The organism is Streptomyces sp. KR80, assembly GCF_052245555.1.
In the GTDB taxonomy this organism is placed as follows: domain Bacteria; phylum Actinomycetota; class Actinomycetes; order Streptomycetales; family Streptomycetaceae; genus Streptomyces.
Genome location: NZ_JBQQCD010000017.1, coordinates 114,299 through 171,969, shown reverse-complemented (window position 1 = coordinate 171,969; position 57,671 = coordinate 114,299). Strand labels below are relative to the sequence as shown.

Here is a 57,671-nt window from a genome sequence, read left to right as displayed (position 1 = left end):
AGAAGAAGGTGGGTGGCACCACGCAACTGATCGTGGGCGCCGTCCTGCGGCAGCCCGCGGACGCCGTGGAGAACTCGATCCTCAAGGGTGCGGTCGACGCGAGCAAAGCGTTGATCACGGCCGCGGGCGACACGCTCATCTCGCGCAAGGTCGTGAAGAAGGGCGATGTCGTCGGACAGGTCGACGACGGCCTGGGCAATACGACCCCGGTCATCGCGACCAAGGACGTCTCGGCGGTCGGCTGGGCGGGCCTGAGCGTGGACATCGCCCTCACCGACGACGGGAAGGCCATCCCGCACGAGGCGAAGGCGGGCACCACCGTCGGCACGATGACCGTGGGCAACGGCCTGGGCCAGGTGAAGGTGCCGATCAAGCTGCAGAAGGACTTGGTGGAACCGGGGTTCGGGGACAAACTGACCCGGATCCTCTGAGTCCGGGTCCGTAGCCCACACGGGCGGTCCCGGAGCCCAGGAAGTGCTCCGGGACCGCCCGCTGCGTCGTGACGGACTCGGGACATTTCCCAAGGCAACCATCCCCCGCCTCCTGGCTGTCCAACGAGGCAGTCAGGACTCAACGTGGGGAGAGCAGCAGGATGACAGCGATGGGAGCAGCGAGACGCCGGATCGGTGCGGCGCTCGGGGTGGCCGGCATGGTGGTTCCGCTGACCGTCGCGCTGGGCAGCACGCCCGCGCAGGCGGCGTCGTGCACGACGCGGACCGGGCCGTACCAGAAGCAGGTCGAGAAGTTCCTCGGCCGGCCGGTGGACGGCAGGCAGTCACCGGCGGACTGCACAGCGATACGGGCGTTTCAGACTAAGCACGGCATAAGTCCCAATATCGGCTACGCCGGTCCCGTCACCTGGGGTGTGATGGACCTGATGAACCAGCAGAAGGCCGCGGGCCGCAACCCGAACAAGGCCGGCAAGTGCCCCACGAACAAGGGCCGCATCGCCTGCGTGGATCTGACCCGGCAGCTCAGCTGGATCCAGGACGGCAAGACGCTCGAGTACGGCCCGGTGCCGGTGCGCACCGGGCGCGACAAGTACGAGACCCGGACCGGCGCCAAGAAGATCTACTGGCGGAACAAGAACCACTACTCCTCGATCTACAAGGTCAAGATGCCGTACAGCCAGTTCTTCGACGGCGGGCAGGCCTTCCACTCGATCAGCGGCAGCGTCTGGTCCCCGCCCGGGTCGCACGGCTGCGTGAACATGCGCAGCGGCGACGCCAAGGCGTACTGGAACATGCTGAAGAAGGGGGACGACGTCTTCGTCTACGGCCGCAAGCCCGGCACCTGACCGGGTCCAGGGGCGGGCCCCGGCAGCCTCGGCATCGATCGTGAGGCAACCTCCCCGCCCGAACCGCCGTCTCTCATAGGCCGGGTGTGCACCCATACGCGTTCCCCCGCGGTCGGCACGGGGGAACGCAGGGTCGTGCCGAGCCGGGCCGGAACGATCTCGCGTGCTAGCGTCGCGCTCGCGGCGTGCGCTCGGGTAATGGACGCCGGGGAAGACGGGGAGAGCCGTAGTGACCACCGTGGGGCCGACGCGCGCAGATGACGCCGGCGCCGAATCCGGCGCCGGGGGACGGATATCCGTGCCGGGCCGGCGCCGGGGGGACGAGGGCGTGGAAACCGGGCACAGCAGCAGGGGCGACGACGGCGGCACGGCCTTTGCCAACGGCTCCGCGGGACACGAGCGTACGGGTGGCGCGACGGCCATCGCCGCGGGTGCCGGCCGGGGCGGCGACGCTCCCCATGCCGCAGGGCGGGGGGTACCTCTGGGGGCACCTCCCGGACGGAGTCTGGGGGAGGTAGCTGGGGAAGGGCCGTACCTCGCAGGTACCTCGAGGGCGGTGCTGCGCGGCCTCGCCGCGCACCCCGTTCTCGTCACGCTCGCCGTGGCGGCCGCACTTCACGTCCTGTGGTTCCTGGTGTTCGCCAACAGCGGCGGCGACCTGGCCGCCCAGGACGCCTGGGCGGAGTTCGCCGGACGTCACCCCGACTCGGCGTACAACCTCGCCTGGTACGGCGGGATGCACCCGGTCTCGTACAGCGTCATCTCGCCGTACCTCATGCACGTCCTCGGCGTGCGCCTCACGATGATGATCGTCGGGACCGTCTCCAGCGCTCTCCTTGCGCTGATCCTCGCGCGCACCAGCCACATCAAGCACGCTCTGGCGCCCTCCCTCGCGGGCGCGTTCGCCTTCACCTGCAACGCCGTCTCGGGCCGGGTGACGTTCGGCCTCGGCACGATGTTCGCGCTGGGCGCCGTCGCCGTCGTCTTCTCCTGGCCGCGCGACTCGGCCTGGCGCACCCGCCGCCGTATGTACCAGCGGGCCGCGGCGGCCGCGCTGCTCGCCGGCCTGGCGACCGCCGGAAGTCCGGTGGCGGGCCTGTTTCTCGGGATCGTGGCCGTGGCGCTCTTCCTGGACAAGCGCCGCCTCGCGGCCTACTCACTCGGCGTCACACCGGCGATCGTCGTCGGCGTCTCCGCGTTGCTGTTCCCCTTCTCCGGCACCCAGCCGATGAACTTCCCCACGGCCGTGCTGCCCTTCCTGTGCGGCATCGCCGCGGCGCTGTTGGTGCCCGGGCACTGGCGGACCGTACGGATCGCCTCCGTCGTGTACGCGGTCGGCGCGCTGTTGACCTGGCTCATCGACTCGCAGGTCGGCAGCAACGTCACTCGCCTCGCGCTGGTCTTCGCCGGGGTGGTCTTCCTCGCCGCGCTGCCCCGCACCGTGCCCCGCTCCCGCCGCTGGGTCGCGCTGTGCCTCGCCTTCGCGGTGGTCACGGGCTGGCAGACGCTCAAGACCGTGGACGACGTCCTCAACACCACCCCGGCCGCGTCCTGGGCACGGGAGCTCGCGCCACTGGTCGACCGCTTGCAGCGGGTGGACGCCGATCGGGGGCGGGTCGAGGTGATCCCGGCCCGCAGCCACCGCGAGGCGTCGGCGCTCGAGTCGTACGTCAACCTCGCCCGCGGCTGGAACCGGCAGGCCGACCGGGAGCGTAACCCGCTCTTCTATGAGGAGGGGCTGCTCACTCCGGCCGGCTACCACGCGTGGCTGAAGCGCTGGGCGGTGCGGTATGTGGTGGTGCCGAAGGACGAGCTGGACGGCTCGGGGGCCGACGAGGCCGAACTCGTGGAGGCGGGCCAGCCGTATCTGAAGAAGGCGTGGGCGGACGCCAACTGGAAGCTCTACCGGGTGGTGGATCCGACGCCGATGGCCGACCCGCCGGCCACGGCGGAACGCGCCGACGAGGGCGAGATGATCGTCACCGTGCCGTCCGCGGGCTCCGTCCTCGTGCGCATCCCGTACTCGCCCTGGCTGGGTCTGGTCGACAGCCAGGGCAAGGGGGTTGAGCCACCGGTGGTGAAGGAGACGGGCGACGGCTTCGTGAACGTCAACGGGTGCCTGACCGAGCAGGTCCAGGATGTCGCCGAGGGCGAGCCCGAGGACGCGTGGACGGTGCTGCACGCTCCGCGGCCGGGTACGTACCGCATCGCCGCCCCGTATCAGCTGCCGCGTGGAACGCCCTGCCCCGAGCTGGACTGACGGCGGACGGCGGCGTCGACGGAGCACTCCGCTGACGCCGGCGGAGCGTATGCCTCTGGCCAACCCGCCTAAGAACCAACACACTTGGCTCTGCGTCATCTCATGGCGACGCATCGTGGCAGCACCCGTCGAGGCCGGGCGTCGAGGTCGGGCGGGAACAACGGGACGAACGGGGCGAAGGCATTGGCAGCGGGAGTGGACATCCGGATCGGCGTCGAGGGTTCGCCGGAGCCCGGCAAGGAACTGCAGGGCATCGCGGGGTGGCTCAAGGACGAGGAATCGTTCACCCGGAACTGGACGTTCACGCACGAGCCGGTGCCAGGCAGGGCGGGCGCGGTCGAGGATCTCGTCGTCGCGCTCACGGCGCAGCTGACGGCTTCGGCCCTGGACGCACCGGTTCGCGCGCTGGTGGACGCTCTGATGGGATGGCTGCGCAGCCGGGTGCGGCTGAGTCGCGGCAACCGCACGGTGGTCGTCGTACGGGTCCCGGGCCGGGAGCCGGTGCGGATCACCGAGCAGCACCTCACGGCCGATCACATTCCCGAGATCGTCCGCCGGGTCACCGACGAGCTGGAGGCCGGCACCAGCGGCGGTGCGTAAGCCGTGACGGTGCATGTGCCCGATCCGAAGAGGTCCCGGGCGTTCCTCGTCGGCGTGCCCACCGTGACGGAGGGCGGCTTCGAACCGCTGGACTATGTCGACCGGAATCTGGACGACCTGCGCGCTGCGCTGTCTCATCCGGACCGCGGGATCCTGCTCCCAGAGGCGATCACAGTCTTGAGGTCGCCCAGCCAGAGGGAGTGGCTCAGGAAGCTGAAGCAGGTCGCGGAGGAGACTTCCGACCTGCTGCTCTTCTACTTCGTGGGACACGGCTACCGCGGCCCGCTCGACAACGAGCTGTATCTGATGACCCGGGACGCCGACCTCGATGTGAATCTGGCCGCCACCGCGGTGCCCTGGTCCCATGTGCTGGGGACACTCGACGGCCTGGGCTTCCAGCGTGCGGTAGTCATTCTCGACTGCTGCAACTCGGGGCTTGCGGCCGAAGGAAGGGGGGTCGGGCTCGGGCACTACATCCTGAGCTCCGCCCTGCCGACCAAGACCCAGCCGTCCGGAAGCGTCGAGGGCCGGAGCCGGTTCACACACGAGATCATCCGCGCCATGGAGGAGCCGGAACCCGGTGGGCTCACCATGCAGCGCCTGTACGACATCCTGTTCGCCGCGACGCCCACCTGGCAGCCGGTGGGCTTCGGCGACGGGTGGGGACCCAAGGGCGGCAGTGGCGGAGACGGCCCCCACATCGTGATCTCCCGGTTCGCCGGACCCGACCCCGAACCCGGCCCCGGGGCTCGGCCCGGATCCTCCCTGTCCAGGAACCTGTTCCAAGAACCGGCGATCGCCCCACGGTCAGAGCGCCCGGCGCCTGCGGAGCCTGCCCCCGCTCCGACGCTTCCCCGGACTTTGTCCGGGTGGCGGCGGCTGTTGGGGGTCCTGCCAAGGGGCATTCGGGGGAGAAGCGGGACGGAGGCCCGGCCTTCTCCGGGGATGCCCTCACCGCGGGAAGCAGGGGCGCGGCACTCCTGGCCGCCCGGCAGGTGGAAGACCCTGCTCGCGGTGGCTGTCGCTCTGCTCGTGACCCTCTCGATCGGGGTGTACGCCGTCCGCTCCGACGACGGAACCGACGCCTCGGGCTGCCCACCGCCGCTGGAACTGCGGCTGATGACCGGCATCGAGACCCGGGCCGCCGTCGCCCGGGCCGTGACCGCGTACCGGAACGACGATGCCAACCGCGAACCGCTGGGCCACGCCGACCACGCACCGAAGCACTGTCGGCGGACCAACATCACCGTCTTCGAAGCCGGGACGGGGGAGACGGTCGACGCCTTCGGCGCGACCGCCGCCTGGGCGGGGCGCGGCGACGAGAGCCGACAGGGCAGCGGCGGCGGCCCGAGCGGCGTCACGCCCCTGGGGACTGCCGCCGGCGCCTGTCCGACGTCCTCCCCGGGGGACCGGCAGACCGTAGAGCCGGGAAAGACTGAAGAGCCAGGAAAGCCGGACGCCGGCGGGCTCTGTTTCGATCCGCTGCAGGACGTCGGTCCGCAGCCGGACCTCGTCGTCGCCGGGTCCAGCACCGAACTCGGCCGCATGCAGGCCCAGCTGACGCGCGCGCCCGGGCCGGCCGAGGTCGAGCGGATCGGTTCGCTGGGCTACTCGCCGCTCGTACTCGCCGTCCCCGCGAAGCTCGAGAAGAAGCTGGCGGCCGCCGGGGTGCAGCGCACCGGCAGCACCTGGGAGCGGCTGCTCACGGCCATGAAGGAGGCCGCCCCGGGCATGCCGCTGCTGCGCCCCGACCCCGACACCTCCGGCGTAGGTCTCCAGCACACGGTCGGCCTGTACGAGGCGTACGACGGCTGGTTCGCGGGAGGTGAAGCCCGGGACGCCGAGGCGGTGGAGGAGCGCCTGCGGCACGACGCGGTACCGGCGACGGACGCCGACAGTCTGCTCTGTGCCCTCGACCGGGGTGAGCCCGGTCAGCCGCGCCTGGGTCAGGCCGCCGCCCTGGTCTCGGAGAAGGCCGTCGCGGACTTCAACCTCGGCAGGCGTCCCGGTTCGGTGTGCGGCAACAGCAAGCCCGCCGACGACACGTCCCGGCTCCTCGCGTACTACCCCGCGGGCGTGCCGGCGCTCGACATGCCGCTCGCCACGGTCCGCTGGAAGCGGTCGGCCGCCAGCTCCGGTTCGGACGACCGAGACCGGAGGGCCGAGGCGATCCGGCACTTCCACACCTGGCTGACGCAGGAGGGACGCCCGCACTTCCTGCACGGCCTGGCCCGGGGGGCCGGCGCCAACGGACAGCCTCTTCCGCCGCGCGGCGAGGCCTGGGCGGACACCGGCACCAGCGGCGTACTGAAGGACGTCTCCGTGGTGACCGAGCAGACCGACGGGCCGACCTCCGACGCGGTCGTCGCCGACTACACCAGGACCCGCGAACCCGGTCAGGTCCTCTTCCTCGTGGACGTCTCGGGCTCGATGGCCGAAGGAGGCGGGAAGCGCGCGCTGGTGGACGCCGCACTGCGCCGCTCCCTCCAGCGTCTCGGCCCGCGGGACACGTACGGCATCTGGTCGTACCCGAAGTCGGCGCACCAGCCCGACCTGGCCCGCACGGAGATCGAGCGCGGGACGCCGGGCGACGAGCGCGCGGCGGCCCTGGAGTGGACGGACTCGCTGGCGAAGAAGCGGATGAGCACCAGCGGGGCGGCCGTCTTCGAGGTGCTGACGCGGGCGATGCGCGAGACACGCGACGATCCTCGGCCGCTCATCGTGCTGATCACCGACGGGGACGACCGGCCCGAAGGCGACGCGGGAGGGGCCGAGTTCACGGCCATGCGGCAGGAACAGCAGCGAGCGGGCAGCACCGACGTGCTGGTGCTGTCCGTACGGCTGGACGGCTGCACGGCGCAGATCCGGCAGTTCGAGAACCCCGGCGGGGCGGGGTGCTTCGCGGGACGGCCGGACCGGGCGGCCGAGGCGCTGGCCGAGCAGGTGGCGAACGACGTGCAGGGAGGATCCGGCGATGAGGGACCGTAGCCGCATGGCCCTCAGGGGCTGGAGGACGACGGCCTGGGGCGTTGTGGCCCTGCTGTGTGCGGCCTGTACGTCGGGCGGGGACGCGGCCCCGGGTCCGACGCCGTCCCCGGGTAAGGAGCGCGTGCTGCGGGTGGCCACGGCTTCGGATGTCTCCCAGGGACCGCCGGTACGGCAGCGGCTGATCGAGGCCTGGGACGAGCGGCGGCGCGACGTACGGGTGGAGTTCGTGAAGCTGCCGAGCGCGGCGGACGACGCGCGTGCCCAGCTAGTGGCGGCGCTCCAGTCGGGCAGCGCGGACTACGACGTCGTGAACATCGACGTGGCGTGGACCGCGGAGTTCGCGGCCGGAGGCCTCATCCGGCCCCTGGACGGGAAGCTCCGGCTGCCCGAGGGAATGTGGCCCCGGGTGGCCGACACGGCCCGCTTCGAGGGCAAGACCTGGGCCGTCCCCTTCAACACGGACGCCGCGCTGCTCTACTACCGCAAGGACATCTGGAAGGACCGGAACTGGCGTCCGCCCGAGACCTGGCGCGAGCTGGAGTCGTACGCGGCCGACGTGCGGAAGAAGAGCCAAGTGAAGCAGACCTTCCCGGATGGCTACGCGACCCAGCTCGACGAGTACGAGGGGCTGACGGTCAACGCCCAGGAAGCCGTCTGGGCCCGTCGCGGCGAACTCGTCGACGGCGAGGGCGAGGCGAAAGCCGGGACGGTGGAGACCCAGGCGGGTCTGACCGACCTGGTGACCCGCTACCGGACGATCATGCCGCCCGAGGTCCGGTCCGCCGATGAGCGCGACAGCCTGGAGATGTTCCGGGACGGGAAGGTCGCGTTCATGCGCAACTGGCCGTATGTCTACAACGTGCTGTCCGCGGAGGGCTCGAAAGTGAGCGGGCGGTTCGGGGTCGCGCCGCTGCCGGGGGTCAGCGGGCGCGGCACCTCGGTGCTCGGTGGGCAGAGCCTGGCCGTCACGGCGGGCACCGAGCATCCCGATGACGCCCGTGCGCTGCTCGCCCACCTCGTGGCGCCGGAGCAGCAGCGCTGCCTGCTGACGGCGGGCTTCGCGCCGGTGCTGAAGGAGTCGTACCGCCCGGGCGGCGCTCGGTGCTCGCTGCCGGATGGTGGCGGCGGGACGGGCGGCGGGGAGTCGGCGGGCGGCGGCGAGGGATCCGGTACGCCCGCCGAGGGGGAAGGCGACCGGCTGCCGCCGTACACCAGGGCGTTGGAACTGGCGCTGAGCGATGCCCGGCCCAGGCCGGTGACCCCGTACTACGCGGCCTTCACGGAGCTGGTGCAGACGAAGGTGCACGCCTTGCTGGACGGCGGAACGGGAGACGACGGCGCGGTGGCACGAGACCTGGACAGCGAACTGCGCAGGGTCGTCAGGGGCGGCTGACCGGCGAACCGCTGCACCCCGCCGGGATTTTTGCAACTTCCCTTCCACAACCCCCTATCTCCGGTTGGCCCGCTGTTGCATAGTGGTCCCTCCTTGAACCACTCAGTTGGCAGTCGGCAGCGACCAGAGGACGCATTGATGGCATGTGAGCGGTGCGGAGGTCACGAGACAGCGTTGTCGGGCAGGCCGTGCGCATGCCATCTCATGACGGCCACGCCCTCGGAGCCGTGGGCCATCCGCGACACGCTCTACGGCCGTTGGACGACGCTCTCGATCCCCCACAAGGCCGGCGTCGCGGCGGGTGCGCTGCTCGCCGTCTCCGCCCTGGTCGGCGTCGGCTTCCTGGTGGCGTCCTCCTCGCTGTTCTCCCGCTCCGAGCCGTCGGACCAGGCGGGCATCGGGATACGCGACGCGCCGAAGCCGACCCTGATCCTGCCGACCGGCGCGCCGATCACCACGGAGCCGTCCTCCGCCAAGCCCTCAGCGTCCGCCGGCCGCGACGAGGGCCCGGCGGAGCACCGCCCCAAGTCGCCCAAGAAGCCCGCCCCTGCGCCCCGCGACCCCGTCACGTACTCGGGCTGGGCCGGTCACGGCTGCGCTTCCCCCTCGGGGGGCGGCTACGGCGAGTACGGCCGCTACTCCGATGGCATCGCGGGCTGGTACACCGTGGAGTCCGGCGGGTACGAGGGCGGTTCCTGCGACGGCTCCTTCGCCGCCGTCCCCATGTCGGGCAGCCCGGATTCCGACCACGACAACCGCGCGATCTGGTGGTGGTCGGTGGGCCAGGACTCGGAGGAGTGCGAGCTCGAGGTGTATGTGCCCAGCAGCTCCAACAGCCACGATGTCGCGGGCAACCCGACGACGTACCAGGTGCTCTCCGGATCGAGCGCCGGGGACGGCGGAAGCGGCGGGTACGACGGCGGGAGCGGCGGCTACGGCGGTGGAGGTGGCGGCGGCTACCGCGCGTACTCCGGATACGGCTCGTACGAGACCTTCCGCATCGACCAGACGGCCAACCGCGGCAGCCTGGTCGACGCCGGTACCTATCAGGTGGAGGACGGCCGTGTCGCGGTCCTGATGCTCGACCGCGGCCAGGACTGGAACGAAAGCGGCCCGACATACGCCCACCACGCGGCGGCTCAGATGAAGGTCACCTGCCGGTCGTAACTCCGGGATCCCGGGGGCGTCGGGGCAGCGGCCGCAGGCGCCGAGCCGGGGGATCCTCCCCCAGCTAACGCTGGGGGTGCCCCCCACCGCACGGTCCCGACGGCGGCGGCGTTTTCGCCGGGCGGAGCACAGGGCATTTCCCAGGTAACGGCAACCCCCTGTGCACCGACAGCCGGCTGCGTCCGCAGCGCATCGCCGAGGAGGCCACGGTGTCTGTCCACGTCTGTTCTCTGATCGTCGACGAGCCGCAGTCCGTCCCGGCGGACGGCCGGTACCACATCGTGCGGTTCCCGTTCGGCGCAGCCGAGGCGTCCGACGCCCACCGCATGCACCAGGTGCTGCAGCCGGACGGCCACCGGGTCACCAACTGGCGTACCGACGACCGGTCGGGACTGATCTGGCCGGCGGTTGGCGGGTGGGGCTCGCTCAGCGCGCTGGTCTACTGGGAGGACGGCCGCTACACCGAGATCCGCAGCCGCTTCGTCCGCGACCCTCTCAACCTCGCCGACGGCTACGACTCGACGTGCACGGAGGACGCATCGCCGACCCCGGGTGGCCAGCACCGGGCGAAGCACTGGGAGATCTTCGTGCGCCGCGGCACGCCGCTGGCCTTCCTGGTACGGCACAACGACAGAGCACCACGAAAGATCGTGCACGCCCAGTTCAAGCTGGCGATCCACGCGGTGGCCTGACCGGGCGTGGAGGGCTCGCTCAGCTGCGTGGTGCGAGGCGCCAGAGTGGGGGCGTGTACCGCTCGGGGCGACCGCTGATCAGCAGGGTTCGGAGGTCCTGGCGCTGGGCGCCGCCGAATCCGAGCGCCTCGGTGATCCGGCGGAACGTCGTATGGGTGGCTCCGCGGCTGCGGGCGTCGGCCTCGAACCGGTCGAGATCGCGCCATACGGCATCGGGGGCGAGTGTTCGCTGCGGCCGGGTGCCGAGCCACGTGGCCTTGTCGCGCTCGTCGTCGATCTCCGAGTACCCGCAGATGTCCCGGCTGTGTTGTTCGGCTTCTTCCAGGCTGGTCGTCGCGTGGACGGCGCGAGCGAGCCGGTTGCGCCCCAGCGCCTCGTCCAGGTCGACCTCGTGGACGGTGGGGCCTTCGTCGGTCAGTGCCACCGGCAGGCCGGCGTCGCGGACCTCGCACCGGCCGCGCACGCCTCGTGCGGTGGCGATGAGCATGGCCGTCGCCTCGGAGGGGTGCCAGTCCAGTACGGAGCCGGTGGCCTCGACGTGCCGGGGAGTGAGCGTCAGGACGCGTGGGCCGAAGTGGCTGCGCACTTCGTCGGGAGGGAGTTCGCCGTCGAGGCCGGGCCCGGCCACCAGGAGCCGTACCGGCGCGTCGATCCGGCAGCACGCGGCGAGCGTGAGCGCGTCGGCGAGTGGGCTGCGGAGTGTGGGTTCGTCGCCCTGGGCGAGGATGTCGCCTCCGACGTCGAGGAGGTCGATCGTCTCCGGGGCGAGGTGCTCGATGAGTTCCTCGAGCTCGCGGGTGATGCCCTGCACGCCGTGGTGGGGGTCGATGAGGGCGAAGGTGTGCGGCAGTTCGGCGGCGAGCCGGGGCAGTGTCGAGCCCGCCGGGGCGATCGGCTTCGCTTCGGGGGGCACGGCGTGGACCCTCGGCGTCAGTGGCCTCAGGCCGGTGAAGTTGGCCGGTCCTCTTGGGCCCGGCACGGGGTCGATCAGCAGCCGGTCCCAGGCGTAGGTGAGGATCACCGCCGGACTGTCGCCTCCGTACAGGACGGCGTCCACCATGGCGGCGGCGACTGCGTCGCCCCCTCCTCCGGCTGCCACGATCAAGCGCGTCACGCGCGTCAGCGTACGGGTTCGCGGCCCGTCCGCTCACCCTCCGTTCGGCCACCTGCCGGACGGTGCGTCGCAGGGCGCGCCCGACGGGTGACGCCGTCCAGGCACCGGGGCCGGTGCCGTTCGGGCGAGGTCATGCCGCCTGAGTGATCAGCCGAATCACGTCGGCGTGCCGTGCCCGCGGATCGGGATGACCGCGCGGGCACGGACGTGAACGTCCAGCCGATCAGTGACGCGCCGCACGGCGCTTGCGGGTGGCCAGGAGGATCCCGCCGCCGGCGAGCAGAACGGCGGCAGCCGTGCCGGCGATGACCGGGGTGGAGCTCGAAGCGCCGGTTTCGGCCAGGTCGTCCGACGGATCCTTGCCGGCCGGAGCCGCGGGAGCGGAACTGGGCGCCTCGTCGCCGGGGGCCGGGGCGTCTTCGGACGGGGTGTCCGAGGGGGTCGCGGACGGCGACGACGGTGCAGTCGTGGGTTCCGGACTGTCCTCGCACACCGGTGAGGTCTTGGTGTCGTCGTGGTTGAACTGGTCGCCGTCACCGGCCTTCACCACGAGGCGTACGGACGCCTCCTTGCTGTGGCGGGGAAGCTGAAGCTTCTTGTGGAACTCGCTGCCGAACTTCTCGGTGGGCAGCAGGTCCTTGCCGTCCACCGTGATGGTCACCGTGTTGGTGACCTTGCTTTCGTAGTCGGTGAGGTCGACGCTGACCTCCGAGCAGGTCACGGTCCACTTCGGAGTGTGGGCGGAGGCCGGGGTGGCGAACAGGCCGACCCCGATCAGGCCCGCGGCCACGGCCGTGAGGACGGGGGCCGGGCGCCGCCAGGATGTGAGTAATGCGCTCATGGATCCTCCACGCAGGTGTATCGCCGGTCACAGGAGAGTGCGTGCGGCACAGTACTGCTCCCGCGCTCGCGGCCCGCACGCGCCCCCGGGCTCGAGGCGGCTTCGGAGTGGCCATTCAGCGCCTTCCGTCACATCGCGGGCTCCGCCGACCGCGGTCCCTGCCGATCCGCTGTCGACCACCACGAGTTCGGGGTATGTGTCCGAAGCGTGCGGGGCGGGTGTCAATCGTCCGATCACGGCCGTTTCCCCAGGTAACGGCCCTTCAGGAGTGAGTGCGGGACGGCTGGGGGCGGCCGCGCCTTAACCGTCTTTGAGCCGATCCTCAAGGGGGCCTTAAGGATCTGAAGTCCGGCGCCGGCCAGCTTATTGCCCGGTCCCGCGGGGCCTATTTTGGCGGTCGTGACGATCGAGGCCGCTGACTCACAGCTCGCGGGGTCCCTGGCTATGTCCACGCATCCTGGTTCGTTGGAAGCGTCCCCTCGCACCGCGCCACCGCCGGTTCCGGAACCGCTGCGGGTCTCTCCGCGTTCCCTGCGGTACTGGCTGCTGGCCGGTGCGGGAGCCGTCACCGCTCTCTGGGCCGTGCAGGTCGAGACCTCCGTCCGGCTCGACGCGCTCTTCGCGACCGGCGCGCACCTCACCGGTCTGCTCGCCGGGTACGGGATCCTCGTGATGCTGCTGCTCATGGCCCGCGTACCGGCCATCGAGCACGGTGTCGGGGCCGACCGGCTCGCACGCTGGCATGCGTTCGGCGGGCGCCATGTGCTCGGCCTCTGCCTCGTGCACGCCGTCCTCGCCGTGTGCGGATACGCCGCCCACACCGGTATGGATCTGCTGAGCGCTATCACCGGCCTGCTCGGCTACGGCGGCCTGGCGGCCGCCACCGCGGGCACTGTGCTGCTCGTCGCGGTCGGGATCACCTCGGCCCGTGCCGTACGCCGACGGGTGCCGCACGAGATCTGGCGGGCCCTCCATCTGCTCACGTATGTCGGCGCGGCGCTCGCCTTCGCGCACCAGCTCGTGGGGCCCGATGTGGCGGGCTCCATGCTGATCTGCTGGTTCTGGGCGATGATGCACGCGACCGTCAGCGTCCTGCTGCTCTGGTACCGGGTGGTCGTCCCCGTACGCCAGGCCTGCCGCCACAGCTTGCGGGTCCTGGAGGTACGCGCCGAAGGCCCCGGCGTCGTCTCCGTCGTCATGCAGGGCGTCGGCCTGGACGAACTGCGCGCCGAGCCCGGCCAGTTCTTCCGCTGGCGGTTTCTGCGGCGCAGGCTCTGGCGTACCGCGCTGCCCTTCTCGCTCTCCGCGCCGGTCAAGGACGACACTCTGCGGATCACGGTCAAGGCGCTCGGCGACCACTCCCGCCGGATACGGCGTCTCAGGCCCGGCACCCGCGTGCTGGCCACCGGCCCCTTCGGGGCGATGACCGCCCACCGGCGCACCCAGCGGAAGGTGCTGCTGCTCGCGGGCGGGGTCGGGATCACACCGATGCGGGCCCTCTTCGAGACGCTGCCGGGCGGTCCGGGCGACATCACCCTGCTCTACCGGGCGGGCACGGCCGACGACCTTGTGCTGCGGGAGGAGCTCGAGCAGATCGCCATGACCCGGCAGGCAGGCCTGCACTATCTGCTCGGCCGCTCGGACGCCGCCTACGACCCGCTCGCCCCGCAGGCGCTGCGCGAGCTGATTCCGGACGTGGCCGAGCACGACGTCTATCTGTGCGGACCACCCGGCATGGCCGACGCCGCCACCGCAGCTCTGATCAGGGTGGGCGTTCCCGAGTCCCGTATCCATTCCGAGAACTTCAGTCTTTGAGGGAGCCGAGCCATGGGCCGACATCGCAAGCCGCGCCGCCGCCTTGCCCTTGTCCTTGCCCCTGCCCCCGGCGACCGCGCCGGCCGGCAGCTGGCCGCGGGCATCGTCGGCGTGAGCGCCGTCGCCGCCACGCTGTTGTCGGTCCTGGTCGACCCGGCCGCCCCGCCGTCCCCGGACCGCGCTCCCGTCTCCGTCCCCGGACCCCAGGCGGCTCCTTAGACCGGTTGGCGCTTTCGGTTCCTCGGGACGCGAACGACCGCCCTCGTGCCGAGTGAGATGGCACGAGGGCGGTCGGGTGATCCGCCGGGCGGAACCCCGGCCGACGTCAGCGGCCCTGCAGGGCCTTCACGTTGTCGCCGAACGTCCAGTTCTTCGACCCGTCCCAGTTGATCGACCAGGTCATCAGGCCCTTCAGCGCGCCGTTGTAGTGCCTCCAGGCCCGCGACACCAGGTCGGGCGACATGTAGCCGCCGCCGGCGCCCGGTTGGGCCGGAAGTCCCGGAGCCTGTTTGTCGTAGGGCACCCTGATCGTCGTGCCCTGGACGACGAGCCCCTTGTCCAGGCAGTCCGTCTGTTTGACGAAGCCCTCGACTGTGCCGGCGGAGTAGGAGTCGCCGGAACATCCGTACATGCTGCCGTTGTAGTACTGCATGTTCAGCCACCAGAGCCGGCCGTTGTCCGCGTACTTCTTCACAATGGGCAGGTATGCACCCCAGATCGAGCCGTAGGTGACGCTGCCCCCGGTGACGTACGCCGTCTCGGGCGCCATCGTCAGGCCGAAGTTCGAGGGCATCTGGGCGAGCACGCCGTCGATGATGTGGATGAGGTTGGCCTGCGAGGTCGACAGCTCGTTGATGTTGCCGCTGCCGACGAGGCCGGTCTCGATGTCGATGTCGATACCGTCGAAGTTGAACTTCTTCAGAATCGGCACCACGGTCTCGATGAAGCGGTCGGCGACCGCGCGGGAGCCGAGGTCGATACCGGCCGCCGCACCGCCGATGGACATCAGGATCGTGGCCCCTGCCGCCTTGGCCTCACACATCTCGGCGGGGGTCGCGACCTTGACGTCCTTGTCCATCCCGTCCTCCCACAGGACGGTGCCGTCCGAGAGGATGACCGGGAAGGCCGCGTTGATGACGTTGTGGCCGTGCTGACTGATGCGGGAGTCCGTGATCGGAGTCCATCCGAACGGCGGGTGAACGCCGTTCTTCGCGCCGTCCCAGTTCTCCCAGTACCCCTGAAGCACCTTCCCCGCGGGTTTCGACTTGACCGCGCACGTCTCGTCCTGCGCCGCACTCGGCGTCGCGGCGACGAGTACCTGCACGAAACAGGCGAGTGCCAGGCCGGCCCCCAGCAGACGTGACCTCCGACCGATCATGCTGTGCTCCCTTCTCGTCATGGCCGCCCGCCACCGAGTCGGCGAAGGTGTCCATGCCAGCCTGACTCCGGGGGAGTTGCTCGCAGCCGCCGGTCTCGTCGCGGGCCGTCCGAGTCGAGGATCGTTCCCGCGGTCTCCGCCCGACCGCCGATGGAGATCAGCGATGGGGTCGAGGTGCGCGGAGGCGTAGCTGAGGTGGGACACCCATGGTGACGAGAGGACCGACGAGCGTGAGCGTGGCCAGCACGAGAGGAAACGCTCCGGTCGACACGCTTACCTCCTGGGCTGTGGCGGCCTGGAGACTTACGTGAGGTAATTCTCTTGAACGGTAAAGTGGTCCAGACCTCCCGTCAATAGGTCTGGACCAACTCGGAGTTACGGCGCCGCTGCCTGCAGCCGGGCGCACTGAGGGCGTCCCCCGGGGTACACCTCAGTGTTCGGCGGGCTGGGGGATGGCGGGGAGGTGGGTGGGGGTGCCGTCCTTGGCCCACCGCGTGGGATGCACCTTCGTGTTGGTCGACCGACCCGCGATCACGCCGTCGGCGTTGATCCCATTGGCTGCGTGGCCCGCGTCGTCCGAGAGCTTGCGCAGTTTGGTCATGGTGCCGTCGGGAGCCCACTGCACGGCGTGTCCCCCGGAGCTGCCGACGATCGTGCCATCGGCGTTGATCGCCTTGGCTGTACTGTGCGCATCGGGCAGGCCCTTCAGCACGGTCGCGATGCCTGCCTCGTTCCACCGCACGGCGCGGTAGGTCTTGTCGTCGTAGGTGTAACCGACGGCTATTCCCTTGTCGTTGATGCCGATCGCGTAGCTGTCCACCTCACCAGGAACCGTACCCAGCGGGACGGGGATTCCGGCAGGGGTCCATCGCACCGCGTGGACGCTGTGGTCGAATTTCTGGTAGATACCGACGATCGCGCCGCTCGAGTTGATGTCCTCACCGTACACAACGCCGGCGCCGGCCGGCTTGGTCAAAGCGGTGCGGGTGCCATCGGCATCCCACTTCACTCCCTTGTCGCCCCAGTCGTCGCCGTCGGTGCCGTTGGCTCGGCCGACGATCACTCCGGCGTCGTTGATGGCCCGGGCCTCGCCGTAGGTTTCATCAGGCGGCGCGGCGAGTTTGGTGATGGTGCCGTCGGCGTTCCACTTGACCGCGTTTCCGTGGATTTGATTGTCGGTCAAGTAGCCTGAGATGCCGACGATCGTGCCCTTGTTGTTGATCGCGTCCGCCCAGCCCCACTTGTGCTCGGGCAGGGTGCCCAGGTCTTTCGCGGTGCCATCGGGGTCCCATCGCACTGGGCGGGCCGTATCGTCCCAGATCCCACCGGTCTTGGACCCGGCGTATCCGACGATCACTCCGCTGTCGTTGATGCCCCAGGCATCGCCAAGGGCACCCGCGGCGTTCACCGCAGCGGGTGAGCCCGCGGCGGAGGCCGATACCGGTACGCCACCGACCAGCGCCGCGGCCACGAGCACGGCTGCACCACCGACGACACGTGAATTCCGCATGTTCCGCACGTCCCTCTCCGTTTCTCGCCGTATTCGACGGGCAGGGGGCATGGTTGGCGCAAATGATCCAGCCGACACAGCGTCATGATGGGTCTCGGCACTATTTCTCGAGAATCAACTGCAATCCAGGCAGCCCGGATGCCCATGGAGATCGGGCTATTCGGTCCACTCAAACGTCAACGACCGTTTGGCCGCACGGAACGCTACCGGAGAGGTGTGACGCGGTCCATTTGGCGGCGCACATCCGTTAACAATGAAAAGGCGTCACCAATACGTAAGGTTTGGCACGCCGATGACGCCACCCATCCGACCCTATTGCCTCATCGGCCTTCGGCGAGGGTTTGCGCCAGGATGCGCCAGATCTCGGCGGCCAGGTCGATGTTGGAGGCGTCCTGGGCCTGCTGTGCGAGGGCCTGGAGGTTCCGGATGCCCTCGTCGGCGCGGCCCTCCAGGACGAGGAGGCGGTTGTGGAGGACGGTGAGCCTGATCTGGTCGCGGAAGGTCAGGCGCAGGTCGGCACCGTCCAGACTGTCGTACAGCGCACGAGCCTCCTTGTAGCGGCCCTCGAGGAAGGCGAGTTGGGCCTGGAGCGTGGTCATCTCCTGGAGGTGGAGTGGGTTGCCGATCAGTTGGAGTGCGGTCTGCGCCTCGTCGAGGCGGATCCGGGCGTCCTCCGTGGACGGCGTGGTGAGCTGGAGGTACAGGGAGGCCGCGGCCAGGCGCAGTCGCATCCACAGCATCAGGTCGGCGCGGCTGTCCATGAGTTCCAGGGCCGCTTCGAGCAGCTCCCGCGCCTCCGTCTGGTCGCCTTGCCGCAGCCGCACGATCGCCGCGGTCCACAGCGCCTCGACCGGGAGGACGCCGGACTCCCCCTTGGTCAGGGTGCACAGCTCGTCGACGTGGGCGCGGGCGTCCGGCAGCCGGCCGGCTTCGGCCTCGACGGATACGAGGGCCAGCAGCGCGGAGGCGGTGTCGGGTACGGACAGCCCGCTGTCCCGGGCGGTGGCGTAGGCGGCTGCGGCGATCTGTGTGGCCTGCGCGATGTCGCCCGTGGAGCGGAGACACCGGGCGAGTTGGGTGCGGGCGCGGGTGCACAGTTCGGGGAGCGCCAGGTCCTCACCGAGCTCGACCAGCTCCGTGAGGTAGCTGAGTTCGGCGTCCCGTTCGCCGTGCTGTCGCTTCAACTGGGCGAGCAGCCACAGCGCCTGCCAGCGGAGCGCCGGGTCCTGGTCCTGACGGTCGGCCGCCAGGGCATCGAGCAGCGCGAGAACGGTGTCGTCCGTCTGGGCCGAGGTCGCGACCGCGAGGGCCTGTGCCAGCGACTGGGCCTGGGGCTCCTCGAAGTCGGCGGGGGTCACGCCGAGTTGATTGGCGAGGTACGCCACAGCGCGCTCGGTGGGCTGGCGGGCTCCGGACTCCAGACGGGACAGATAGCCGGTGGACATGCCGTCGCCGGCGAGTACGGCCTGCGAGAGGCCGCGCTGCACTCTCAGATGCTTGAGTCGTCGGCCGAAGGACGGTTGTTCCAGCACGTGATGAGTCCTCAGTGATCGTACGGACCGGCCACAGTCCCCCGCCCTGAGGCCCTGCTTCGGGCACAGAAGCAACTGCTTCCCCGCCGGATCACCCGGGCGGCTCTGACCGGGTCGGCGGCAATGGCAGGTTAGCTTATCGGCAACCACGTGGCAAGTCATTGTCAACTGGCGGAGAGTGTGGATCTACTCGGCCCTCCGCCGGTTGCCCACTGCTCACGGAACCGGATCAGCGCGACACGGCTGAACCTGCATGTCTCCGCGTTTCAGATCCGTGCCCTCGTGGCCTCATGCGATAGTGAGAGTGTTTCCAAGTGTTGGAAAATTCTTGCCAAGTAAGATCTGCTGGGGCTAGGTTCCTTGGCAACACAAGGGCATAGCCCGGTGGATCCGGGCCATCCCGCCGCAGAACTCCTCACCCAGACGGGGGACGACGTGAAGAAGTTCCAGCAGGCAGCCCGTACATCTGCGATCGCCGGCGCAGCCGGCCTCTTCGCCCTGACGGCAGCCGTCGGCACCGGGATCGGCTGGCCGCACACCGGCCGGTCGCCCCAGGCCGCCGCGGCTCTCGACGTCGGCTGGTCCGCGCCGGCCGCGCTCCAGGCCGGTCCGGTCGGCTCTCCTGACGACATCGACTGGCCGTGATCTCCGAAGCAACGGCCCAGCAGTGAGGACAGGACCGATCACGTGCCCATCAAAGTCTTGATCTGTGACCAACTGCCGCTGATGAGGGAGGGCTTACACACCCTCCTGGACGCCCTGCCCGACATCGACGTGGTGGCGACCACGGACAGCTCCATGCAGACCGTGGTGCTGGCCCGCACGCACCGCCCGGACGTGGTGCTGATCGGCCTCGCGGACGTCGAACCGAGCCTCGACCTGATCCGCAGGCTCCGCGCGGACGGCGCAGGCGGCCCGGTCGCCCCGCCGCACGCGGTGGTGTTCCACTCCGGCTACACCGACGAGATGGTCCAGGACCTGCTGCACGTCGGTGCGAAGGGCCTGGTCAGCCGGGACGCCACCAGTGACGAGGTGATCGCTGCGACCCGCGCTGTCGCCCGCGGCCGTACGGTCCTCGGCCCCGAGATCGTCGACCGGCTCGTCCACTGGTTCCGCGAGCGCGGCGCCACACCCCGCACGGCCGTACGACCGGAGGTTGGCGCGCTGACCAGAAGGGAGCGCGAGGTCCTCACCTACATCGGGCGGGGCATGTCGATCGAAGACGTGGCAGGCGAGCTCTACATCGGCATCAGCACCGTGCGCACCCACCTGCACCGCATCCGCCACAAGCTCGACCTCAAGGACCGCGCTCAGCTCGTGGCCTTCGCCTACCAGGCGGGCCTGATGAGCGAAGTGGCCGCCGCCTGAGCGCCGACGGACGAGTCCGAGCCGGACGAGCCAGCAGAGACAAGGAAGGGGGACTCGTCCGTGCCGGATGAGCCCGTCGGGGCCGGCCAGGCCACCGACCGCACCATGTTCACCATTCCCGCCCGGTTCAACGGCCCGCCGACGACCGCCAACGGCGGCTACGCCTGTGGGGTGTTCGCCGGGCTCGGCGCATCCGCGCACGGCCCCGGGGCCGCCGTCACGCTCCTCGCGCCGCCACCGCTCGACACGGCTCTGGAGTTCTGCCCCGGCCCGCGCCGCTCGCAGGTGCGCCACGGCGAGCAGCTGATCGCCACGGTCGCCGCCGCCGGCCCCGGCGACCTCGACGTGCTCGGCCCGGTGTCCGCAGCAGCCGCGGAGCAGGCGGCACGCGGCTTCCGGGGCGAGCCGGGCCACCCCTTCCGCACCTGCTTCGTCTGCGGCGTCGACCGGGCCGTCGGCGACGGGCTGCGCCTGACCCCCGGTCCGCTGCCGGACGGGCCCGCCACCGTCGCCTGCGTCTGGACGCCGGACCACTCCGTCGCCGACGCCGGTGGCGCGGTTCACCCGGCGGTCGTGTGGAGCGTGCTGGACTGCCCCGGCGGCTGGACGGCCGATCCGGGCAGGGAGCCCATGGTGCTCAGCCGGATGACCGCGCGGATCGCCGGGCGGCCGGTCGTGGGGCGGCCGTACGTCGTCCTGGGGCGGCAGATCCGCCGCTCGGGCCGCACCGCGGTCAACGCCACGGCGCTGTACGCCGCGGACGGTTCCCTCGTCGCCCACGCCTCGGCCGTCTGGGCCGCCGTCAACGACACGGCTACGTCTGGTGCGTTGCGCGTCCACACCTGAGCCCGACGGGATTCCACCGCTGCGTGGACGCGCAACTCCCGCCCTGCCGAATAGCGTTCCGGAAGTCGCTGACATCACGTGCTCGCAGGAGAATCGCAGGAGAGGGGAAACCACCATGACCGCATCCGTGGATTCCGATTCCGCAGTCTATTCCGTGGTGGTCAATCACGAGGAGCAGTACTCCATCTGGCCCGTCGGAAAGCCGGTTCCGCAGGGCTGGCAGGAGGCGGGCAAGCAGGGCGACAAGGCCGAATGCCTGGCGTACGTCGACGAGGTGTGGACGGATATGCGCCCACTGAGCCTCCGCCAGGCATCCACCGCAACAGCCTGAAGGATTTCAGGATGACTACCACTGCCGATATTTGTGAACCGGTGCGCAGCGGGACCGCGCATTCCGTCCATGAGCATTTCGAACGCCACGCGGCCCTGGTCCCGGAAGCGACCGCGGTCAGCTGCGGAACCGAACGGATCAGCTACGCCGAACTCAACGCCCAGGCCAACCGTCTCGCCCGGCTGCTGCGCGACCGCGGCGTCGGCCGCGGCGACAACGTCGGCATCTGCGCCGAGCGTTCGCTCGAGGTGATCGTCGCCCTGCTCGCCGTGCTCAAGGCGGGCGGCGGCTACGTCGCGCTGGACCCCCGGCAGCCGCGCGAGCGGCACCGCACCCTGCTCACCGACGCGGGCATCACCGTGCTGCTGACCCAGGAGCGGCTCCTCGGCGGGCTCGATGGACTCGCCGAGGAGACGGTCGTGCTGGACCGCCTGGGCGCGGCCGGCCTCGACCGCTACTCCGGTACGGACCTCGGGCTGCCCGCCGACCCGGACAGTCCGGCGTACGTCGCGTACACCTCGGGATCCACCGGCTCCCCCAAGGGGGTCGTGGTCCCGCACCGCGCGGTGCTCCGCCTGGTCATCGAGCCGAACTTCCTCACCGTGGGCCCCGATGACGCCGTTCTGCAGTTCGCGCCGCTGGCCTTCGACGCCTCCACGCTGGAGATCTGGGCGCCGCTGCTGAACGGCGGCAGGCTCGTCGTCTTCCCACCGTACGAGCCGACCCTCGACCAGCTCGCGGAGACGGTCGAGCAGGAAGAGGTCACCATCCTGTGGCTGACCGCGGGGCTGTTCCACCAGATGGTGGAGGGCCCCATCCACCGGCTCTCCGGCGTACGGCAGCTGCTGGCCGGCGGCGATGTGCTGTCCGTGGCGCACGTGAACAAGGCGCTCGCCGCGCTGCCCGGCAGCCGGATCGTCAACGGCTACGGGCCCACCGAGAACACCACGTTCACCTGCTGCCATGTGATGACCGAGCCGGTCGAGTCGGAGACCGTGCCCATCGGAGTGCCCATCACCGGCACCCAGGTCTATGTGCTCGACGAGGAGCTGCGGCCGGTGTCCGGCGGCGAGGCGGGTGAGCTGTACGCGGGCGGGGAAGGCGTGGCCCTGGGCTACCTGGGGCGGCCCGCGCAGACCGCGGAGCGCTTCGTCCCGGACCCCTTCGGCCCCCGGCCGGGCGGACGTCTCTACCGCACCGGCGACCTGGTACGCCGCCGCCCCGATGGCACGGTGGAGTTCCTGGGCCGGGCCGACAACCAGGTCAAGATCCGCGGCTTCCGGATCGAGCCCGGCGAGGTCGAGGCGGCGCTGCTGGCCCGACCGGAGATCGGCGATGCGGCCGTCGTGGCCCAGCAGCACGAGCGCAGCGGCCGCAGACTCGTCGCCTTCTACGTCTGCGACCAGGGCATCTCGGTGCCCGAGCTGCGCCGTTCGCTGGGCACGACGCTGCCCCCGTACATGGTCCCGGCGTCGTTCGTCCGGGTCACGGCGCTGCCGCTGACGCCCAACGGCAAGGTGGACCGTACGGCGCTGGGCCGGCTCGTCACCCGGGAGCGCCCGGACGTCGGCACCGACTACCGCGCTCCGCAGGGCGAGGTGGCGGAGGCACTCGCCGCGATCTGGGGCGACCTGATGGAGATCGACGACGTGGGCGTCGACGACGACTTCTTCGAGCTGGGTGGCCACTCCCTGATGGCCACGCGGATCACGGCGGAGATCGCCGCGCTGTGGGATGTCGAAATCCGGCCCCGGGACTTCTACGAGAACCCGACCGTGTCCGAACTCGCCGAGGCGGTCGAGAGGTTGCGTGGGACGGAGGGGATGACACCGTGAGGATCAGCATTCCCGTCGGCGAGCCGGAGATCGACCTCGACTCGGTCGACCTCTTCGACCCCGGGCTGTACGCGCACGGCGACCCGCACGCCATCTGGCATGTGCTGCGGCAGCGGGCCCCGGTCCACCGGCAGACCCTCGCCGACGGACGGTCGTTCTGGTCGGTCACCAAGTACCGCGACGTCAACGACGTGCTCCGGGACCACACCCGGTTCACCTCCAGCCGGGGCACGCTGCTGAGCATCCTCGGCACGGACGACCCGGCCGGGAGCAAGATGATGGCCGCCAGCGACCCGCCGGTGCACACCGCCATGCGCGAGCCGCTGATGAAGGTCATGTCGCATCGCTCGCTCAAGGAGCGCAGGCCACAGGTCCGGCGGATCGTGCACCGGATGCTCGCGCCGTTGCTGGACGGCGGGGTCTGGGACATCGGGGCCGCCGCGGCCGACTTCCCGATGGCGTTCACCGGTGCCCTGATGGGTCTCCCGGAGCGGGACTGGCCGCGGCTGGCCAAGCTCACCACGATGGCCATCGCCCCGTCGGACGTGGAGTTCCGGGAGGGCAGCAGCCACGGCACGCTCGTCGCGGCCCACCACGAACTGTTCGACTACTTCTCGCGCCATGTGCGCGGGCACCCGGGCGGGGACGACGACCTCATCGGCTTCCTCATCGGTATGGAGGCGGACGGGCGCAGGCTGCGGCACGACGAGATCGTCTACAACTGCTACAGCCTGCTGCTGGGTGCCAACGTCACCACGCCGCACGCCATCGCCTCGACCGTGCTCGCCCTGATCGAGCACCCCGACGAGTACCGGCGGCTGCTTGCCGACCCCGCCCTCGTACCCGGCGCGGTCGACGAAGGGCTGCGCTGGTCCTCGCCCGCCAACCACTTCATGCGCTACGCGGTGCACGACCTGGTGCTGCAGGACGTGCCGATCAAGCAGGGCGATGCCCTGGTGACCTGGCTCGGCTCGGCGAACCGGGACGACGAGGTCTTCCCCGACCCGTACCGGTTCGACATCACCCGGCGCCCCAACCGGCATGTCGCCTTCGGGTTCGGACCGCATTACTGCATCGGCGCACCGCTCGCCAAGATCGCCCTCAACCTGCTCTTCGAGGAGATCACCAGGGTGGTCGGGGAGTTCGCGGTCGCGGGCCCGGTGGAGCACCTGGAGTCGAACTTCGTCGCCGGGATCAAGCACCTGCCGCTGACCGCCGTACTGCGCGACGGGGCGGCGGAGCTGCTGGAGAGCGCGGCCCGGGACCGGCTCGCCGCCGTATGACCCCTCAGATGACCGACAGCACAGCGAGGAGAGGCTGACGATGGCGTCCCCAGTGGCATCCCGCACGGCGCTGCCCGACCACCTTCCGTCCGGGCCGGTCGGGATCGCCCAGCGGCTGATCAGGTTCGAGACCGTCAACCCGCCCGGTGACGAGGCCGCCTGCGTGGAGTGGGTCCGGGATCTGCTCGACGCCGCGGGTCTGGAGACCCGGCTGCTCGCCTTGGACCCGCGGCGCCCCAACCTGATCGCCCGGCTGCCCGGGCGCGGGCTCGTACCACCCCTGCTGCTGCACGCCCATGTGGACGTCGTCCCGGTGGCCGGCCAGGACTGGAGCAGGCCGCCCTTCGGCGGGGAGTTGGTGGACGGCGAGGTATGGGGCCGCGGCGCCGTCGACATGAAGGGGCAGCTGGCCATGATGCTGGCCGCCTTGCTCAGGCTGCGCGCCGCGGGCACCCCGCCCGCCGGGGACGTGATCCTCGCCGTGGTCGCGGACGAGGAGGCGGGCAGCGGTGCCGGCGCCCGCTTCCTGGTGGAGCGGCATCCCGAACTGTTCAACGGTGTCCGGTACGCGGTCGGCGAGGACGGCGGCGCGGAGCTCGGGCTCGGCCGGCAGGTGCGGCTGCACCCGATCGTGGTGGCCGAGAAGCGCGCCGCCTGGGTTCGCGCCACCCTGCACGGCACCGGAGGCCACGCCTCCCGCGCCGCAGGCCCCGCCGGCGCGGCGCACAAGCTCCAGCGGCTGCTCACCGCCATCGACGGCGGAGGGCTGGACACGCAGCTGACCCCCGTGGTCGACCGGATGCTCCAGGAGCTGGCGGGCGCGCTGCCCCAGCCGGTGAGCGGGCGCATCGCCGCCTTCCGGGCCGACCCCGACGACCCGTCCGCGCTGGACGGGATCGACGAGACCGACGCCCGCTATCTGCGCTCGCTCGTCCGGCACACGGTCAACGCCACGGTGATCCGGGGCGGTACGGCCACCAACGTGCTGCCCGCGAGCATCGAGGTCGAGCTCGACGGCCGGCTGCTCCCGGGCGATTTCACGACGGACGAGTTCCTTGGCGCGCTGCGCGCCCGCACCGGGTGTGAGATGGGTCTCGAACTGCTCGTCGAGGGCGAGTTGATGCCACCGCCGCGGCTCGACGGTTTCTACGACCGGCTCGCCGGAATCCTGCGCGCGAAGGACCCCGAAGGCGTCCCAGTGCCGATGGTGACGACCGCGTCCACGGACGCCCGGCTGTTCCCACGGCTCGGCATCCAGTGCTACGGGTGGCTGCCGCTGCTGCACGACCCCGGGACCTCCTATCGCGGGCGGCTGCACTGTGCGGACGAGCGCATCGCCGCATCGGCGCTCGAGTTCGGCGCCGACTGCTTCCACGAGCTGCTGATCGGCCATGACTGAACGCCGCGGCACGGCACCGCACTTCAGGATCGCTCCGCTGTCCGCCACGCACCGCCGGGCCACCGGGATCGCGGCCCTCACCAGGGCGGCGTACCGGGACTCCGACCCGCTGCCCGGCCTCCCGGTCCCCGACGGCGCCCGGGAGACGGAGGCCGCCGTACTCGCCGACCTCCGGCGGGGCGCCACGGTGTGGCTCGCCGAGGACGCCACGGGCGAGCCCGTCGGCGCGCTGCGCGTCACCGAACAGCGCGACGGCGCCTGGGCGGTGGCCCGCGTCTCGGTGGTCCCGGCCGTCCGCGGCAGCGGAGTGGCCCGTGCGCTGCTCGATGCCGTGGACGCGGCGGCGGCCGAGCACGGCGTACCGGTGATCCGGCTGGACGCGGTGGTGGAGCGCTGTCTGCCCTCGCTCTACGCACGGCTGGGCTTCCGAGCCATACGGCACTGGCCGAGCGGCGACAAGCCGCTGACCGAGGTCACCATGGAGCGCCGCCCGGGGGCGCCGGTGCTGCCGCACCCACTGCCCTGGGTGCCGCCCGCCGGTGGGCCGGGTGTCCTGCTGGTGGTGTGGCTGCTGACGGTGACCGACCTGGTGGCCGTCGTGGAGTACGGCGAGGGCGACGGTACCCGGCCCCCCTTCCCTGACACCGCGGTGCCGCCCGGCGCCCGGCTGGCCGGAATCGATGTGTGGCGAGACGCGCAGCCGTACGAACGCGAGGCCCTGGTCCGCCGGTTCGCCGCGCTCGGCCGTCGCACCGGTGACGGGACGGTGTGCTTTCCGCCCGACCGCGGTGGGCTGCGCGCCCACGTCATGCCGCGCACCGTGGATCCGCGGCTGCACGCCCGGTACCGGCCGGTGCCCGGCGCGGAGCCGCCGTTGGACGGCATCGACCGGTCCGCGGCGCTGCCCGTCACCCCGCCGCCGGCACCCTCCCTTGTCCCTACTGCCGCAGTCAGGTGGACCTGATGGCTCAGCTCCTTCTCCAGGCCGGCCGCCGCGAGGCGCAGGCCGTGCCGGTGGATCTCTCCGGATACGCCGACAACACCGGGATCACCCGCCCCGGCCGGCTGTCCGACGGCGCGTTCAACATCTGGGGCAACACCTTCCCCGCCGACGAACTGCCCTCCGCGGGGCCGGTCGTGGTGGACGGCGTCCCGTTCCGCTTCCCGGCGGGCCCCACCGGGGAGCCCGACAACGTGCGCTGCGCGGGTCAGCTGGTCGAGCTGCCCGCCGGGCGGTACGACTGGATCCAGCTGCTCGCCGCAGCCGAGCGCCGCACCGAGGACCAGCTGCTGTTGCACTACGGATGCGGTGCCGTGGACCCGGAGTGGCTGCGGGTGTCCGACTTCTGGCCGCAGACCGCGTCCCGTTTCGGCGAGAGCGCGGCGTACCGCTGCACGCGGATGCACTACCCGCGCCACATCGAGCGGCGGATGGGGCCGGTGATCTGGCGCCAGCGGGTGCCGGTGCCGCGGGCGAGCGAGCTGACCGCCGTACGGCTGCCCGACAACCCGGCGGTCCACCTGTTCGCGATGACCCTCGTCCCCGCCGCGCAGGAGGTCACGGTATGAAGACCCGGCACACGAAGGAGCTGCCGGAGAAGCATCTGCCGGCGAACCTGCCGCCGAAGGTCCTGCTGGAGAACGTGCGTCCGTGGCGGCACGATCTGGGCGGCTGTCTGCACGGCTGCCTGGCCACCCTGCTGGAGCACCGGGGAATACCGGCACTTCCGGTCCTCGGCGCGGCCTGGACCTTCCGCCACTTCCCCGACGGCGTCCGCCGCGAGGAGTACTACTACCCGTGCGCGAGCGGGGAGTCACTACTGGGCGCGCTGGCGCCGTACCACCCGGTGCGCTCGCGCTGGCACCGGCCCGCCGACGCGGCGGCGGGGCGACGGGAGGTCTGGGAGGCGGTGGCCGGCGGCACTCCGGTCGCCGTCGCGGTCGACAACTACCACCTGCCGTTCCGACCCGCGTACCAGGACGTGCACTCCAACCACCTGGTGGTGGTGCACGGCTTCGACGAGGCGCGCGGCACGGTCCGGGTGCTCGACGCGGTGCCGCCCGCCTTCCACGGCGACATCCGTATCGAGGAGCTCACCGCGGCCCGCGACTCGGGCAACGAGCTCGTGCACGAGCGTGACATGTTCTTCACGGGGGTGCGGATCGGCAACCGGTGGCTGTCGCTGGAACTCGACGCCGAGCCGGGAGACTTCCCGGTCCTCGACCGGGCCGAGGCCGCCCGGATCATCGGACTCAACCTCGCGCACTTCGCACAGCCGGCGACGGGCGACGCGTACGCGGGCCTGGCAGGCCTTCAGGCGTTCCTGGAGGACACCGTCAAGCGGCTGGGCGCCGGGGAGGACATCCGGGACGAATTGTTCGTGGCCTCCGGTGCCGTACTCGCCGGCACGGCGGTGCACGCCGACTGGCTGGCCCACGCCGGGCGCACGTTGGACGCCCCCGGCCTCGTGGAGCAGGCCCGCGCGGTGGACCGGATGGCCCACCACTGGTCGGCGGTCCGCATCATGGCGGCGCTCACCCGCGACGGCGGGCTCGACGCACAGCGCCTCGCCCGGCGGGTCCACGCACTTCTGCAGGACCAGGAGAGCGTCCTGGTCGCACTCGAACAAGAGAGGGCAGCACTGTGACGGCACAGAAGGGCGCGACCGGGCGCGACGGGCTCGCAATGCTCGGCGGCTGCCGGGCCGTGCCCAGGGAACTGCGGATCGCGGCCTGGCCGGCGGTGACGGAGCAGGACGAGGAGGCGGTCCGCCGGGTGCTGGCGTCCGGCCGCTTCACCTCGGCCTCCTCCGGCGAGCGGGAGATCCCCGCGCTGGAGAGCGACTGGGCCCGGCAGGTCGGCACCCGCCACTGCGTCGCGGTCGGCAACGGCACCGCGGCGATCTCGCTCGCCCTCGGCGCCCTCGGCGTCGAGCCGGGCGACGAGGTGATCGTGCCCGCGCTGAGCTTCATCGCCACCGCGGCGGCCCCGCTGCATCTGCTGGCGGTGCCGGTGTTCGTGGACATCGACCCCAGGACGTTCAACATGGTCCCGGCGGCGGTCGAGGCCGCGATCACCCCGCGCACCAAGGCGATCGTGGTCGTCCATCTGCACGGCCTGCCCGCCGAGATGGACGAGATCGGCGCCATCGCGGCCCGGCACGGCATCGCCGTCGTCGAGGACGCGGCGCAGGCGCACGGCGCCGAGTACCGAGGCCGCCAGGCGGGCTCGATGGGCGCGATCAACACCTTCAGCCTCAATGTCAGCAAGAATCTCGCCACCTGCGGCGAGGGCGGGCTGATCACCACCGACGACCCGGAGCTGGCCACCCGGGCGACCATGCTGCGGCAGTTCGGGGAGCTGATCCCCGACCGCGGCGAGCGCTCCTACGTCTCGCACATGCTCGGCTGGAACAACAAGCCGGGCGCCGTCCAGGCCGCCTTCACCCGAAGCCAGTTGGAGCGCTTCCCGCAGGAGGCCAAGCAGCGCGACGAGAACGTACGGCAGCTGCTGGCGCGGATCGCGGAGCTGCCTGGCTTCCTGCCGCCCCAGGTGCCCGAGGACCGTACCCACGCTTGGCACATCCTGCGCTTCCGCGTCGACGCCGCGGCCTTCGGCCTGGCGGACCGGCTCGCGGGCCCACTGCGCGCCGCCGTACAGCGGGCCCTGCGGGCCGAGGGCGTGCCCGCCGCGCCCTACCAGCTGATGCCGCTGCCCGCGCAGCGGGTCTTCCGGGAGCGGCGGGGGCTCGGCGGCCACCCGTGGGCGCTGCCGGGAGTGCCGGAACGGCCCTACCGGGAGGCGGACTTCCCGGTGACGCTCCGGGTGATCGACGACTCCTTCACCATCCAGAAGGCCCATCTGCACCCGGGGGCGGGTCCGCTGCTCGACCGCTACGCCGACGCGTTCGCGAAGGTCTGGGAACACCGGGACACGATCGCCCAGTACGCCGCCTCGTTGCCGTACACCCCGCCGTGGGAGCAGGCCGCGAAGACCGCGGAGGCCGAGTGGGCCCGGGCCTTCGGGCCGACGGAGCCGCAGGCGTCCGCCGGGTCGGCGGAGTCCTCCGAAGGGAAATGCCGATGAGCACCCAGGCACGGCTCCGGGACGAGCTGACCGGCATCTGGCAGGAGATCTTCGAGGTGCCGGCGGACGAGATCGACCCCGACGACAGCCTCTTCGCGGCCGGTGGGACCTCCCTGCAGGCAGTGCAGTTGATGACCCGGATCGAGGAGGCGTTCGGGGTGGCGCTGCCGCTGACGGTCGTGTTCGCGGAGGGGAGCGTCAACCGGCTCACCGAGCTGGTCGAGGAGGGGCTGCTCGCCGCCATCGAGGACCTGTCGGAGGAGGAGGCGCTGCGCTTGCTCCACGAGCAGCAGACGGCGCCCGGTGCCTGACGAGCCGACGGGCGGCGGCGCCTCCCTTCCGCCGCCCGTCTCCCACGCAGCCCCTGCCGCGCCCGGACCCCCCGGCTCACCCGCCAGTGAGTTCCGGGACGGCTGCCGCGCCATGGTGCCGTTCATGCTCTCCGCCTTCCCCATGGGCCTGATCGCCGGGGCGGCGGGGCTCGCGGCGGGCCTCGGCGCGCTCGGCACCCTCGGCATGGCCATGGCGGTCAACTCCGGTACGGCCATGCTCGCCGCCATCCAGCTGCTGCGGGCGGGAGTCGGCTGGCCCGTGGTGCTGCTGACCGTCACCGTGCTGAGCCTGCGGATGCTGATCTACGCGACGTTGCTGCGCCCGCACCTGGGCAGCCTGCCCCGGCGGTGGCGTGCGCTGCTCGCCTTCGGCCTGGTCGACGCCGTGTTCTTCGCGGCCATGGAGCGCTACCGCGCGGGGCTCGGCGACCCGCGCGCCAGGTCCTGGTTCTTCCTCGGCTGCTCCGCGGCAATGTACGCGAACTGGACCGGCTCGACGCTGCTGGGCATGGCGCTCGGCTCGGCGGCTCCCGGCACGTCCCTCACGGGGCTGCTCGACTTCCCCATGACGGCGGTGTTCATCGCCATGCTGGCGACCGCGCTGGTCGGCTGGCGGCTGTGGACCGCCGCGTCGGTCGCCGGACTTGTGGCCCTCCTCGCCCGCCCGCTGCCGCACAACCTCGGCCTGATCGCGGCGGTGCTGTGCGGTGCCGCGGCGGGGGCGTTGTGCGAATGGCGGCGGAAGGAGGTGGCCTGACATGGCCGACATCCCTGGTCCGCCGGGTGTGGGTCTGGTCCTGTTGCTGCTCGCCATGGGCGGGTGCGCGTTCGCGACCCGCTGGCTGCCGCTCGTGCTGCTGCGTGGCCGGGAGCTGCCCGGGGCGCTCCGCTCGGCGGTCGGCTATGTGCCGGTCGCCGTGCTGGCCGCGATGGTGGTTCCCGCCGTCATCGCCCCGGAGGGGGACGGAGTCCCGGATCTGGAGGTGGCCTCGCTGGCGGGCGGCGCGGTGACGTTGGGGGCGGGTCTGCTCACGAAGCGGATGCTGCTCGCCACCGCACTCGGCGTGGCGGTCTTCTTCGTGGTCGTCCGACTGAGAGGTGTGTGATGAAACCGCGTCTGGCGGTGGTCTATGAGAACGGGGCGGTCAGCCCGCTGGAGATCGCGTTCGCCGCGAACGGGCTGTGCGACGTCGTGCTGGTGCTGGACCCGTCCTCGCCCCATGCGGCGGCCTCCCTTCCGGTGCTGGAACGGATCGGCACGGTCCTCCCCATGGAGCCGGACGGTCCGGCGGACGGCAGCAGAGTCGGCGACACGGCACAGCGGCTGAAGCAGCTCGACGTACAGGGCATCACCACGTTCACCGACGACCGGCTGCAGGTGACCGCCGAGCTGGCGGCGGCGCTCGGACTGCGCTTCCACTCCCGAGCGGTGGCGGAGCGGCTGGCCGACAAACTGCGGCAGCGCCAATGGCTCGCCGCCGCCGGGGTGGCGGCCGTCCGGTTCGCCGCGCTGTCCGCCGCCGACGGAGCCGAAGGGATCGAGGCGGCGCTGTCGGCCGTGGGGCTGCCGGCCGTCCTGAAGCCGCGGCGGGGCGCCGGCAGCCGGAGCGCGTTTCCGGTGGACACCGAGGAGGAGTTCCGTACCACGGCGCGGGGGTTGCTGGCGGCCGGAGAGGACCGGCTGATCGCCGAGGAGCGGCTGATCGGCGCGGAGTCGGTGGCCGGAGCGCGGTGGGGCGACTACGTGTCCGTGGAGTCGGTGGTGGACGGCGAGCGGATTGCGCATGTGGGGATCACCGGGAAGCTGCCGCTCGCCGAACCGTTCCGGGAGAGCGGGGTGTTCTTCCCCAGCACGCTCGACGCGGCCATGGCCGACCGCGTGGTGGCCGCCGCGGACGAGGCGCTGCGAGTCCTCGGAGTGCGCTCCGGGGTCACCCACACGGAGTTCAAACTCACCGCGGACGGGCCGCGGCTGATCGAGGTCAACGGCAGGCTCGGCGGCTTCGTCAACGACCTCGTGGGCCGGGCCGCGGGGGTGAACATGCTGCGGATCGCGCTGGAGAACGCGCTGGCCGCGGACGGCCCCGTACCGGAGCGGATCGACGCGCCCGCGGGCCGTACGGACGCCCCTGGCAGCCGGGCTTCGCGCATCGCCTTTCAGCGCTTCGCCCCGCCGCCCCTGGACGCGCGCTCGGTCGCCGCCGTCACCGGCGCGAAGGACGCCCGTGCCCTTCCCGGAATCGCCCGGGTGGAGATCGTCAGAAGGCCCGGCGAACCGGTGGACTGGCGCCAGGGCACCCAGAGCTTCGCGGCCATCGTCTACGGCGAGGCCCCCGACCACGCGGCGCTCGGCGCGACGCTCGACGCACTCGACGCAACGCTCCGGGTCGGTTACCGCCGCTGAGCGCCCGGGGGTCAGCACGGCGTCCACACCTCCGGACCACGGCTCCACACCACCGTGGACGCGGTGCCGGGCGCCCGTGGCTAGCGTCGGATCAGGTCGTCCTTGCGGAGGAGTCACGATGACGGGACTGGGCGAGAACACGTCCGGCACAGGCAGTCTTTCCGACATCAAGCGCGCGCTGCTGGACATGAAACTGAGCCGGCAGCGCTCCGCCGCGGCGGAGCGCAACCGCATTCAGCCCGTCGCGCGCACGGGACAGTTGCAGGTCTCGGACCAGCAGCGGCACCTGTGGCTGCTGCACCAACTGGCGCCGGAACAGCCCGTCTACAACGTGCCGTTCGCGCTGCGGCTGTGCGGCGAGCTGGACACCGGCGCGCTGCGCGAGGCGCTGCGGCGGCTGGTGGGTCGTCACGAGAGCCTGCGCACCCGCTTCGGCTCCGAGCACGGCGTCCCCTACCAGCTGGTGGACGAAGCCCCGGCCGGATGGCCGCTGCCGGTGACCGACCTGTCGCAGCTGCCCGGGGCCGAACGCCGGGCGCGGGCCACGGAGCTGGTGGAGGCCGAGGCCCGCGCGCCCTTCGACCTGGCCGCCGGTCCCCTGTTCCGTACCAGGCTGCTGCGGCTGGCCGACGACGAGCACATCCTCGTGCTGTGCCTGCACCACATCGTGACCGACGGCTGGTCGGTCGGCGTGGTCACCAAGGAGCTGGCGGCGCTCTACGAGGGCCGCGAGCTGCCCGAACTCACCGTGCAGCCCGCCGACCACGCCGCCTGGCAGCGGCGGCGGCTCGCCGGTGACGGGCTGCACGCCCAGACCGACTACTGGCGCGCGACCCTCGACGGAGTGCCGACCATCGACTTCCCGGCGGACCGCACCCGGCCGTCCCGGCCCACCTGGGCCGGCGCCGAGCTGGAGCTCGACCTGCCGGACGGTCTCGGCGCCGCCCTGCGGGACTGGGCGCGTATCGAACGCGTCTCGCTGCTCGCGGTGTTGCAGGCGGGGTTCTTGACGGTGCTGACGCGGTATACGGGTCAGGAGGATCTGGCGGTCGGGTCGGTGTTCTCGGGGCGTACCCGATCCGAGGTGGAGCCGTTGGTCGGGTTCTTCGCCAACACACTGGTGCTGCGGACGAGTACAGCAGGGAATCCGACCTTCCGTGAGCTGGTGGGTCGCTGCCAGGAGACCGTACTCGGCGCCCTGGAGCACCAGGACATCCCCTTCGGCACCCTGGTCGAGGAACTCCGGCCGGAGCGGACCCCCGGCCGCAATCCCCTGTTCCAGATCAGCTTCACCCTGCTGACCGGCGCCATGACCGGCGAGTTCGGCCTGGGAGAGCTCGCCGTGGAGCCGATGCCCGTGGAGAACGGCACCTCCCGGTTCGATCTGGCCTTCCAGGTGAACGAGGCGGCGGACGGGCGGCTCCGGGTCTGGCTGGAGTATTCGACGGAGTTGTTCGAGCGGGGGCGGATGGAGCGGTTGGTCGATCATTTCCGCTCGGTGTTGGAGCAGGGGGTGGGTGCTCCGGATGTCGCGATGGGTGAGTTGGAGTTGGTGGGGGGTGTGGAGCGGCGGCGGGTGCTGGAGGAGTGGAATCCAGTGCCGGTGGTGCGGGGTGAGGATGGTCTGTTGCTGCACGAGGTGGTGGAGCGGCAGGTGGGTGTGGCTCCGTCGGCGGTGGCGATGCGCTTTGAGGGCGTGGAGGTCTCGTACGGGGAGCTGGACGCCTCGGCCAACCGGCTAGCGCAGTTGCTGCGTGCGGATTTCGGTGTGGGTCCGGATGTGGTGGTCGGTGTGTTGTTGGACCGTGGCGTGGAGGTGCCGGTAGCGCAGCTGGGGGTGTTGAAGGCGGGAGGCGCGTGGCTGCCGCTTGACCCCCAGCACCCGGCCGAACGGCACGCCACCTGTCTCAATGATGCGGGGGTGGGGGTGGTGGTCACGACGCGGGCGTTGGCGGAGTTGTTGCCGGGGTCGGTGGCGCGGGTGTGTGTGGATGATCCGGGGGTGCGGGCGCGGTTGGCGCAGGTGCCGGAGAGTCGCCCGGAGGGTGGTGCGCGGCCTGGCAATTTGGCCTATGTGATCTTCACCTCTGGCTCCACCGGTGTGCCGAAGGGGGTGATGGTCTCGCACCGGGCTGCGGTGAATTTCGTGGTGAATGCGCGGGAGTTGTTCCGGATCGGTCCGGGGGATCGGTTGTTGCAGTTTGCGAATCCGGCGTTTGATGTGTCGGTGTTTGATTTTTATGGGGCGCTGGGTTCGGGTGCGGCGGTGGTGGGTGCGCCGCGTGAGCGGTTGTTGGATCCGGATGGTTTGCAGGGGTTGTTGGCCGAGGAGCGGGTGACGGTGGCGGATGTGCCGCCGGCGGTGTTGCGGTTGTTGGATCCGGAGCCGTTGACGGATTTGCGGGCGTTGTTTGTGGGTCTGGAGGCGTTTCCGGCTGAGTTGGTCAATCGGTGGGGTGGTGAAAGGCGGGAGTTCCATAACGGTTATGGCCCGACCGAGGCGACGGTGGCCTGTGTGGATTACCGGTGTCCGCCGGAGGGTTTGAGCAGTGCTCCGCCGATTGGTCGTGCGATGGCCAATCATCGTGTGTATGTGCTGGACGCAAAGCTGCGGCCGGTGCCGGTGGGGGTGCCGGGGGAGTTGTTTGTGTCGGGCGTGGGTTTGGCGCGTGGGTATCTGCGTCGTCCTGGTCTGACGGCCGAACGCTTCCTGCCGGATCCGTTCTCCGATGCGGGTGGGCGGATGTATCGCACGGGTGATGTGGTGCGGTGGCGCCAGGACGGCAATCTGGAGTTCCTGGGGCGTGCTGATCGGCAGGTGAAGATCCGCGGTCTGCGGATCGAGTTGGGTGAGGTCGAGCATGCGATGACCGAATCCACCGGTGTCCGGCAGGCCGTGGTCACCGTCCACCGCCCCGGCACACCCCAAGCACGACTCATCGGCTACGCCGTACTCGAGCCCGGCCAGGACCCGGATGTCGAAGCCCTGCGCACCCGGCTCATGGACCGGCTGCCCCAGCACATGGTCCCCGCCCAGCTGATCGCCATCGATGCACTCCCGCTCACCCCCAGCGGCAAGCTCGACCACGCCAAGCTTCCCGAGCCGCGGGAAGGAGCGGCACGCACCCACGTGCCACCGGGCAGTGCCACCGAGCGGGAACTCGCCAAGATCTGGCACGGACTGCTGGACGCGCCGCTCGACACCATCGGCGGATACGACGGCTTCTTCGACCTCGGAGGCAACTCCCTCCAGGCCACCCGCCTCATCTCCCGCATCCGCGACACCTTCGGGATCGATCTCGAACCCCGCCTGCTCTTCGTCCACCCCGTACTGCGCGACCTTGCCGCGCGGATCGACGAGGAGCTCGCCGCGGCCGCCGTGGACGAGGACCTCGAGGCGGAGATCGCGGGGCTGTCCGAGGAGGAACTCGACCGCCTGCTCGGCGAGGAGGCGTAAATGACGGAGACCGACGCCCGCCGCACGACGACTGAGGAGAAGCGCCGAGCTCTGCTGGAGCTGCGGATGCGGCAGCGGCGCGCCGCCCAGGCCGACCGCGAGCGCATCACCCCGGTGCCGCGCGACGGCCTGCTCGCACCCTCCTACCAACAGGAGGGGCTGTGGCTGCTGCATCAGCTCGACCCCGCATCGCCGGTCTACAGCGTGCCGTTCGCGCTGCGGCTGCGCGGGAAGCTGGACACCGAGGCGTTGCGCGAGGCCTTCCGTCGGCTGGTGGGCCGCCACGAGAGCCTGCGTACCCGCTTCGTCAGCGAAGCCGGTGAGCCGCGACTCGCCGTCGACGAGCCGCCCGCCGCCTGGGACCTTCCGGTGACCGATGTGCCCATGGCGCGGGTGCGGAGTCTGGTCGAGGAGGAGGCGGTGCGTCCGTTCGACCTGGCCGCCGGTCCCCTGTTCCGTACCAGGCTGCTGCGGCTGGCCGACGACGACCACATCCTGACGATGAGCCTGCACCACATCGTGACCGACGGCTGGTCGACCGGTGTCATCGTCCAGGACTTGGCGGCGCTGTACGAGGGCATGGAGCTGCCCGATGTGCCGCTGCAGGCAGCCGACTTCGCGGCGTGGCAGCGACGCCGGCTGACCGGGGAGGTACAGGAGCGGCAGCTGGCGTACTGGCGCCGCACGCTGGACGGCCTGTCCGTACTGGACTTCCCCGCGGACCGGCCCCGTCCGCCGGTCCCGGCCTGGTCGGGGGCGACACTGGAGACCGTGCTGTCCGCGCGCCTCGGCGACCGCCTACGAGAGCTGGCGCGCACCGAACAGACGTCGCTGCTCGCGGTGTTGCAGGCGGGGTTCTTGACGGTGCTGACGCGGTATACGGGTCAGGAGGATCTGGCGGTCGGGTCGGTGTTCTCGGGGCGTACCCGGTCCGAGGTGGAGCCGTTGGTCGGGTTCTTCGCCAACACGCTGGTGCTGCGGACGAACACGGCCGGCGACCCGACCTTCCGTGAACTGCTCAGGCGGTGCAACGACACCGTACTGGGCGCCCTCGCCCACCAGGATGTGCCGTTCGGCATGGTGGTCGACGCCCTCCGGCCCGAACGCGACCCCAGCCGAAACCCGCTGTTCCAGGTCAGCCTCACCTTGCAGGCTGCGGGGACGACGGGGCGCGGGTTCGGCCTGCCCGGCATCGATGTCGAGCCGCTCGCCGACCACGACACCACGTCCCGCTTCGACGTCGGGGTGACCGTGATCGAGGCCGCGGACGGACGGCTTGAGGTCGTCGTCGAGTATTCGACGGAGTTGTTTGAGCGGGGGCGGATGGAGCGGTTGGTCGATCATTTCCGCTCGGTGTTGGAGCAGGGGGTGGGTGCTCCGGATGTTGCGATGGGTGAGTTGGAGTTGGTGGGGGGTGTGGAGCGGCGGCGGGTGCTGGAGGAGTGGAATCCGGTGCCGGTGGTGCGGAGTGAGGATGGTCTGTTGCTGCACGAGGTGGTGGAGCGGCAGGTGGGTGTGGCTCCGTCGGCGGTGGCGATGCGCTTTGAGGGCGTGGAGTTGTCGTATGGGGAGCTGGACGCCTCGGCGAACCGGCTAGCGCAGTTGCTGTGTGTGGACTTCGGTGTGGGTCCGGGCGCGGTGGTTGGTGTGTTGTTGGATCGGAGTTTGGATCTGCCGGTGGCGCAGCTGGGGGTGTTGAAGGCGGGTGGTGCGTGGCTGCCGCTTGATCCTCAGCATCCGGTGGAGCGGCACGCTAGGTGTCTTGGGGATGCGCGGGTGCCGGTGGTGGTCACGACGCGGGCGTTGGCGGAGTTGTTGCCGGGGTCGGTGGCGCGGGTGTGTGTGGATGATCCGCAGGTTCAGGCACGGTTGGCGCAGCTACCTGAGGCGCGGCCAGTCGGGGGTGCGGTTCCGGATGATTTGGCGTATGTGATCTTCACCTCTGGCTCCACCGGTGTGCCGAAGGGGGTGATGGTCTCGCACCGGGCTGCGGTGAATTTCGTGGTGAATGCGCGGGAGTTGTTCCGGATCGGTCCGGGGGATCGGTTGTTGCAGTTTGCGAATCCGGCGTTTGATGTGTCGGTGTTTGATTTTTATGGGGCGCTGGGTTCGGGTGCGGCGGTGGTGGGTGCGCCGCGTGAGCGGTTGTTGGATCCGGATGGTTTGCAGGGGTTGTTGGCCGAGGAGCGGGTGACGGTGGCGGATGTGCCGCCGGCGGTGTTGCGGTTGTTGGATCCGGAGCCGTTGACGGATTTGCGGGCGTTGTTTGTGGGTCTGGAGGCGTTTCCGGCTGAGTTGGTCAATCGGTGGGGTGGTGAAAGGCGGGAGTTCCATAACGGTTATGGCCCGACCGAGGCGACGGTGGCCTGTGTGGATTACCGGTGTCCGCCGGAGGGTTTGAGCAGTGCTCCGCCGATTGGTCGTGCGATGGCCAATCACCGTGCGTATGTGCTGGATGCCAAGCTGCGGCTGGTGCCGGTGGGGGTGCCGGGGGAGTTGTTCATCGCTGGTACCGGGTTGGCCCGGGGCTATCTGCACCAGCCTGCTCTGACCGCGGAGCGTTTCCCGCCGGATCCGTTCTCCGATGCGGGTGGGCGGATGTATCGCACGGGTGATGTGGTGCGGTGGCGGGAGGATGGCAATCTTGAGTTCCTGGGGCGTGCCGATCGGCAGGTGAAGATCCGCGGTCTGCGGATCGAACTCGGTGAAGTCGAGAATGCGATGACCGAATCCACTGGGGTTCGCCAGGCCGTGGTCACCGTCCACCACCCCGGCACTCCCCAAGCACGACTCATCGGCTACGCCGTGCCGGACGCACCGGGCGCCGTCGATGCCGGCCGGGTCCGTACTGAACTGACCGAGCGCCTGCCGCTGCACATGGTCCCGTCCCAGGTGCTCGTGCTCGATGCGCTTCCGCTCACCCCCAACGGCAAGCTCGATCACGCCAAACTGCCCGAGCCGGCGACGGCGCAGGCGCGGTCGTACACCCCGCCGGAGACCGCCACCGAGCGGGAACTCGCCAAGATTTGGCACGGACTGCTGGACGCGCCGCTCGACACCATCGGCGTCTACGACGGCTTCTTCGACCTCGGAGGCAACTCCCTCCAGGCCACCCGCCTCATCTCCCGCATCCGCGACACCTTCCACATCACCCTGCCGCCCCGGGCACTCTTCGTGCACTCCGTGCTGCGCGATCTCGCCGCGCGGATCGACGAGGCGATGCGGGCGGCCGAGGCGCGCGGTACGACGGGACGTACTGCCACCGGCCGGAGCAGGCGGAGCCCGGCCGACGACGAGCCGTCGCCCTTGGTGCCCCTCCGGGCCACCGGAACCAGGCCGCCGCTGTTCCTGGTGCACGCGGTGGGCGGCACGGTCGTGCCGTATGTCCCGCTGGCCCGGCTGCTCGACCCGGAGATCCCGGTCTACGGCCTGGAACATCCGGGGCTCGCCGGCGCGAGAGCGGTCGGCGGCCTCGCGGAGGCCGCCGACTCCTACCTGGCCGCCGTCCGCGAGGCACGCCCAACCGGTCCGTACTACCTGGCGGGTTGGTCCCTGGGCGGCTCGGTGGCCCTGGAGATGGCCGCCCGGCTGCGCGCCGCGGGCGAGGAGGTGGCCATGGTCGCGCTGCTGGACACCGGTGTGCCGCCGCAGGCGGCGGAGCCGCCCGGCCAGGCGGAGCTGCTCGCCGCCTTCGCCCACGACCTGGCCGGTCTTGAAGGGACCGAGCCGCCTGCCGTCGACGTGGCGCGGCTGCGGCGACTGCCGCAGGCCCAGCAGGTCGACGCGGTTCTGCCGGTGCTGGAGCAGGCCGGGCTGATCCCGGCCGGAGTACGTGACGAGGTCCGCACCCGCATCGAGGTCTTCACGACGAACGCGCGGGCTTACCACGTACACCGGCCGATGCCGTACGACGGGCGGGTCACCTTGCTGAGCGCCGCGGCCGCGCCGGACGATCAGGCCGACTGGTGGCGGACCTTCGCGACCGGGGGCCTGGACCACCACGTCGTACCGGGCACCCACCACACCATGCTCCGGCCCCCGCATCTGCCGGCGCTGGCGCGCACCCTGCAGCAGTGCTTGGACCACGAGTAGTGAGGACGACAGACCTATGCACGAGGGACCAGAGATACCGACCGATGGCCGGCCGGGCGGGCTGTGGCGGGACGCGGACTTCCTGAAGTTCTGGTCCGCCGAGAGCCTGTCGATGTTCGGCGCGCAGATCTCCCTGCTGGCCATCCCGCTGCTCGCTGCGACGACACTGGACGCGACCCCGTTCCAGATGGGCGTCCTCAATGCCGCACAGTTCGCCCCCTACATGCTCTTCACGCTGCTCGCCGGGGTGTGGATCGACCAGCGTCGGCGGCGCCCCATCATGATCGGCGCCAACTTCGGCCGTGCGGTGATCCTGGGGTTCATTCCGATCGGTATGGCGCTGGGGGTGCTGCGGGTCGAGCTGCTGAGCGTCATCGTGTTCGTCGCCGCCACGCTCACCGTCCTGTTCGACCTGGCCTACCAGGCGTATCTGCCGTCGCTGGTGGGGCGTGAGCAGCTGATCGAGGGCAACGGGAAGCTGGAGGGCAGCCGGTCGCTCGCCCAGGCCAGCGGGCCGGGCCTGGGCGGTGTGCTCGTCGGTCTGCTGACCGCGCCCGTCGTGGTGCTCATCGACGCCGCCACCTACTTCGTCTCCGCCGTCTCGCTGTTGTTCATCCGCCGCTCGGAGGCCCGGCCCAAGGCAACGGCCGCGGAGGGGTCGGTGGTGGCCCGGATCCGCACCGGACTGCGTCTGGTCGCGTCCAACCGCTATCTGCGCGCCATCGCCGGCGAGGCCGCCACCTACAACTTCTTCAACCAGGCCCTGTGGGCGGTCCTCATCCTCTATCTCTCCCGCGAACTCCACTTCTCGGCGGCCACGCTGGGCGGGGTGATGGCGATGACCGGGGTGGGCGCCTTCCTGGGCAGCCTGGTGGCCGGCCGGTTGGGGCGCCGGTGGGGTATCGGCCGCTCGATCATGGTGACGATGGTGGTCGCCTGTGCCGCCCCGCTCATCATCCCGGCCGCCGACGGTGGGCTGCTCGTCACCGTGCCGGTCGTCGGCTTCGCCCTGCTGCTCAACGGCATGGGTGTGGTCATCAGCAACATCCAGGTGATGAGCCTGCGGCAGACCGTCGTGCCGTCCGACATCCTGGGCCGGGCCAACGCCGGCTACCGCTTCCTGGTCACCGGCACCGCGGCCCTCGGCTCGCTGACCGGCGGCTGGCTCGGCGGTCAGATCGGCCTGCGGGCCACCCTCGTGGTGGTCGGCCTGGGCACGCTCACCGCCCTGCTGTTCATCGCCCGCTCCCCGCTCCCGCGGCTGCGGGACCTGTCCGAGGTGGTGCCGGACGAGAGCTGGCGGGAACACGCCGGTGCGGGTACCGCGTCCTGCGCCGACGCGGGCGAGTCCCACTAGATTTCGGACAGTTCGTGTTGCGTGGTTCCTTCAAGAGGACGGAAGGCATGGGTATCCAGCTGCAGAACGTGGTGATCGACGCGGCCGACGCGGCCGGGCTCGCGGGATTCTGGGCGGGCGTCACGGGGTGGGAGAAGGCCGACTGGTCGAGCCCGGAGGAGGCCGTGGTCCGCAATCCGGGCGACGGCGTGAGCATCTACTTCATGCAGGTGCCGGAGGAGAAGGCGGGGAAGAACCGGGTGCACCTGGACATCGGCCCCACGGCGGACAGTTCGGCGAGCGCGGAGATCGAGCGACTGGTGGGTCTGGGAGCCCGGGTCCTCGGCAAGTTCGAGAGCCACACGGTATTGGCCGACCCGGAGGGCAACGAGTTCTGCGTGACCGGCGAACGCGACTGACAGCGCAGGCACCACGGCAAGCGCCCCGGCCCGTCCGGCCGGGGCGCTTCCTCGTCTCTCCGTCTCTCCCGCTCCGCACTCACCGCGAGAAGCCGGCGCCCCCGCGGCCGTGTACGGCCTGCCGCGCCCGGGCGGCGACCGCCTCTGCCGTGATGCCGTTGCGCTCCAGCAGATGGCGCTGTCCGCCGGTGCCGGCGGCGAAGGTGTCACGCACGGCGACCCGCAGCACCGGGCACCCCGCGCCGAGCCCGGCGACCACCTCGGCCACGGCGGAGCCCAGACCGCCCGCCGCCCAGTGCTCCTCCACGGTGACGATGCCGAGCGTCGTCTCCGCCGCGGCGGCCAGTGCCGCGGTGTCCAACGGCTTGACGGTGTGCATGTTGAGCACGGTCGCCGCGATGCCCTCGGCGGCCAGTTCGTCCGCCGCGGACAGGGCCGCGAGGACCGGATACGGCCCGGTGGCGACCAGAGTGACGTCGCCGCCCTCGCGCAGGGGCTGCGCCCTGCCGATCCGCAGCGGTGGCAGCCCGGGCCCGAGGTCGGGGGTGGCGCCGCGGCCCAGCCGCAGATACACCGGCCCCGGCACATCGACGCACGCGCGCACCAGCTCCTCGGTGGCCGCCGCGTCCGCCGGGGCGAGGACCGTCATGTGCGGAAGCATCCGCATCACCCCCAGGTCCTCCAGCGAGTGGTGGGTCGAGCCGAGATGCCCGGCGGACAGCCCGCCGTGCGTGGCGGCGATCCGCACCGGCAGGTTGTTCATCGCGATGTCCAGCTTCACCGACTCCAGCGCCCGGGTGGCGGCGAAGGTCGCCATCGTGTTCACGAAGGGGATACGCCCCGACCTGGCCAGCCCGGCGGCCGCGCCCATCAGGTTCTGCTCGGCGATGCCGAGGTTGATGTAGCGCTCCTGGGCCTTGCCCCAGTCCACGGACGAGAACAGGCCGGTGTCGCTGTCGAGGCAGACCAGCCGCTCGTCCTGGCCGAGCAGTTCGGCCAGCACATCGCGGTACACCTCGCGGCCCGGACGCGGGTCCGGCTTCGCCTCCTCGGTGGCCACCGGACGGGGTTCCGCCGCCATCGCCGTCATGCCGTTGTCTCCCTTCTCCTGCGCTGGGCGGCCAGTACCGCGAGCGCACGCTTGTGCTGCCGCCCGGCCAGCCGGGCGTAGTGACTGCGGGCCTGACCCTCGACGTACGGCAGGCCCTTGCCCTTCACGGTGCGTGCGAGGACCACGGTGGGCCGGCCCGCGACCTGCGGAGCGGTTCCGAGGGCCGTCCGCAGCTGTCCGACGTCGTGCCCGTCGACCTCGTGCACGGCCCAGCCGAAACTGCGCCAGCGGTCGGCGAGCGGTTCCAGCCCCGCCGCGTCCTCGGTGGACCCGGTGATCTGCAGACCGTTGCGGTCGACGACCGCCACCAGCCGGTCCAGGCCGTGCGAGCTCGCCGCCATCGCCGCCTCCCACACCGACCCCTCCTGGAGTTCGCCGTCGCCGAGTACGACGAAGCAGCGCCGGTCGCTGCCCGACAGCCGGAAATCCAGGGCGAAGCCGACGCCCAGCGGCAGCCCGTGCCCGAGCGAACCCGTCGGCATCTCCACGCCGGGTACCGCGGGGTTCGGGTGGGCGGTGAGGACACTGTCGGGTCGGCCGTACTCGGCGAGCTGCTCCGGAGGGAAGAAGCCGCGCTCCGCCAGGGCCGCGTACAGCCCGATCGCGCCGTGGCCCTTGCTCAGCACCAGCAGATCCCGGTCGGGTGCCTGCGGCCGCTCGGGGTCGATGCGCAGCACCGAGTGATACAGCGTCACCAGGACTTCCACCAGGGACATCGAGCCGCCCAGGTGACCGCCCTCCGGGTTGGCGCACATCTCCACGATCAGCTCGCGGACGCGGAGCGCGTGCTCCGACAGCTGCCGTTCGTCCTCGGTCACCGCTGTATCAGCCATCAATCCTCACCGCTCGTACGCATCGTGGGCACCAGCGACAGCCGGTTCCGGGGGGCGAAGTGCTCACTGAGCTCATGGAGCGCGCGGGTGAGCACGTCGACGCCGCGCAGGAAGTCGCCGAGCAGGATGTGCTCGTCGTCCGCGTGGTCGAGCCTGCTGTCTCCGGGCCCGTAGGTGGCCATGGGGATGTGCCAGTCCTCGGCCAGCGTGTTCATGTCGGAGGTACCGGTCTTCACCTTCAACGCGGGGCGGGCCTGCTGTTCCCGGATGCCGGCCGACAAGGCACGGACCACTGGGTCGGCACGCCCCACCCGGACCGCCGCCACCGTGTTGATCACCTCGAGGTTGCCCTGCGGCAGTCGCTCGGAGAGCCTGGCCACCAGCGCCTCGGAGTCGTAGCCGGGCGGCGTGCGGACACTGAACTCGGCCTCCGCAAAGGACAGATCGCCGCGGATCGACACCAGCGTGGGCCCTGGAGTGCCGAAATCGCCGTGCCCCGCGTCGGGGCCGAGCACGTCCAGGAGCGTGGCCCAGGCCGCGCAGGCCAGTTCGGAGGCCTTGGGCACCGGGTTGCTGGGGTGGGTCGGCGGGCACTCCGCCCGGTAGCGCAGGTCGAGCTTGCCCTTGTAGCCGAGAACGACCGTCTGCCAGCCGCTCGGTTCGCCGATGACCAGCGCGTCCGGCCGCGGGTGGGTACGGCGGATGTGCACCGCGCCACGGGACAGCGGGGTCTCCTCCTCCACCGCCCCGACGACGACGATCCGGCCGTGGAAGTCCACGGCGTCGGCGGCCGCGCAGATCATCGTGGCCAGCGGGCCCTTGGCGTCCACCGCGCCTCTGCCGTACAGCCGGTTGTGCTCCACGCGCACCGGGATGGTGCCGGGCACGGTGTCCATGTGGCCGAGCAGCATCACGGTCGGGCCGGGGCCGCGGGTGATCTCGCCGACGGCGTTGCCCGCCTCGTCCACGTAGGCGGTGAACCCCAACTCCCGCATCACCGTGACCAGATGCGCGGCGAGGCGTGACTCGCCGTAGGAGGGGGACGGGATCTGCAGCATGCTGCGCAGCAGGCCGATGGCGTACGGCTCGGTGCCGGCGCCGGAGTAGTCGCCGCTGCCAGTGCCCGCGGTCATCGCGCCGCCCCGATCGCCTCGTCGACGACGACCGTGGTGGCCCGCCCCTCCAGCGCCGTGCGCACCGGGGCCCGGCACCTGCCGTCGGCGATCAGCACCCGGCCCACCCCGCCCTGCAGCGCCTCCCGGGCCGCGACCAGTTTGAGTCCCATCCCGCCGCCGGTGAACGGCGGCGGGCCGGACGGCGTCACGGCGCACACCGGCAGCGCCGAGTCGTCGTCCGCCGGGTCCGTGAGCACCCCGGGCGCACCAGTGAGCAGGACGAGGGTGCTCGCGCCGAGAGCGGCGGCGACGGCCGCGGCGGCCCGGTCCGCATCGGTGTTCACCGGCCCGCCGTCCTCGGCCACGGCGGGCGGGGAGACGACCGGGGTGCGGCCGTCCGCCAGCAGGGCGCGCAGCAGCCCGGCGTCCACCTCGGTGATCCGACCGCTGTGGTCGTCCCTGACCACGACCCGCCTGCCCGCCACCACCGCCCGGTGCGCAGTCTTGCGGCGGGCCCGCAGCAGGCCGCCGTCGAGGCCGGTGAGGCCGACGGCGGACACCCCGGCCGCGCTCAGGGCGGCCACCAGGCGCGGTTTGGCCAGGCCGGCGAGCGCCAGGTGCACCACTTCGAGCATGGCCCGGTCGGTGTGACGTGCCGACACCCCGTCGGGGGCGACCAGGCGGCGGGACTCGACGCCGAGCCGTCCGGCCAGGCGCTCGATGTCGGCAGAGCCGCCGTGGACCACAACCACGGGGCGGCTGTCGCGGGTCAGTGCGGCGATGTCCTCGCATACCGCCAGTGGGTCGACGGCGGCGTTGCCACCGCACTTGACCACGATGGTCTCTTCCATTCTCTCGTCCCCTGCCTCGATAGCGCTTCGGCGCCTCGGGAGTGCTCGACTCGGGTGTGGGCGGTGGCGTCAGTTCGGGTGCAGTCCCGGGAACTCCAGACCGGTCTCCTCCGGCCACCCGAAACGCACGTTGAGGCACTGAACGGCGTTGCCGGAACCTCCCTTGACGAGGTTGTCCAGCGCGCCGATCAGCGTCGCGTGCGTACCGTCCGCCGGATCGCCGGCGGGCTCGGTCACCGCGAAACCCACATCGCAGAAGTTGGACCCGGCCAGGATCTTGGGCTCCGGCAGCCGGTAGGCCCCGCGCTTGTGCGCCACGACCCGGACGAAGGGCTCGCCCGCGTACGCCTTCCGCAAGGCGGCCCGCACATCCGACGCGTGCGTGCCGTCGGCCAGTCGTACGCGGCACAGCACCTGCACGCCGCGCACCGCCTCCACACCGGTCGCCGTCATCCGCACCGGCAGGCCCGTCGCCTGCGCGATCTCGGCCTCGTGCCGGTGCCCGGCGGGTGCGAAGACCCGCATCGCGCCGCTGCGTTCGGCATGGAGATTCGCCGGCCCGGCGGAGACGCCCGAGCCGCTGGATCCGGTACGGGCGTCCACCTCCACCGGGCCCTCGATCAGCCCTGCCTCGGCCAGCGGGCGGACGGTCAGGATGCCGGCGGTCGCCATGCAGCCGGGCACCGAGATCCGGTTGCTGCCGCGCAGTTCGTCGCGGTGCCACTCGGGCAGCCCGGTGGTGAAGGTGGCGAGGAGGGCGGGCGCCGTGTGGTCCGTCTCGTAGTACCGGGCGAAGACCTCGGGGTCATGGAGCCGGAAGTCCCCGGACAGGTCGATGACGGTGTCCGCCAGCTCCAGGTACTCGGCCATCCGCTGCATGGTTCGCTTGTGCGGCAGGGCCAGGAACAGGACGTCGTAGTCCCCGGAAGCCGCCGGCAGCAGGTCGTGGGCGGCGAAGGTCAGGTCCGTGCGCCCCCGCAGGTTCGGGTGCGGGCCGTCGACCCGGCGGCCGGCGAAGGTGTCCGATGTGGCCAGCACGACCTCGACCCGGGGGTGACCGATCAGCAGGCGGAGCAGTTCCCCGCCGATGTATCCCGAAGCCCCCGCGACAGCTATCCGAAGCACGGCTGCGACCTCGCCATCACCTGGTCGACGATGCGGTCGGCCACCGGGACTCCGGGCCCGAGCGCACGTTGGAAGCCGGAGAACTCCACGCCGTGGTTCACCTCCAGGACGAGGACACCACCGTCGGCGTCCTCGATCAGATCGACTCCGGCGATGTCGGCCTGCACGCTCTGTGCCGCCGTGACCGCCAGCTTGGCCAGCTCATCGGAGAGCGGGCACGGCTCGGTCAGCGCGCCCCTGGCCACATTGGTGCGCCAGCCCGTGCCGCGCCGGTGGACGGCGCCGAGCGCCTCGTCGCCCACCACGACCACGCGGATGTCCCGGTCCGGCTTGGCGACGAGCTCCTGTACGTAGACGATGTGCGAGGCCGGAGACGGCAGCGCGGCCACGTACTCCAGCACCGTCTCCGCGGTCTCCCGGTCCGGCAGCCGGGACACCAGCCGCCCCCAGGACCCGGTGAGCGGCTTCACCACGGCCGGATAACCGATGGCGTCCAGCGCGTCCAGCGCGGCCTCGGGGGTGAGGGCGAGCGCGGTACGGGGCGTGGGGAGCCCGGCGTCGCGCAGGGCGACCGACGTGCGGTACTTGTCGCCGCACAGCTCGATCGCCCGGGCCGAGTTGACCACGGTCGCTCCCGCCGCCTCCATGGCCCGGGCCGCGTACAGGGCGCGCGCATGGCCGATCTCGCGGTTCAGCACCGTCTGCCACGGCGCCTCCGACCGCTCGAGCATCCGCCACAGCGCCCGGCTGTCGAGGTACTCGTACTGCACTCCGCGGCGGTCGAGGGCCTCCAGGATGCGCTTCTCGTCGGCGCGCAGCCGGGAGGCGACGACGGCGAGCGGCGCCGGGCGCGTGGCGCCGGTCACTCGCCCCAGTCCTCTTCGACCTCGGGGGCGAGGGCGACCTGCAGCGGGTCGGTGGTGAGGATTTCCAGCTCGCTCGAGCAGTCACCGCACTCGACGATCTCGCTCACTTTCGGCTCCGCCAGGAGAGCAACGGAGCTTTCGCACTCGGGACAGACGACCATGCCGGCGTTCCTTTCCGGGTTTCCTGCGAATCACTGGTTAGTAGATCCGGTGGGCCGCCGTGGCTGCGTCCATCGCGCTGATGAACGAGCCCAAGAACTCCGTTGACCGGCCGGCCCGTCGGGCACGTATGGCGTCGACACGGCGTCCCCCGTAGATGGACGCCGTGTCGACGCTGTGTCGCTCTTCGGGCGTGCGGAGCCGTCCGCTCTTTACAGCGTTCTGCGGACCGTGACTGACTGGGCCGGCGCGGACGTCGCGGACTGTGGAGGGGAATTCTTGTGTCAGTCACTGGAACACGACCGAAAATCCTGGCGCTGTGGAGCGCTCCGCGCAGCCGTTCCACGGCGTTCTTCCGCATGATGTGCGAGCGCGGGGATTTCCAGGTGCTGCACGAACCCTTCTCCTACCTCGCCGAATTCGGCGAGGTCGAGGCCGGCGGCAGCACTCTGCGGAGCGAGGGCGAACTGCTCGCCACCGTACGCGAACTGGGCTCGCGCGCACCGCTGTTCTTCAAGGACACTACCGACGAGCGGTACCCGGGCCTCCTCGCCGACCGGGAGTTTCTCGCCCGGGACGCGGTGCACACCTTCATCATCCGGCACCCCGCCGAGACCATCGCCTCGTACCACGCGATCAACCCCGAGGTGCGGCGCCACCAGATCGGTTTCGAGGCGCAGTACGAGCTGTTCCAGGCCGTCCGGGACAGTACGGGAAAGACTCCGGTGGTGGTGGACGCGGACGATCTCATCCGGAAGCCGGAGGCGCTCGTCAGGGCATACGCCGACGCGGTCGCCATTCCCTTTGTGGAAAAAGCCCTCAACTGGCAGCCGGAATCCCGGAAAGAGTGGCAGCCGAGCGATCGCTGGCATTCCGACGTGAGCGCGAGCAGCGGTTTCCGCGCACAGCAACGGGACTACGGCATCGATGTGGCGGCGCACCCGGTGCTCGGCGGCTATCTGGAGCACCATCTGCCGTTCTACGAGCAGCTGCACGCCCACCGGCTGGCCGTATGAGCCGGGTGCTGCCGATGAACACACAGCCGACGAGCGCACGCCCGCGGAGCGTACGGGCGCGGAGCGCACCGGCCCCGAACCCGCCGGCTCGATGCACCTGCTGGCCCGGCGCGACGATCTGGCTCACCGGACTGCCGAGCGCGGGCAAGACCACGATCGCCCACGCGCTGGCGGAGCGGCTGCGCGGCGACGGGCGCCGCGTGGAGGTGCTCGACGGCGACGAGATCCGGGCCTTCCTGTCCGCGGGACTCGGCTTCAGCCGGGCGGACCGCACCACGAACGTGCAGCGCATCGGCCTCGTGGCCGAAGTCCTCGCCCGCAACGGCATCACGGTCCTCGTGCCGGTGATCGCGCCCTACGCGGACGCGCGGGAAGCGGTGCGCAGCCGCCATGAGGCGTCGGACACCACGTATCTGGAGGTGCATGTGGCGACTCCGGTGGAGGTGTGCGCGGAGCGGGACGTGAAGGGGCTGTACGCGAAGCAGGCGGTGGGCGAGATCTCCGGTCTCACCGGGGTCGACGATCCGTACGAGGAGCCGGAGTCGCCCGACCTGCGGATCGACACGCATGCCCGGACGGTCGAGGAGTCCGCGACCGTGCTGCACAAGCTGCTCGTCGAAAGGGGGCTGGCGTGACGACGGTTGCACAGACCCGCGGGGGCACCGAGAACCCGTACGCGCTGACGCATCTGGACGCGTTGGAGTCGGAGGGGGTGCATATCTTCCGTGAGGTGGCAGGGGAGTTCGAGCGGCCGGTGATTCTCTTCTCCGGCGGCAAGGACTCCATCGTGATGCTGCACCTGGCGTTGAAGGCGTTCGCCCCGGCGCCGGTGCCCTTCGCCCTGCTGCACGTGGACACCGGGCACAACTTCGCGGAGGTCATCGACTACCGGGACCGCACGGTGGCCCGGCACGGGCTGCGGCTGCACGTCGCCTCCGTGCAGGAGTTCATCGACGTCGGCACGCTGCGCGAGCGCCCCGATGGCACCCGCAATCCGCTGCAGACCGTCCCGTTGCTGGATGCGATCGAGAAGAACCGCTTCGATGCGGTCTTCGGCGGCGGGCGGCGCGACGAGGAGAAGGCGCGGGCGAAGGAGCGGGTGTTCTCCCTGCGGGATGAGTTCGGCGGCTGGGATCCGCGGCGTCAGCGCCCGGAGCTGTGGCAGCTGTACAACGGCCGCCACTCCCCCGGCGAGCACGTCCGCATCTTCCCGCTGTCGAACTGGACCGAGCTGGACGTGTGGCAGTACATCGCCCGGGAGGAGATCGAACTGCCGGCCATCTACTACGCCCATGAGCGCGAGGTGTTCCAGCGAGGCGGCATGTGGCTGGCTCCCGGCCTGTGGGGCGGCCCCAAGGATGGCGAGACCGTTGAGAAGCGCCTCATCCGCTACCGCACGGTCGGCGACATGTCCTGCACCGGTGCCGTGGACTCCGACGCGGTGACCATCGAACAGGTCATCGCCGAGATCGCCGCCTCGAGGCTGACCGAGCGGGGCGCAACGCGGGCGGATGACAAGTTGTCCGAGGCCGCGATGGAGGACCGTAAGCGCGAGGGGTACTTCTGACCATGAGCACGATCATCGAGCAGACCGCTGCCACCTCCCTGCTGCGCTTTGCCACCGCCGGTTCCGTGGACGACGGCAAGTCCACCCTCGTCGGGCGGCTGCTGCACGATTCCAAGGCGGTGCTGGCCGACCAGCTGGAGGCCGTGCAGCGCGCCTCCCTGGGCCGCGGGCAGGAGGCCCCGGACCTGGCGCTGCTGACCGACGGGCTGCGCGCGGAGCGGGAGCAGGGCATCACCATCGACGTGGCCTACCGCTACTTCGCCACCCCGCGGCGGCGGTTCATCCTCGCCGACACCCCCGGCCATGTGCAGTACACCCGCAACATGGTCACCGGTGCCTCGACGGCCGAGCTGACCGTGATCCTGGTCGACGCCCGCAACGGCGTGGTCGAGCAGACCCGCCGCCACGCGGCCATCGCCGCGCTGCTGCGGGTCCCGCACGTGGTCCTGGCGGTCAACAAGATGGATCTCGTCGACTACGCCGAGCCGGTCTTCGCTGCCATCGCCGAGGAGTTCACCGGCTACGCCGCCTCGCTCGGCGTCCCCGAGGTCAGCGCGATTCCGATCTCGGCCCTGGCCGGCGACAACGTGGTGACCCCGTCGGCGACCATGGACTGGTACGGCGGCCCCACCGTGCTGGAGCACCTGGAGACCGTGCCCGTCGGCACCGACCCCTCCGACGACCCGGCCCGCTTCCCCGTCCAGTACGTCATCCGCCCCCAGACCGCCGAACACCCCGACTACCGCGGCTACGCCGGCCAGATCGCTTCCGGCGTCCTGCGCGTCGGCGACCCCGTCACCGTCCTCCCCTCCGGCCGTACCAGCACGATCGAAGGCATCGACGCACTGGGCCGGGCTGTGGATGCGGCCTGGGAACCCCAGTCCGTCACCGTTCTGCTCGCCGACGACCTGGACATCTCCCGCGGCGACCTCATCACACCCACGGACCGGGCCCCGAATCCGAGTCAGGACATCGAGGCGACCGTCTGCCATCTCCACGAACGGCCCTTGCGGGTCGGCGACCGCGTGCTGCTCAAGCACACCACCCGGACCGTGAAGGCCGTCGTCAAGGACGTCCCCTCCCGTCTCACCCTGGACGACCTCTCCCAGCATCCATTCCCCGGCGAGCTGGCCGCCAACGACATCGGTCGGGTGCTCGTACGCACTGCCGAGCCGCTCGCACTCGACCCGTACGCCGACTCCCGCCGCACCGGCTCCTTCCTCCTCATCGACCCGGCCGACGGCACCACCCTCACCGCCGGCATGACAGGCACGGCATTCGTGCCGATCGCGAGGTGACCACGTCATGGCCCCTGCCCCCCGCTGGCTGCTGCGCCGGCCCAAGGGTGACGCGCCCACCAGGCTGTTCTGCCTGCCCTACTCCGGCGTCGGAGCGTCGATGTACCACCGGTGGCCGCGGCTGATCGGACCGGCCGAGGTCTGTCTGATCCAGCTGCCCGGCCGGGAGAACCGGCTGCGCGAGCCGCACTACGGCACGTACGAGCAGCTGGCCGGGCCACTCGCCGAGGCCCTGCTGCCCTACCTGGACCGCCCGTTCGGGTTCTTCGGCCACTGCGGCGGCGCCCTGCCCGGGTTCGCCGCCGCGCTGCACCTCGTACGGGAGGGCATGCCCGCCCCGGACCGGCTCTTCATGTCCTCCCAAGTGGCCCCGCACGACGGCCCCTTCGGGCGGTTCCTCGGGATGACCGACGCCGAACTGGCCGTGGAGCTGGCCGAGCTGACCCGGGCGATGGGCGGCAATCCACACCCCGACCTGATCGACATGAGCCTCGGCGTGCTGCGCGCCGACGTGGCCGCCAACCGCGGCTACCAGCTGGACAAGCCGGTGCGCCTGCCGAGCGCCGTGCATGCCATCGGCTGGGACGCCGACCGCGAGATCCGCCCCGGCCAGATGGGCGGCTGGGAGGAGTACGCGGAACCCGGCCGCTTCCACCCGACGGTGCTCCCGGGGGAGCACTACGCGTTCCTCAACGCCCCGGAGGCTCTGGTCGAGGTACTCGCCGACGGCATGCGGCAGGCACTGGCGGAGACCGGAGGTGCCCATGGATCTCTCACTGACGCCTGAGCAGCGCGCCTACCGGGACGAGGTCCGCGCGCTGCTCGACACCGACGAGGTGCGCGCCGAGACCCGTTCGGTCCGCACCCGCCCTGGTGCCGAGGGCGGACTGCTCGACGTCTACCGGAGGCTGGGCGAGCGTCGCCTGCTGGCCCCCAACTGGCCGGAGCGGTATGGCGGCGGGGGCCGTACGATCGCGGAGAAGGCGATTCTCACCGAGGAGCTGATCGCCCACGGTGTGCCCGACATCGTGCACACGCTCAGCATCGACATCGTCGGCCTCGCGCTGCTGCTGTACGGCACCGACCGGCAGAAGGAGCGGCTGCTGCCACCCATCGCCCGTGGCGAGAGCGCGGCGGGAGTACTGTTCAGCGAGCCGGAGGCGGGCTCCGACCTCGCTGCGCTGCGGACCCGTGCCGAGCGCGACGGCGACGGCTGGCGGCTGTCCGGCAGAAAGATCTACAGCGCCAAGTCGCACCTGGCCGACTTCGCGCTCTGCGCGGCCAGAACGACCGACTCCGAGGTCAGATTCCACGGAATCACCGTCTTCATCGTGCCGATGAAGACCCCGGGCGTGGCCGTGGAGCCGCTGTGGAACATCGGTGACGACCGCTTCTGCGACGTGTCGCTCTCCGGTATCAGGGTCACCGACGAGGACGTCCTCGGCACGGTCGACGACGGCTGGCAGATCATCGGCAAGGTGCTCGGCCTGGAGCGCACCGGCGTCGAATTCCAGGCGAAGGCGCGCCGCTGGCTGGACGCGGCGCTCGACCGCGCCGCGGCCGCCGCCGCGGACGTGACCGTGGACGTGGGGGCGGGCGCGGAGGGGGAGCGTCTCGTGGCGCTCGACGCGGACGTACGGGCGGCCGGGTTGCTGGCCTGGCGCTGTGTGAACAATCTGCAGGCGGACCGCACCGACGACGTGGAGTCCGCCGTGGCCAAGTTCTGGGCGGGCGAGACGGGCCGCGAGGTGGCGATGGCCGCCGCGGAGACGACCGGGCTCGACGCGCTTCTGGCCGGAGACGACGAGGAGGCTCTGGAACTCGGCCTCCTGGAAGCCGCCTACCGGGAGGCCCCGGGGCTCACCCTGGCCTCCGGAACCTCCGAAGTCATGCTCACGCTGATCGCTTCCACCGGCCTCGGGCTGCTGGCCTGAGCCACCGCCGCCGGACGAAGGACTCGACTCACGATGGACGTCACCCTCGCCCCGGAGCAGCGCGAACTGCACCGGGTGTGCACCGAGCTGCTCGACGAAGAACTCGCCCCGCTCATCCGGCGGATGGCGGATCGGCCGAGGCACGGCGACGCCACCGCCGAAGCCCCGGACAACGCTCCGCTCCGCGCGATGCTGTGGCAGGCGCTGACCGACCTCGGAGCGCTGCGGCTGGGCGGCGATGGCCACGGGCTGCAGAGTCTGGCGGTGGTCGCCGAGCGGCTCGGCGAGGTGCTCTACCAGGGGCCACTGCCGGACACCGTGCTCGCCGCCGAAGCCCTGCTGCGCAGCGCGCCCGGCGGTACCCGCGACCGGTTCCGCAAGGAGATCGGGGCAGGTGCGCCGGTCGCCGCCGCCGTACGCGACGGCGCACTGCGGCCCGACGAGGCGCCGCTGGTGACGGACGAGGCGCTGGAGACGATCACGGCGGAGCGCCGTTTCGTCGCGTACGCCGCCGAGGCCGACTACCTCTTGATCCCCGGGCGTACAGCGGACGGCGTGCGGCGGACGGCCCTGGTGCGGCGCGACCACCCCACCGTCCGGCTGCGCAGGCACGAGGAGTTGGGTCGCGGCGAGCTGTACGCGGTACGGCTCTCCGGCACCCCGGTCGCGTACTGGCTGGACCTGGGTTCCGACCCGGAGGGCGCCTGGCGCCGGCTCCTGGCCTCTGCCCGGATCGTGCAGGCCGCCTGTCTGGTCGGCCTCAGCCAGGGCGCGCTGCGGCTCGCGACGGCGTACGCCAAGGAGCGGCGGCAGTTCGGCGGCCCGCTCGGCCGCCGGCAGGCGCCGGCCTTCCGGCTGGCCCGCACGGCCGCTCGCATCGACGCGGCCCGGATGCTCACGCGGGCCGCCGCCTGGGAGGCGGACAGCGGCGTCGATCCCCGGCTGACCGCCGCGCAGGCCCTGGCGATGGCGGGCGACCTGGCCCGGGAGGCGAGCCGGGACGCCCTGCAGATCCATGGCGCACGGGGCATGACCGAGGCCTGCGATGCGCAGTTGTTCTACCGACGGGCCGCGGTGGAATCGGTCGCGCTGGGCTCCCCGGCCCGGCTCCGGGCCGAGGTCCTACCGTTGCTCTTGGCGAAACACGCCGACCGGACGCCATCACTTTCCTAGGGTTTGCAGCATGACCAACACGCCATCCACCGCCACGGCCCCCTCGGCACCCGCGCCCGCAGCCACGCTGGCCCTCTCCGCCGACGAGGCGCGGCGCCTGGCGCTGCGCGCCCAGGGGCTGCTGGGGGCGCCGGACCGCCGGGCCGGGGTACGCGGGGTACTGCGGCACCTGGGTGCGGTGCAGTTGGACACGATCTCGGTGCTGGCGCGCTCGCACGAGCTGGTGCCGTACGCCCGGCTGGGCGCCGTCGGCCGCCCCACGGTCGAGGCGGCGTATTGGACGGATACCCACTCCTTCGAGTACTGGTCGCACGCGGCCTGCATCCTGCCCGTCGAGGAGTGGCCGCACTTCGCCTTCCGGCGCCGCGCGTACCGGGCCCGTACGAAGTGGTACCACGACCTGCCCAAGGAGGCGTACGACTCGGTCATCGACCAGATCAGGACCCAGGGGCCGCTGACCGCCACGGAGTTGGGCGGGGCGAAGAACGGCGGCCCGTGGTGGGACTGGAGCGAGGCGAAGGTCGCCGTCGAGCGGGCGCTGATGCTCGGCGAGGTCGTCTGCACCGAGCGCCGCAGCTGGAAGCGGGTCTACGACTTGGCCGAACGCGCGATCCCGGACGCGCTGTACCACGACGACCTGGACGACGCCGAGTGCCTGCGGCGTCTCGTCGCCCAGGCCGGCGCGGCGATGGGCGTGGCCACCCGCTCCGACCTGGCGGACTATCACCGCCTCAAGGGCGAGCAGGTCGACGCTGTGATCGAGGATTCCGGTCTGGTGCCGGTCGAGGTCGAGGACTGGGGCAAGCCTGCCTGGGCCGACCCGGCGGCCCTTGCGTCGCCGCCGCAGGGCCGCCACCGTACGACCCTGCTGTCCCCGTTCGACTCCCTCATCTGGGAGCGGCCGCGCACCGAGCGGATCTTCGGCTTCTCGCACCGTCTCGAGGCGTACGTACCGAAGCAGAAGCGGGTCCACGGCTACTTCGCGATGCCGCTGCTGGCCGGGGGAAGGCTGGTCGGCAGGGTGGACCCGGCCCGTGAGGGCCGGACTCTGGTGGCCAGGCAAGTGTCGCTGCGCGGCAGGAAGGCCGTATCCGCCATGGCGCAGGCGCTGCGCGAGGCCGCGGAATGGGTGGGCTGCGACAGCGTCCGGATCGAGCGCTGTGACGACCGCGAGGCGGCCGCGGCGCTGATCGCGGAACTCGGCGACTGACGCCGCGGCGCCGTCCCGCCGCGCGACAGCGGCACCTCCGGGGTCCTCACCGGGAGCGCGCCGCGAGCGGCTGCTCCGCCCAGATGGTCTTGCCGTGGGGGGTGTAGCGGGTGCCCCAGCGATGCGCGAGCTGGGCGACGAGGAACAGACCGCGGCCGCCCTCGTCGGTGGCGGCGGCTTGACGCAGATGGGGGGCCGTACTGCTGCGGTCGGAGACCTCGCAGATCAGGGTCAGGTCGCGGATCAAGCGCACCTGAATGGGGCCGACGGCGTGGCGGATGGCGTTGGCGACCAGTTCGCTGAGGATGAGCTCCGTCGTGAAGACGGCGTTCTCCAATTGCCAGGCGTCGAGCTGCCGGGTGACGGCGGCGCGTATCGCCGGGACGATGGCCGGGTCGGCGGGGAGGTGGTCCCAGCGAGCGATGTTGTCCGGGTCCACGGCGTGGGTGCGGGCGACGAGCAGGATCAGGTCGTCGTCGCAGGGCCGGGCAGGGGGCAGACTCGCGATGACGGCCTCGCAGGTGTCCCCTGATGAGCGGTCCGCGTGAGCGAGGGCGCGGCGCAGCTGCTCCAGTCCGGTGTCGATACCGGACGTGCGGTCTTCGACGAGGCCGTCGGTGTAGAGCACCAGTTGGCTGCCTTCGGGGAGGTCGAACTCGGCCGATTCGAAGGGCATGCCTCCCAGACCGAGCGGTGGTCCTGCGGGCAGTTCGAGGAAGGACACGGTGCCGTCGGGGTGGACGAGCGCCGGTGGCAGATGACCGGCGCGGGCCAGGGTGCAGCGGCGGCTGGTCGGGTCGTAGATCGCGCACAGGCAACTGGCTCCGATGACGGCATCGCCACCGCCTCCTGAGGCCTCTTGGTCCATGCGGTCGACCAAGTTGTCAAGGTGCGCGAGGAGTTCGTCGGGGGACACGTCGAAGGCCGAGAAGTTGTGCACCGCGGTGCGCAGCCGGCCCATCGTGACCGCCGCGTGGATGCCGTGGCCGACCACATCACCGACGACGAGGGCGACGCGGGCACCCGAGAGGGGAATGACGTCGAACCAGTCTCCCCCGACTCCGGAACGCGCGGGAACGTAGCGGTGGGCCACCTCAAGCGCTCGCTGCTCGGGCAGACCGCCGGGCAGCAGGCTGTGCTGCAGCGCCAGGGCCATGGTGCGTTCACGGGTGTAGCGGCGTGCGTTGTCGATGCAGACCGCGGCGCGGGCCACGAGTTCTTCGGCGAGGGAGACGTCGTCGTCCTCGAAGGGAGCCGGCTGTTCGGCGCGATAAAAGCTGGCCACGCCCAGGGCGACCCCGCGGGCGCGCAGGGGAACGGCGATGAGGGAGTGGACTCCCTGCTCCAGGATCTTCCCGGTGCGTTCGGCGGTGTGCGCCTGCCAGCCGTCGGCGGACTCCAGGTCCGGTTCCAGGACCGGCCATCCGTTGGCCAGGCACCTGGCCTGCGACGTGCCGGGGGCGAAGTCGACCTGCTCACCGACGGAGTGGAAGGGGCAGCCCTCCCGGATGCCGTGGAGAGCGGTACGGCGCATCGTGCTGGCGGGGGCGGGCTCGTCGCCGCGGAGCACGGAGTCGTAAAGGTCGATGGTGACGTAGTCGGCGAAGCTCGGGACCGTCGCCTCGGTGAGTTCCTCG

Annotated in this window: 50 protein-coding genes (2 of these 50 running past the window's edge); 37 read left to right on the top strand and 13 right to left on the bottom strand. The window is 71.2% G+C overall.

The features are described 5' to 3' along the window. The 8 genes from ACTWQI_RS22975 to ACTWQI_RS22940 form a co-directional block, all read left to right on the top strand. Window positions 1-431: the end of a serine hydrolase gene (locus tag ACTWQI_RS22975; protein WP_443273286.1), read on the top strand. The gene continues 2,374 nt to the left of window position 1, outside the view; the window shows 431 of its 2,805 coding nt (coding positions 2,375-2,805); its start codon lies off the left edge, out of view; it ends in the stop codon at window positions 429-431. 170 nt (window positions 432-601) lie between these two features. Further along, window positions 602-1,297, top strand: coding sequence for a L,D-transpeptidase family protein (locus ACTWQI_RS22970; protein ID WP_443273284.1), 696 nt, complete (start codon window positions 602-604; stop codon window positions 1,295-1,297). A 229-nt stretch (window positions 1,298-1,526) separates the two neighbouring features. Beyond that, a complete protein-coding gene (locus tag ACTWQI_RS22965; protein ID WP_443273282.1) occupies window positions 1,527-3,557 on the top strand; it encodes an MFS transporter in 2,031 nt (676 codons plus the stop codon). 102 nt (window positions 3,558-3,659) lie between these two features. After that, window positions 3,660-4,157 carry an effector-associated constant component EACC1 gene (locus ACTWQI_RS22960; RefSeq protein ID WP_443273281.1) on the top strand — a complete coding sequence of 166 codons (498 nt, stop codon included), beginning with the start codon at window positions 3,660-3,662 and terminating at the stop codon, window positions 4,155-4,157. Window positions 4,158-4,160: 3 nt separating this feature from the next. Further along, entirely contained in the window at window positions 4,161-7,145 is a 2,985-nt protein-coding gene (locus ACTWQI_RS22955; protein WP_443273279.1) for a hypothetical protein, read from the top strand. A 130-nt stretch (window positions 7,146-7,275) separates the two neighbouring features. Beyond that, entirely contained in the window at window positions 7,276-8,538 is a 1,263-nt protein-coding gene (locus tag ACTWQI_RS22950) for an extracellular solute-binding protein (protein WP_443273276.1), read from the top strand. A 204-nt stretch (window positions 8,539-8,742) separates the two neighbouring features. Beyond that, window positions 8,743-9,705 carry a hypothetical protein gene (locus ACTWQI_RS22945; protein ID WP_443273274.1) on the top strand — a complete coding sequence of 321 codons (963 nt, stop codon included), beginning with the start codon at window positions 8,743-8,745 and terminating at the stop codon, window positions 9,703-9,705. Window positions 9,706-9,914: 209 nt separating this feature from the next. Further along, the gene (locus tag ACTWQI_RS22940; RefSeq protein WP_443273273.1) at window positions 9,915-10,397 is read left to right on the top strand and encodes a hypothetical protein; all 483 of its coding nucleotides are present in this window, start codon (window positions 9,915-9,917) and stop codon (window positions 10,395-10,397) included. A 19-nt stretch (window positions 10,398-10,416) separates the two neighbouring features. Here the strand turns inward: ACTWQI_RS22940 and ACTWQI_RS22935 are convergent, their stop codons facing one another. After that, window positions 10,417-11,457 (bottom strand): DUF1152 domain-containing protein, encoded by a 1,041-nt coding sequence (locus tag ACTWQI_RS22935; RefSeq protein WP_443273306.1) that lies wholly within the window; start codon window positions 11,455-11,457, stop codon window positions 10,417-10,419. A gap of 277 nt (window positions 11,458-11,734) precedes the next feature. Further along, entirely contained in the window at window positions 11,735-12,352 is a 618-nt protein-coding gene (locus ACTWQI_RS22930; RefSeq protein ID WP_443273271.1) for an LAETG motif-containing sortase-dependent surface protein, read from the bottom strand. 444 nt (window positions 12,353-12,796) lie between these two features. On the opposite strand from ACTWQI_RS22930, the gene ACTWQI_RS22925 reads away from it, so the two are divergent. Together ACTWQI_RS22925 and ACTWQI_RS22920 are read left to right on the top strand one after the other, a co-directional pair. Continuing rightward, window positions 12,797-14,167: a ferredoxin reductase family protein gene (locus ACTWQI_RS22925; RefSeq protein WP_443273269.1), complete on the top strand. Its 1,371-nt coding sequence runs from the start codon at window positions 12,797-12,799 to the stop codon at window positions 14,165-14,167. Window positions 14,168-14,179: 12 nt separating this feature from the next. Further along, complete coding sequence (locus ACTWQI_RS22920; protein ID WP_443273267.1) at window positions 14,180-14,386, top strand: hypothetical protein; 207 nt, start codon at window positions 14,180-14,182, stop codon at window positions 14,384-14,386. Between the two features lie 106 nt (window positions 14,387-14,492). Here the strand turns inward: ACTWQI_RS22920 and ACTWQI_RS22915 are convergent, their stop codons facing one another. The 3 genes from ACTWQI_RS22915 to ACTWQI_RS22905 form a co-directional block, all read right to left on the bottom strand. Then, a complete protein-coding gene (locus ACTWQI_RS22915) occupies window positions 14,493-15,545 on the bottom strand; it encodes a chitinase (protein WP_443273266.1) in 1,053 nt (350 codons plus the stop codon). A 430-nt stretch (window positions 15,546-15,975) separates the two neighbouring features. Continuing rightward, complete coding sequence (locus ACTWQI_RS22910) at window positions 15,976-17,055, bottom strand: hypothetical protein (protein ID WP_443273265.1); 1,080 nt, start codon at window positions 17,053-17,055, stop codon at window positions 15,976-15,978. A gap of 320 nt (window positions 17,056-17,375) precedes the next feature. After that, complete coding sequence (locus tag ACTWQI_RS22905; RefSeq protein WP_443273263.1) at window positions 17,376-18,587, bottom strand: helix-turn-helix domain-containing protein; 1,212 nt, start codon at window positions 18,585-18,587, stop codon at window positions 17,376-17,378. 384 nt (window positions 18,588-18,971) lie between these two features. On the opposite strand from ACTWQI_RS22905, the gene ACTWQI_RS22900 reads away from it, so the two are divergent. The 19 genes from ACTWQI_RS22900 (at window position 18,972) to ACTWQI_RS22810 (ending at window position 41,776) form a co-directional block, all read left to right on the top strand. After that, the gene (locus ACTWQI_RS22900; protein WP_443273262.1) at window positions 18,972-19,232 is read left to right on the top strand and encodes a hypothetical protein; all 261 of its coding nucleotides are present in this window, start codon (window positions 18,972-18,974) and stop codon (window positions 19,230-19,232) included. Window positions 19,233-19,274: 42 nt separating this feature from the next. Next, a complete protein-coding gene (locus ACTWQI_RS22895; RefSeq protein ID WP_443273260.1) occupies window positions 19,275-19,955 on the top strand; it encodes a LuxR C-terminal-related transcriptional regulator in 681 nt (226 codons plus the stop codon). Window positions 19,956-20,015: 60 nt separating this feature from the next. After that, on the top strand, window positions 20,016-20,801 hold the full coding sequence (locus tag ACTWQI_RS22890; protein ID WP_443273259.1) for a hypothetical protein: 786 nt from the start codon (window positions 20,016-20,018) through the stop codon (window positions 20,799-20,801). Between the two features lie 115 nt (window positions 20,802-20,916). Then, on the top strand, window positions 20,917-21,132 hold the full coding sequence (locus ACTWQI_RS22885) for an MbtH family protein (protein WP_443273257.1): 216 nt from the start codon (window positions 20,917-20,919) through the stop codon (window positions 21,130-21,132). Window positions 21,133-21,143: 11 nt separating this feature from the next. Next, window positions 21,144-22,967, top strand: coding sequence for an amino acid adenylation domain-containing protein (locus tag ACTWQI_RS22880; protein WP_443273255.1), 1,824 nt, complete (start codon window positions 21,144-21,146; stop codon window positions 22,965-22,967). Continuing rightward, window positions 22,964-24,250, top strand: a complete 1,287-nt coding sequence (locus tag ACTWQI_RS22875; protein WP_443273254.1) for a cytochrome P450 — start codon at window positions 22,964-22,966, stop codon at window positions 24,248-24,250. Before ACTWQI_RS22880 ends, ACTWQI_RS22875 begins: the two co-directional genes overlap by 4 nt. Before the next feature lie 40 nt (window positions 24,251-24,290). Next, a complete protein-coding gene (locus ACTWQI_RS22870; protein ID WP_443273252.1) occupies window positions 24,291-25,649 on the top strand; it encodes a M20/M25/M40 family metallo-hydrolase in 1,359 nt (452 codons plus the stop codon). Beyond that, window positions 25,642-26,613, top strand: coding sequence for a GNAT family N-acetyltransferase (locus ACTWQI_RS22865; RefSeq protein WP_443273250.1), 972 nt, complete (start codon window positions 25,642-25,644; stop codon window positions 26,611-26,613). Before ACTWQI_RS22870 ends, ACTWQI_RS22865 begins: the two co-directional genes overlap by 8 nt. Beyond that, complete coding sequence (locus ACTWQI_RS22860; RefSeq protein ID WP_443273248.1) at window positions 26,613-27,218, top strand: hypothetical protein; 606 nt, start codon at window positions 26,613-26,615, stop codon at window positions 27,216-27,218. The genes ACTWQI_RS22865 and ACTWQI_RS22860 overlap by 1 nt, the downstream gene beginning before the upstream one ends. Further along, on the top strand, window positions 27,215-28,297 hold the full coding sequence (locus ACTWQI_RS22855; protein ID WP_443273246.1) for a BtrH N-terminal domain-containing protein: 1,083 nt from the start codon (window positions 27,215-27,217) through the stop codon (window positions 28,295-28,297). The genes ACTWQI_RS22860 and ACTWQI_RS22855 overlap by 4 nt, the downstream gene beginning before the upstream one ends. Next, window positions 28,294-29,736 (top strand): DegT/DnrJ/EryC1/StrS family aminotransferase, encoded by a 1,443-nt coding sequence (locus tag ACTWQI_RS22850; RefSeq protein WP_443273244.1) that lies wholly within the window; start codon window positions 28,294-28,296, stop codon window positions 29,734-29,736. Before ACTWQI_RS22855 ends, ACTWQI_RS22850 begins: the two co-directional genes overlap by 4 nt. Continuing rightward, window positions 29,733-30,047, top strand: coding sequence for an acyl carrier protein (locus ACTWQI_RS22845; protein WP_443273242.1), 315 nt, complete (start codon window positions 29,733-29,735; stop codon window positions 30,045-30,047). Before ACTWQI_RS22850 ends, ACTWQI_RS22845 begins: the two co-directional genes overlap by 4 nt. Further along, complete coding sequence (locus tag ACTWQI_RS22840) at window positions 30,040-30,825, top strand: AzlC family ABC transporter permease (protein ID WP_443273240.1); 786 nt, start codon at window positions 30,040-30,042, stop codon at window positions 30,823-30,825. Before ACTWQI_RS22845 ends, ACTWQI_RS22840 begins: the two co-directional genes overlap by 8 nt. A gap of 1 nt (window position 30,826) precedes the next feature. Further along, window positions 30,827-31,174, top strand: coding sequence for an AzlD domain-containing protein (locus ACTWQI_RS22835; RefSeq protein WP_443273238.1), 348 nt, complete (start codon window positions 30,827-30,829; stop codon window positions 31,172-31,174). Beyond that, a complete protein-coding gene (locus tag ACTWQI_RS22830; protein WP_443273235.1) occupies window positions 31,174-32,472 on the top strand; it encodes an ATP-grasp domain-containing protein in 1,299 nt (432 codons plus the stop codon). The genes ACTWQI_RS22835 and ACTWQI_RS22830 overlap by 1 nt, the downstream gene beginning before the upstream one ends. Window positions 32,473-32,590: 118 nt before the next feature. Continuing rightward, window positions 32,591-35,929, top strand: a complete 3,339-nt coding sequence (locus ACTWQI_RS22825) for a non-ribosomal peptide synthetase (protein WP_443273233.1) — start codon at window positions 32,591-32,593, stop codon at window positions 35,927-35,929. After that, window positions 35,930-40,021, top strand: coding sequence for an amino acid adenylation domain-containing protein (locus ACTWQI_RS22820; RefSeq protein ID WP_443273231.1), 4,092 nt, complete (start codon window positions 35,930-35,932; stop codon window positions 40,019-40,021). 16 nt (window positions 40,022-40,037) lie between these two features. Next, window positions 40,038-41,378, top strand: coding sequence for an MFS transporter (locus ACTWQI_RS22815; RefSeq protein ID WP_443273230.1), 1,341 nt, complete (start codon window positions 40,038-40,040; stop codon window positions 41,376-41,378). A 47-nt stretch (window positions 41,379-41,425) separates the two neighbouring features. Next, the gene (locus ACTWQI_RS22810) at window positions 41,426-41,776 is read left to right on the top strand and encodes a VOC family protein (protein ID WP_443273228.1); all 351 of its coding nucleotides are present in this window, start codon (window positions 41,426-41,428) and stop codon (window positions 41,774-41,776) included. A 79-nt stretch (window positions 41,777-41,855) separates the two neighbouring features. Here the strand turns inward: ACTWQI_RS22810 and ACTWQI_RS22805 are convergent, their stop codons facing one another. The 7 genes from ACTWQI_RS22805 to ACTWQI_RS22775 form a co-directional block, all read right to left on the bottom strand. Next, window positions 41,856-42,866 carry a transketolase family protein gene (locus ACTWQI_RS22805; RefSeq protein WP_443273226.1) on the bottom strand — a complete coding sequence of 337 codons (1,011 nt, stop codon included), beginning with the start codon at window positions 42,864-42,866 and terminating at the stop codon, window positions 41,856-41,858. Beyond that, complete coding sequence (locus ACTWQI_RS22800) at window positions 42,863-43,720, bottom strand: transketolase (RefSeq protein WP_443273224.1); 858 nt, start codon at window positions 43,718-43,720, stop codon at window positions 42,863-42,865. The genes ACTWQI_RS22805 and ACTWQI_RS22800 overlap by 4 nt, the downstream gene beginning before the upstream one ends. Next, on the bottom strand, window positions 43,720-44,853 hold the full coding sequence (locus ACTWQI_RS22795; RefSeq protein WP_443273223.1) for a M20/M25/M40 family metallo-hydrolase: 1,134 nt from the start codon (window positions 44,851-44,853) through the stop codon (window positions 43,720-43,722). Before ACTWQI_RS22795 ends, ACTWQI_RS22800 begins: the two co-directional genes overlap by 1 nt. Further along, window positions 44,850-45,686: a [LysW]-aminoadipate kinase gene (locus ACTWQI_RS22790; RefSeq protein ID WP_443273221.1), complete on the bottom strand. Its 837-nt coding sequence runs from the start codon at window positions 45,684-45,686 to the stop codon at window positions 44,850-44,852. The genes ACTWQI_RS22795 and ACTWQI_RS22790 overlap by 4 nt, the downstream gene beginning before the upstream one ends. Before the next feature lie 69 nt (window positions 45,687-45,755). Continuing rightward, the gene (gene argC, locus ACTWQI_RS22785; RefSeq protein WP_443273219.1) at window positions 45,756-46,811 is read right to left on the bottom strand and encodes an N-acetyl-gamma-glutamyl-phosphate reductase; all 1,056 of its coding nucleotides are present in this window, start codon (window positions 46,809-46,811) and stop codon (window positions 45,756-45,758) included. Further along, window positions 46,799-47,677 carry a lysine biosynthesis protein LysX gene (gene lysX / locus ACTWQI_RS22780; protein WP_443273217.1) on the bottom strand — a complete coding sequence of 293 codons (879 nt, stop codon included), beginning with the start codon at window positions 47,675-47,677 and terminating at the stop codon, window positions 46,799-46,801. The genes argC and lysX overlap by 13 nt, the downstream gene beginning before the upstream one ends. After that, a complete protein-coding gene (locus ACTWQI_RS22775) occupies window positions 47,674-47,838 on the bottom strand; it encodes a lysine biosynthesis protein LysW (RefSeq protein ID WP_443273215.1) in 165 nt (54 codons plus the stop codon). Before ACTWQI_RS22775 ends, lysX begins: the two co-directional genes overlap by 4 nt. 279 nt (window positions 47,839-48,117) lie before the next feature. On the opposite strand from ACTWQI_RS22775, the gene ACTWQI_RS22770 reads away from it, so the two are divergent. Genes ACTWQI_RS22770 through ACTWQI_RS22735 form a run of 8 tightly spaced genes read left to right on the top strand, consistent with a single transcriptional unit; the run spans window position 48,118 to window position 56,034 of the window. Beyond that, on the top strand, window positions 48,118-48,852 hold the full coding sequence (locus ACTWQI_RS22770) for a sulfotransferase-like domain-containing protein (RefSeq protein ID WP_443273213.1): 735 nt from the start codon (window positions 48,118-48,120) through the stop codon (window positions 48,850-48,852). Between the two features lie 14 nt (window positions 48,853-48,866). Continuing rightward, window positions 48,867-49,487: an adenylyl-sulfate kinase gene (cysC, locus tag ACTWQI_RS22765; RefSeq protein WP_443273211.1), complete on the top strand. Its 621-nt coding sequence runs from the start codon at window positions 48,867-48,869 to the stop codon at window positions 49,485-49,487. Next, window positions 49,484-50,419 (top strand): sulfate adenylyltransferase subunit CysD, encoded by a 936-nt coding sequence (gene cysD, locus ACTWQI_RS22760; protein WP_443273209.1) that lies wholly within the window; start codon window positions 49,484-49,486, stop codon window positions 50,417-50,419. Before cysC ends, cysD begins: the two co-directional genes overlap by 4 nt. 2 nt (window positions 50,420-50,421) lie before the next feature. Beyond that, on the top strand, window positions 50,422-51,717 hold the full coding sequence (locus ACTWQI_RS22755) for a sulfate adenylyltransferase subunit 1 (protein ID WP_443273207.1): 1,296 nt from the start codon (window positions 50,422-50,424) through the stop codon (window positions 51,715-51,717). Between the two features lie 7 nt (window positions 51,718-51,724). Beyond that, the gene (locus ACTWQI_RS22750) at window positions 51,725-52,504 is read left to right on the top strand and encodes a thioesterase II family protein (protein ID WP_443273205.1); all 780 of its coding nucleotides are present in this window, start codon (window positions 51,725-51,727) and stop codon (window positions 52,502-52,504) included. Next, on the top strand, window positions 52,482-53,651 hold the full coding sequence (locus ACTWQI_RS22745) for an acyl-CoA dehydrogenase family protein (RefSeq protein WP_443273203.1): 1,170 nt from the start codon (window positions 52,482-52,484) through the stop codon (window positions 53,649-53,651). Before ACTWQI_RS22750 ends, ACTWQI_RS22745 begins: the two co-directional genes overlap by 23 nt. 33 nt (window positions 53,652-53,684) lie before the next feature. After that, complete coding sequence (locus ACTWQI_RS22740) at window positions 53,685-54,824, top strand: acyl-CoA dehydrogenase family protein (RefSeq protein WP_443273201.1); 1,140 nt, start codon at window positions 53,685-53,687, stop codon at window positions 54,822-54,824. Between the two features lie 10 nt (window positions 54,825-54,834). Further along, window positions 54,835-56,034: a winged helix-turn-helix domain-containing protein gene (locus ACTWQI_RS22735; RefSeq protein ID WP_443273199.1), complete on the top strand. Its 1,200-nt coding sequence runs from the start codon at window positions 54,835-54,837 to the stop codon at window positions 56,032-56,034. A gap of 46 nt (window positions 56,035-56,080) precedes the next feature. On the opposite strand, the gene ACTWQI_RS22730 is transcribed toward ACTWQI_RS22735, so the two are convergent. After that, window positions 56,081-57,671, bottom strand: partial view of a SpoIIE family protein phosphatase gene (locus tag ACTWQI_RS22730; protein ID WP_443273197.1) — the 3' portion only. The gene runs 1,208 nt beyond the window's last position; 1,591 of the gene's 2,799 nt are visible here — the last part of the coding sequence; the start codon falls outside the window, past its right edge; the stop codon is at window positions 56,081-56,083.

Coding starts and splice junctions, on each gene's coding strand:
- ACTWQI_RS22820 (WP_443273231.1), top strand. CDS start 35,930: ATGACGGAGACCGACGCCCGCCGCACGACGACTGAGGAGAAGCGCCGA.
- ACTWQI_RS22745 (WP_443273203.1), top strand. CDS start 52,482: ATGGATCTCTCACTGACGCCTGAGCAGCGCGCCTACCGGGACGAGGTC.
- ACTWQI_RS22835 (WP_443273238.1), top strand. CDS start 30,827: ATGGCCGACATCCCTGGTCCGCCGGGTGTGGGTCTGGTCCTGTTGCTG.
- ACTWQI_RS22810 (WP_443273228.1), top strand. CDS start 41,426: ATGGGTATCCAGCTGCAGAACGTGGTGATCGACGCGGCCGACGCGGCC.
- ACTWQI_RS22910 (WP_443273265.1), bottom strand. CDS start 17,055: ATGCGGAATTCACGTGTCGTCGGTGGTGCAGCCGTGCTCGTGGCCGCG.
- ACTWQI_RS22880 (WP_443273255.1), top strand. CDS start 21,144: ATGACTACCACTGCCGATATTTGTGAACCGGTGCGCAGCGGGACCGCG.
- ACTWQI_RS22860 (WP_443273248.1), top strand. CDS start 26,613: ATGGCTCAGCTCCTTCTCCAGGCCGGCCGCCGCGAGGCGCAGGCCGTG.
- ACTWQI_RS22740 (WP_443273201.1), top strand. CDS start 53,685: ATGGACGTCACCCTCGCCCCGGAGCAGCGCGAACTGCACCGGGTGTGC.
- ACTWQI_RS22935 (WP_443273306.1), bottom strand. CDS start 11,457: ATGGTGGACGCCGTCCTGTACGGAGGCGACAGTCCGGCGGTGATCCTC.
- cysC (WP_443273211.1), top strand. CDS start 48,867: ATGAACACACAGCCGACGAGCGCACGCCCGCGGAGCGTACGGGCGCGG.
- ACTWQI_RS22805 (WP_443273226.1), bottom strand. CDS start 42,866: ATGACGGCGATGGCGGCGGAACCCCGTCCGGTGGCCACCGAGGAGGCG.
- ACTWQI_RS22870 (WP_443273252.1), top strand. CDS start 24,291: ATGGCGTCCCCAGTGGCATCCCGCACGGCGCTGCCCGACCACCTTCCG.
- ACTWQI_RS22755 (WP_443273207.1), top strand. CDS start 50,422: ATGAGCACGATCATCGAGCAGACCGCTGCCACCTCCCTGCTGCGCTTT.
- ACTWQI_RS22750 (WP_443273205.1), top strand. CDS start 51,725: ATGGCCCCTGCCCCCCGCTGGCTGCTGCGCCGGCCCAAGGGTGACGCG.
- ACTWQI_RS22800 (WP_443273224.1), bottom strand. CDS start 43,720: ATGGCTGATACAGCGGTGACCGAGGACGAACGGCAGCTGTCGGAGCAC.
- ACTWQI_RS22930 (WP_443273271.1), bottom strand. CDS start 12,352: ATGAGCGCATTACTCACATCCTGGCGGCGCCCGGCCCCCGTCCTCACG.
- ACTWQI_RS22960 (WP_443273281.1), top strand. CDS start 3,660: ATGGCGACGCATCGTGGCAGCACCCGTCGAGGCCGGGCGTCGAGGTCG.
- ACTWQI_RS22970 (WP_443273284.1), top strand. CDS start 602: ATGGGAGCAGCGAGACGCCGGATCGGTGCGGCGCTCGGGGTGGCCGGC.
- ACTWQI_RS22855 (WP_443273246.1), top strand. CDS start 27,215: ATGAAGACCCGGCACACGAAGGAGCTGCCGGAGAAGCATCTGCCGGCG.
- ACTWQI_RS22945 (WP_443273274.1), top strand. CDS start 8,743: ATGACGGCCACGCCCTCGGAGCCGTGGGCCATCCGCGACACGCTCTAC.
- ACTWQI_RS22795 (WP_443273223.1), bottom strand. CDS start 44,853: ATGACCGCGGGCACTGGCAGCGGCGACTACTCCGGCGCCGGCACCGAG.
- ACTWQI_RS22845 (WP_443273242.1), top strand. CDS start 29,733: ATGAGCACCCAGGCACGGCTCCGGGACGAGCTGACCGGCATCTGGCAG.
- ACTWQI_RS22790 (WP_443273221.1), bottom strand. CDS start 45,686: ATGGAAGAGACCATCGTGGTCAAGTGCGGTGGCAACGCCGCCGTCGAC.
- ACTWQI_RS22865 (WP_443273250.1), top strand. CDS start 25,642: ATGACTGAACGCCGCGGCACGGCACCGCACTTCAGGATCGCTCCGCTG.
- ACTWQI_RS22920 (WP_443273267.1), top strand. CDS start 14,180: ATGGGCCGACATCGCAAGCCGCGCCGCCGCCTTGCCCTTGTCCTTGCC.
- ACTWQI_RS22915 (WP_443273266.1), bottom strand. CDS start 15,545: ATGATCGGTCGGAGGTCACGTCTGCTGGGGGCCGGCCTGGCACTCGCC.
- ACTWQI_RS22925 (WP_443273269.1), top strand. CDS start 12,797: ATGTCCACGCATCCTGGTTCGTTGGAAGCGTCCCCTCGCACCGCGCCA.
- ACTWQI_RS22735 (WP_443273199.1), top strand. CDS start 54,835: ATGACCAACACGCCATCCACCGCCACGGCCCCCTCGGCACCCGCGCCC.
- ACTWQI_RS22775 (WP_443273215.1), bottom strand. CDS start 47,838: ATGGTCGTCTGTCCCGAGTGCGAAAGCTCCGTTGCTCTCCTGGCGGAG.
- ACTWQI_RS22830 (WP_443273235.1), top strand. CDS start 31,174: ATGAAACCGCGTCTGGCGGTGGTCTATGAGAACGGGGCGGTCAGCCCG.
- ACTWQI_RS22825 (WP_443273233.1), top strand. CDS start 32,591: ATGACGGGACTGGGCGAGAACACGTCCGGCACAGGCAGTCTTTCCGAC.
- ACTWQI_RS22815 (WP_443273230.1), top strand. CDS start 40,038: ATGCACGAGGGACCAGAGATACCGACCGATGGCCGGCCGGGCGGGCTG.
- ACTWQI_RS22885 (WP_443273257.1), top strand. CDS start 20,917: ATGACCGCATCCGTGGATTCCGATTCCGCAGTCTATTCCGTGGTGGTC.